Source organism: Streptosporangium sp. NPDC049046, assembly GCF_040649155.1.
In the GTDB taxonomy this organism is placed as follows: domain Bacteria; phylum Actinomycetota; class Actinomycetes; order Streptosporangiales; family Streptosporangiaceae; genus Streptosporangium.
The window spans coordinates 457,177-512,791 of sequence record NZ_JBEZEZ010000001.1 but is presented as its reverse complement, the minus strand read 5'-3'; the positions used below and the strand labels follow the sequence as shown (position 1 = coordinate 512,791).

The window sequence follows — 55,615 nt, the reverse complement described above, 5'->3', positions numbered from 1 at the left end:
GGCGTGTTCGGTGCGGATCGGGGACCGGCCCGCACCGAAGGGGAGAACCGCTCGTTCGCGTGTTCCCCGATCACGAAAACCAACCTGTTTGAGTGATCGCGTTGCGCCGCCTGGGGCAGGCGTGTATCAACGGTCCGGGTGATCCATTTGATATCCGTTTACATTGATCTGGCCATCGGCCTGATCCTCGCCTTCCTGCTCCTGTCGCTCCTGGTGAGCGGGATCAACGAGGCCTTCGTCCGGCTGCTCGGGATCCGCAGCAAGTTCCTGTGGGCCTACCTCAGGGACACCCTGGACGGCTCGGAGGACGGCAGGTCGTGGATCCCGTCGAAGATCGCCGACGTCTTCGCGAAGCTGCCCTTCTCCAGGGACGATCCGCGCCCGGTGCACAGCTCCGACCCCGCGCCCTCGGTCGTCGAGCCGATGCGGGTCGACCCCGCGGCCGTCCTCGCCGCGGAGCAGGCCAGGGAGAAGGTCTCGGCGGAGATCGCCGAGGGGATCGCCCCGGGGGAGACCACCGGGGAGGCGGGTACCGGCGGGTCCCTCGGCCCCTCCGACTCTTCTGGTTCGTCCGGCCTTTCGGCGGACGGGAGGTCGGAACCGTCGGTCGACATGACCGCGCGGCTGTACGAGCGACTCCAGGAGATCGACCACCCCAAGGGCTCCCGCACCAGCATCGCCAACATCCCGCCCGCACGGTTCTCCGGCGCGGTGATGGAGCTGGTCGCCGCCGAGGAGGGGGGGATCGACGGCCTGCTCGCGAAGCTGGAGGCGATCAACAGCCCCCTCGCGGGTCACCTCAAGGGAGTCTGGGAGGGCGCGCAGCGGGATCTGCCGAGGTTCCGCAAGGGGGTCGAGGACTGGTTCAACGGGGAGATGCAGCGCCTGTCCACGCTCTACGCCCGCTACGTCAAGTGGGTGGTCTTCGTGCTGGGAGTGGTCCTGACGCTGGCGTTCAGCATGGACGCGCTGGAGTACGGCAAGACCCTGCTGCGCGACAACGCCTACCGCGCGGGGGTGAGCGCCATCGCGGGCGGCGACGACGGCTACACGGCCCTCAAGGACAAGTGCGCGGGCAGCGAGGCCGGCCTCGCCGAGCCGTACCAGTGCGTGACCGAGTCCCTCAGCTCCCCGGCGCTGGTCAAGATCTTCGACCACGCGATCGTGAGCATCACGATCCCGCCCGACGGCTCCGCCGACCCGTCCTTCAACTGGAACGGCGAAGCCTGGTGGGACCGGCTCATCACCCTCGGGCACTGGCCCGGCTACCTGCTCACCATGGTCGCGCTGCTGTTCGGCGCCTCGTTCTGGTGGGACGTCCTGCGCCGCCTCACCGGCGTACGGGGCAGTCGTTCCTAGCCTCGGTCGTGCCGCTGTCCGGCGCTAGCGGAGCTCGGCCAGCAGAAGATCGACCTGGGGGAGCGGGTCGGGTCCGAACGGGCGGACCACGACGGTGCGGGCACCCGCCTCCCACAGTGACCTGACCTGGTCGGCCGCCTCCTCGGCGGAACCCACCGCCATCACCACCTCGTCGGGGGCGACTTTCAGGAACCCGGCGGACCCCTCGGCCAGGGCGGTGACCGTCGCGGCGTCGTCGCCGATGTAGAGGTTGACGAAGACCACCATCTCGTGATCATCTTCACCGGTCAGCTTCAGGGCCTCCTCGATCTGCCGGGGGCCGACGCCCTCGGGCAGGATCGTGCCCTGCGCCACCCGTCCCGACAGCTCCAGCGAGCGGGGCCGCAGCACCCCGGCCAGCACCGGTGGCACGACGGCGGGAGGATGTACCAGACGCACCCCGTCGAGCCGCACCGCCCTGCCCTCCAGGGTGACCGTCTCACCGCGCAGCAGCCCGCGTACCGCCGTGATCGTCTCCTCGAGCAGCGCCAGCGGGGAGGGGGCGAGGGCACCCACCTGGCGCATCCAGTCCTGGACGCCGTGCCCGATGCCGGCCGCGAGCCGGCCGGGGTGCAGACGGGCCAGGTTGCCCAGTTCCATGGCGAGCAGTGCCGGGTTGCGCAGGGGAGCGGGGGTGATCCCGATGCCCACCCGCAGGCGCTCGGTGACGACGAGCGCGGTGGCCGCGGACGAGATCGCCCCGGTCCAGCCGAGATCCTCCACCACCCAGACGTCGTCCACCTCGGCCGCGTCCAGATGGCGGCAGAAGGGGACGAGCGACTCGGGGGGAAGGTCGCGGTCGAACATGACACCCAGACGCATGTCTCTCCTACGGTCGATGTCTTTCCGGTGTGGAAGGCCGGGGATTCCGCCGTGCGGTTTTCACGGCAGCCCCCTTGTAGGGCATTCTCCTGTTTCCACGAGACCCTGCTGTTTTCCGGGTGGTCCGTTTTCTGGAGGGCGGCTCAGAGGGGTCCCGAGTAGCGGAAGTAGCCCGCGAGGTCGTCGAGGGCCGCGACGCGATCGACCCGAACCTCGGTCCCGGTCCTCCGCGCATTGATCATCTTGCCCTGTCCGACGTAGACGCCGACATGGTGGGTGCGGACCTTACGCTTGCCGACCTTGCCGTAGAAGACGAGGTCGCCCGGCTTGGCGACGGCGGCGGGGACCCTCTTGAGCCGCTTCACGTGGTCGTCGGTGTTGCCGGGCCCCAGGACGTCGCGCCCGTAGGCGAGGTGGTAGATCCAGCGGGTGAGACCGGAGCAGTCCAGGCCGAGGGTCCGGGTGGCCGGGCAGGGCTTGATCGCTCCCGTGTAGCCCCGGCAGGTGCCGAAGGAGGGGCCCGGCTCCTCGCCGTGACCGCCGCCCCAGGAGTACGGGATCGCGCCGCCCCACCAGCCGGGTTGGTGTGATCCGGCCTCGATCGCGTACGCGATGGTGGTGATCCGGTTGAGGGCGGCCGGCAGGGTCGGTGTCGAGGCGCTCAGCAGCAGAAGCATTCCCAGCAGTGCGGCCGTCGCGGCCTGCCGCCGGTGCCCGAGAAGATCGCGAAGTCGGTGAGGACCGGCGTCTGTCACGTCACCTCGCCTGATTTATCCGCATAAGTCACGACCAGTCTGCCCAACAACCCGGCCTCGCGCGTCTCATGAGGGCTTCCGGAAGGCTCTTCGCCCGCTCACCTCCCCGGACGATCCGCGGACACCGACCGGGGAGCGCCCGGCACACCGCGACCCGCGTGCCGGGCACGCGGGTCGCGGTGAGGTGGGCGGCGTCGTTCGCCGCCCCGGTATCGGTCTGTGCTGGTGGACGTTGGCCGGTGTCGGTCAGTTGCCGTCCCCATCGTTGTCGACACCGCCGTCGTCGTCCATACCGCCGTCGTCGTCCACACCGGGTCCGGTCGTGTTGACCACATCAGGGCTGTCATCCCTGTCGTTGTCACCGTCGCCCCCGCAACCGCCGACCAGGCCGACGAGCGCCGTCATCGCCGCCGCGGCGATGGCCGCCTTCCGTATGGACTGAGCAAGCATGCGCAACCTCCAGATAGTGATCACCGGACTCGTTCACCGCCCGGCTCACTCCCTCTGTCCCATTTGTCGGCGATCTAACGACGGAAAGGCCCGCTTCTTGATCGTGAGGACTACAGGAGGCGCATCATGGCCGGGCTGCTGAAGCCCGCTGTGGAGGACGCGATAGGCCCGGAGGTGTCGAAGTCCGGTCCCGGAGAGGCGTCGAAGCCTGGATGCGACAGGTGACGCAACATGACGCGCCGTCCTCCAATGGCTCTGTCGCCCAGGTCCGGTGCGGGGGGCACATGCCGAAAGGCCGCCGAACGTCCCCTCGGTGGAGGGGCGGTCGGCGGCCTTTCGTGGGAGGCCCGAGTGCCCTGACGGCTCAACCGGCCGGCGTTTATGCAGGTCGGAAGATCAGCGGCTCAGACGTCGTAGTAGAGCTCGAACTCGTGGGGGTGCGGGCGCAGGCGGATCGGGTCGATCTCGTTCTCGCGCTTGTAGGCGATCCAGGTCTCGATCAGGTCCGGCGTGAAGACGCCACCCTCCAGGAGGTACTCGTGGTCGGCCTCCAGGGCCGCGAGCACGTCCGACAGGGTGCCGGGAACCTGCGGGATGTTGCGGGCCTCCTCCGGGGGAAGCTCGTAGAGGTCCTTGTCGACCGGCTCGACCGGCTCGATCTTGTTGCGGATGCCGTCGATGCCCGCCATGAGCTGGGCGGCGAAGGCGAAGTAGGGGTTGCAGGAGGGGTCGGGGACCCGGAACTCGATGCGCTTGGCCTTCGGGTTGGAGCCCGTGATCGGGATGCGGATGCACGCCGAGCGGTTGCGCTGGGAGTAGACCAGGTTGACCGGGGCCTCGTAGCCGGGCACCAGGCGGTGGTAGGAGTTGACCGTCGGGTTGGTGAACGCCAGCAGCGACGGGGCGTGCTTGAGCAGGCCGCCGATGTAGTAGCGGGCGGTGTCGGACAGGCCCGCGTAGCCGACCTCGTCGTAGAAGAGCGGCTCGCCGTCCTTCCAGAGCGACTGGTGGCAGTGCATGCCCGAGCCGTTGTCACCGAAGATCGGCTTGGGCATGAAGGTGACCGTGTGGCCGTGCTCCAGGGCCGTGCTCTTGACGATGTACTTGTACAGCATCATGGTGTCGGCGGCCTTGAGCAGCGTGTTGAAGCGGAAGTCGATCTCCGCCTGGCCGGCCGTGCCCACCTCGTGGTGCTGCATCTCGACGTCGATCCCGGCGTCGATGAGCTTGCGGACCATCTCCGAACGCAGGTCGGTGAAGTGGTCCATCGGCGGGACCGGGAAGTAGCCGCCCTTGAAGCGCGGCTTGTAACCGAGGTTGCCGCCGTCCTGGGCCTTGCCGCTGTTCCAGGCGCCCTCGATCGAGTCGATGTGGTAGTAGCTCGAGTGGGCGTTGGTCTCGAACCGGACGTCGTCGAAGATGTAGAACTCGGCCTCGGGGCCGAAGTAGATCGTGTCGGCGATGCCGGTGCCCTTGAGATACTCCTCCGCCTTGCGGGCGACGTTGCGCGGGTCGCGGCTGTAGGCCTCGCCCGTCAGCGGGTCGTGCACGAAGAAGTTGATGTTGAGCGTCTTGTGCTGCCTGAACGGGTCGAGCACGGCCGTGGACGGGTCGGGCAGCAGCAGCATGTCCGACTCGTGGATGGCCTGGAATCCGCGGATCGACGATCCGTCGAACATCAGGCCGTCGGTGAAGACGGCGGCTCCGAAGTTCTCCGAGGGGAACGTGAAGTGGTGCGTCGTCCCCGGCAGGTCGGTGAACCTGACATCAACGAACTGCACCCCTTCGTCCTTGATGAACTTCAGGACGTCGTCGGCGGAGTTGAACACGCGAACCTCCCATGGGACGGGCTAACAGGACCGAAAGTATGCCTGTGCCGTTACCGCCCCGTGTCTCGTTTGTTTCACCCGTGTTAAGCGAAAGTCGCCTCCACGCTAGTTCTCGGACCTCGCGTGGACGGGTATACGGAAGGTTTCCTTTGCCCGGTTTTGCCGGATTTTCACGTGTCCGACTTCAGCGGGCTGCACTCCTCGTTCGTCTCCTCCTCCTGTGAGTAGGCGTCCACGGCCTTCGCGTCGGCCTTCAGAGTCAGGTCGGCGGGCGAGTCCGGATAGAACGGGTGTACGAAGGTGTCGTCGACATCGCACCGCGCCGGGGCCACTCCTCCGCCGTTCCAGTCGACGATCCAGAGGCGCAGCCGATCGTCCACCCGCCACACGTCCAGCGTGCCGAGGTTGTGCGCGACGAGCCGGGTGAGGGTCTCCGGCCGGCCAGGCCGCTGGATCGCGTACACGAACAGGTAGTTGACCTTGATACGGACGCGAACGAACCCGTCCTCCTTGAAGGTCGTGAGCCGGGTCTTGCCGTTGACCTTGAAGGTCTCGCTGGCCAGTTCCGCGCTCTTCGGGGCCAGGCTGGTCACCCACCTCCGGCTCTCGTACCCCTTTTTCCCGTCAGGGCGCTTGAGTCCCTTGACGAAGGGCGCGCGCTGCTCGGGGTCCAGCAGCCGGATCAGCGCGTTCGGCCTGCCGCCCAGCAGCACCTTGCGGTCCAGGTGCGAGGCGATCAGGAGTTTTCTCGCGTGCCGCAGGGCCGTCGACACCTCTTTGCGGCTCAGCCCGCCGAGCGCCCGAGCCTTCGGCATGACCAACCCCTTGGCGCCGTCGGCGTAATCCTGGGCGGGGGAGCCGTGGAAGGGGGAGACGTCCGCCGCTTTCACCTGCGCCTGCTCAGGGCTCTGGGCCGTCGGGGCGGTGCCGAAGTCCGCGAACCCCGCGAAGACCGAGGCGCGGACGCCCTCGACGACGTCGGGCCGGTAGACGACGAACCCCCCGGCCGCCGCCACCAGGACGGCGACGGCGATCGCCGCCCTCCGCCGCCTGCGGGCCCGCCTGAGGCGGGGCTGCCGCGCCCACTCCTGTTCTGCGATCTTGGTCATCCGCTTGCGTTCCCGCGCGCTGATCTGGTCCGTGAGCGTCTTGAACCGCTGGTCGATGTCGTCGTTGTCAGGCACGGGGGGCTCCGGGGGGAAATGTGCTTGTTGAGATACCGACGCATATGATCCATGGCTTTCGCCTGGTTTCGCCAGTCGTTCCGGGCGAGTACGAGGGCGGTACCCGGGGCGGATACCGTTGGGACCATGAGCAGCAAGCAGCCGCGTTGGACCCAGACCTGGCTCGGTGGCGTCCGGTCGGCCGGAGTCGATCTCGGCTACCCGGGGGAGCGGCTCGGGATGCCCGAGGAGGGCAGCGGCGCGGTGGCCGGATTCGGCCGCAGGATCGGCGCCATCATGGTCGACTGGCTGATCTGCACCTGGGCCATCACCCAGGGGCTCCTGCGGATCGACGCCGCCGCGACGCCCTGGGTGCCGGTCCTGATCCTCGCCGTCGAATACCTCCTGCTGGTGGGCACCATGGGGATGACCTTCGGGATGCGCCTGTTCGGCATCCGGGTCGCCGCGCTCGGCGGCGGCGCCCCCGGGTTCGTCTCGGTGCTCGCGCGGACCTTCCTGCTCTGCCTCGCCGTGCCCGCCCTCGTCTGGGACCGCGACCAGCGCGGCCTGCACGACCGTGCGGCGAACACCGTGGTCGTACGCCTCTGAGCCGGCCCGCGCCCGGTTTCTTTCCCCCTTCTCCGCTCTCCCGTTCCCGGTGCTCGTTCTCGGCCCCCGGTGCGGGCCGAGACCGCCGATTCCTTTTCCGCCCGGCGGTCGTCATACCGTGGGCGCCCGCGCAGGGCGGGACGCCGTACGGGAGGTATGAGGTCGTGAGCGGAGACGAGACAGGCCGGGAGCGGTCGGAGGACGCCGAGGTTCTGGCCGCGGCGCTGGCGGGTGACGAGCCGGCGTTCGGCGCGCTCGTCGAGAGGTACCGGCGGGAACTGCGGGTGCACTGCTATCGGATGCTCGGCTCGTTCGAGGAGTCCGAGGACATGGTGCAGGAGACGTTCCTGCGCGCCTGGCGCAGGCGGGAGAGCTTCCAGGGGCGCTCGACGTTCAGGGCCTGGCTGTATCGGATCGCGACCAACGCGTGCCTGGACTTCCTCGATCGTCACCCGCGTCGCCCGCGCCCTCGCGAGGCGCCGGCGCTCGCCACTCCGGGCGTGCCGTCGCCGTCCTCGACCGAGGTCTTCTGGCTGCGTCCCTACCCGGACCGCCTCCTGGAGCCCGCCGCGCCCGCCGACGCCGAGCCGGACGCCGCCGTGGTCGCCAAGGAGACGATCGAGTTGGCGTTCATGGCCGCCATCCAGCACCTGCCTCCCCGGCAGCGGGTGGTACTGATCCTGCGCGACGTGCTCGGCTGGTCGGCGCAGGAGGCCGCCGCCCTGTTGGAGGTGAGCGTCGCCTCGGTGAAGAGCACCCTGCAGCGGGCCCGGTCGACGATGCGGGAGAACCTGCCCGCGCGACGGCTGGAATGGGCGCCGTCGTCGGATCCGACCGGTGAGGAACGCGCGGTGCTGCAGCGCTACATCGACGCCGTCGAGCAGGCCGATCCCGCCATCCTGGCCGGGGTGCTGCGCGCGGACGCGTGGCAGTCGATGCCGCCGGCGCCGATCTGGATCCTGGGCGGACCTTCGATCGTCGACACGTGGCGCCCCGCCATGATCGGCCCTGAGGCGTGGGGGGATTGGCGGGTCCTGCCCACCCGCGCCAACCGGCAGCCCGCCGCGGCGGCGTACGTCAGGCGTCCCGGCGAGTCCGAGTACCACGGCTCGTGGCTCGGGGTCCTGCGGGTCGAGGAAGGGCTGGTCACCCAGATCACGACCTTCGGCGCCGAGATCTTCCCGGCTTTCGACCTTCCCCCGACGTTGTGATGGGCGCCGGTGAGGACCCGGCGCCCATCCCGCCCGGAGGGTCCGGGCCGGCGTTCGACGTGCGCAGGGTCGTCGTCGCGCCCGGGGACTCGCACGTCCACGACGGGGACGAGTGGCGGGGGGCGATCGTCCTGCTGGAGCGAGGGCGGATCGAACTGGTCTGCTCCGACGGCGATCACCGGGTTTTCCTGCGCGGTGACGTGCTGTGGCTGGACGGGCTCACCGTGCGGGCCCTGCGCAACCCGGGGCGGGAGCCCGCCGTCCTGCTCGCGATCTCCCGGCGCTGATCTTCCTGCGCTGTTTCCCCTCCCGGTTTTCCGGCGCCGACCTCCCGTGACCGGGCGGCGCCGGACCTCGGAGCGAATTTCTCCTCCCGGACCGATTCCTTTCCCGGCCTCCCGCCGTCGTACAGGTCACACACCTCATCACGAAGGGCAGGACGATGAACGATATGCAGAAGCGGGTCCAGGAAGCGGCCGACAAGCTGGTGGAGTCCGGCGCCGAGCGGGGCCTGCAGATCGCCGCGTACCGGCACGGCGAGCCGGTGGTCGACGTCGTCGCGGGCGTCGCCGATCCGGCCACCGGGCGTCCCGTCACGCCGGACACGCCGATCTGGAGCGCCTCGACCGGCAAGGGCGTCACCTCGACGGTGGTGCACGTGCTGGTGGAACGGGGCGTCCTCGGCTACGACACGCCGATCGTCGAGCTGTGGCCGGAGTTCGGTGCCCACGGCAAGGAGCGCGCGACCGTACGGCACGCCCTCACCCACTCGACGGGCGTGCCGGGCGTACCGGTGGCCACCACGCCGGAGGACCTGTGCGACTGGGAGGGGATGTGCGCGGTGATCGCCGACGCCAAGCCCTGGTGGGAGCCGGGAACCGGCAGCGGCTACCACCCCCAGTCGTTCGGCTACATCGTCGGAGAGATCGTCCGCCGGGCCACCGGCAGGCCGATCTCCCAGGTCCTGCGGGAGGAGGTCGCCGGACCGCTGGGCGTGGCCGACGAGCTGTTCTTCGGCGTCCCCGAATCCGAGCTGGGCAGGCTCGCCCGCCTGGAGGACGCCCCGAGCGACTTCGAGATGTCCCCGGAGATGTTCGCGGACATCCCGTTCTTCAGGGTCGTGGACGGCTACACGGCGGCGCCGATGGCGGCGATGCCCGACGCCGCTTTCGGTAACCGCGCCGACGTACTGACCTCCGACATCCCGGCGGGCGGCACCATGTCCGCCCGTGCCGTGGCCCGCATGTACGCCGCCCTGCTGGGCGAGGTGGACGGCGTCAGGCTCGTCTCGCGGGAACGACTCCGCGAGATCACCGCGGTGGAGTTCAGCGGGACGGACGAGATCACCGCCTTCCCGGCCACCCGGTCACTCGGATACGCCCTCGGCGCCACCGAGCTCCTCAACGGCCCCACCCTGTTCGGCATGGCGGGAAGCGGAGGGTCGGCCGCGTACGCCGACACGGCCACCGGGATCTCGGTCGCCGTGACCAAGAACCTCGTCTCCGCCGGGGATTTCACCACCTTCGACGTCCTCGGCGGACTCGTCATGGAACTCGGCGGCGACCGTTAGGGCGTCGCTCGGCGCGAGCGCGCCATCCCACCGGCTGTTCAGGCGGGATGGCGCGCCTGGCGTGCGCAGGTGAAGATCGCGGTGCCGGGCAGGTGGCGGCCGCGCAGCGGACTCCAGCCACCCCACTCGCGGTCGTGACCCGGCGGCCACTCGGGCTCGACCAGCCCTCGCAGCGCCAGCCCTGAGGCGGTGATGAGCCCGACCCAGTCGGCCATCGTGCGGTGGTGCTCGACGTAGGAGGGCCGCCCGTCCTCGCCGATCTCCACGTACGCGGAACGGTCGAAGTAGGAGCGGTCGGAGGTGAGCCCGGCGGGGCCGGGGTCGTCGGGGAAGGCCCAGCGGATCGGATGGCTCACCGAGAAGACCAGCAGGCCCCCGGGGCGCAGCACCCGGTGGACCTCGGCCAGCACGGCCCCGGCGTCCGCCACGAAGGGCAGCGCGCCGTACGCCGAGCAGGCCAGGTCGAACGTCCGGTCGGCGAAGGGCAGGACCTCGGCGTCCGCCTGGACCACCGGCAGCGCCGACCCGGCGTCCAGGTCGATCCGGCCGGAGTGCTGCAGTTGCCTGAAGGACAGGTCGAAGGCGGCCACCCTGGCGCCCTGCCCGGCCAGCCAGCGCCCGCACTGTCCGGCGCCGCAGCCGATCTCCAGCACGTCCTTGCCCGCGACGTCGCCCAGCAGGCGGGCGTCGGCCTCGTCCAGGCCCTCGGGGCCCCAGACGAACCCCGAGTCGCGCAGGAACTCCCCGTGCTCCGCCTGGTATTCGTCGGCGGAGGCGTCCCACCAGCCACGGTTGGCCCGGGAGGTGGCCGCGGCGTCCACCCGGTGGCGCCCCAACCCGGCGAGGCTCATCAGCGCATCTTCGGGCGGGGCATCTTCGCGCCGCGCGGCAGCGGGCCCTTGGGCATCGGCAGTGTCTGCGGGAGGGCCTTCAGCCGGTTGTTGATCTCGTACAGGGCGGGCTTCTTGAGATTGCGGGGCAGCTTCATCAGGTGGCGCTGCAGCTTGGCGAGCGGAACCTGCCCGTCGCCGTCACCGGACTGGATGTCGTAGACCGGGACGTCCAGCGCGACCCGCTGGACGCGCTTCTTCTCGGCGACCAGCATCTTCTGCACACGGCTGCCCGGCCCCTCGGAGACCAGGATGATGCCGGGGTAACCGACCACGCGGTGCACGATGTCCTGGTCGCGGGTGACGGCGACGGCGGGGGTGACCTCCCAGTTGCCGCGCATGCCCTGCAGGATCGCGGCGGCGGCGCCGACCTGCCCGTGCAACATGGAGTACTGGGCCCTCTGGGCGAGCTGGCCGAACACCACCAGCCCGACGGTGAGGGCCAGCATGATCCCGATGAAGAGGAGATACCAGAACCAGCCCGTGACCAGGCCGATCACCACGCACAGCGCGAGCGTGCCCAGCGCCGACGCGTAGACGATCGGCATCCCCTTGGGATTGGCCTCCTTGATGATCTTCGCGATCATGCGGAGCTGCTTGATGCGCCCCGGGCGCTCTGAGTCTTCGGGCTTCTTGGCCATGTTCTGAAGGATACAAATCCAGGGGTCAAGAAGTGAAAACGTAATCTGCCGGACGCCGACTCGTGAAACCGGAAGGACCCCGCTCGCCGGCGGTTTCACGGGGTCGTCGCGACTCCTCGGATCGAGATGTCGCGACGACCCCGTGAACCCAAGGCCCGAGCGGGGTCCTTTCAGGTTTCACTGACCGGCCGAAGAGGGCTCAGACGTGCTGGCGAGCCTCGACGGCCTGCTTGTACAGGCGCCCCGCCCGGTAGGAGGAGCGGACCAGCGGCCCGGAGAGGACCCCCGCGAACCCGATCGCCTCCGCCTCCTTCTGGAGCTCCACGAACTCCTCGGGCTTCACCCAGCGCTCGACGGGGTGGTGGCGCGGGGTGGGCCGGAGGTACTGGGTCACGGTGAGCAGGTCGCACCCGGCCTCGTGCAGGTCGCGCATGGCCTGGACGATCTCCTCGCGCTCCTCGCCCATGCCGAGGATCAGGTTGGACTTGGTCACCAGGCCGGCCTGGCGGGCCTTGGTGATCACTCCCAGGGACCGGTCGTAGCGGAACGCGGGCCGGATGCGCTTGAAGATCCGCGGCACGGTCTCGATGTTGTGCGCGAACACCTCGGGCCTGGAGGAGAACACCTCCTCCAGCTGGGCCTGGTCGCCGTTGAAGTCGGGCACGAGCAGTTCGACGCCGCAGCCGGGCAGGAGGGCGTGGATCTGCCGCGCGGTCTCGGCGTACAGCCACGCGCCGCCGTCGGGCAGGTCGTCGCGGGCGACACCGGTCACGGTCGCGTAGTTGAGCCCCATCTGCCGCACCGAGTCGGCCACGCGGCGCGGCTCGTCGGTGTCGTACGCCTTGGGCTTGCCGGTGTCGATCTGGCAGAAGTCACACCGCCGGGTGCACTGGTCACCGCCGATGAGGAAGGTGGCCTCGCGGTCCTCCCAGCACTCGGAGATGTTGGGACACCCGGCCTCCTGACAGACCGTGTGCAGCCCTTCGCGTTTGACCAGCTCCCGGAGCTCGGTGTGGTTCGGGCCCGTCCTGAACTTGGTCTTGATCCAGTCGGGCTTCTTCTCGATGGGGGTCTCGGCGTTGCGGACCTCAAGGCGGAGGAGTTTCCGCCCGTCGGGGGCGACGGTCATGCGAGCTCCTTCGTCGGTCGAGGGACCGAGGTGGTGCATATCGAGGTGCTGTAAATGTCGTCACGCTCGCTCACCTCACCAGCTTATGTCCCGCCGTAAGCTGCGGCGGCCCCGGGGCGCGGCGCCCGGATCAGCGCCGGAAGAGGTCTTCCTCGAAAAGCTCGAAGGCCTGCGCGCCGAGCGCCTCCGCCAGGTGCTTCTCGGCGTACGGCAGGACCTCGTCGACCACGATCCGGCGGCCGGTCTCGGCCGACAGCGAGGAGACCCCGGCGTCGCCGATGCCGCACGGGACGATCCGGTTGTACCAGCTCGGGTCGTTGGAGCAGTTGAGCGCGAACCCGTGCATCGTGACGCCGCCGGAGACCCGGATGCCGATCGCCCCGACCTTCCTGTCCGGCAGGCCGTGCGAGGGGTCGCCGGCCACCCAGACGCCACCGCGCCCCTCCACCCGGCCCGCCTGGACCCCGAAGTCGGCGCAGACGTGCACCAGGGTCTCCTCGAGGAGCCGCACGTAGGCGTTCACGTCGAGGGAGCCGCCGAGCTTGACGATCGGATAGCCGACCAGCTGGCCGGGACCGTGCCAGGTGATCCGCCCACCCCGGTCGACCTCGACGACGGGGGTGCCGTCGGAGGGCCTCTCGTGCGGCGCGGTGCGTTTGCCCGCCGTGTAGACCGGCGCGTGTTCGAGCATCAGGCAGGTGTCGGGGATCTCCTCGGCCACCCGGCGCGCGTGGATGCGCCGCTGAAGCTCCCACGCCTGCTCGTAGGGGAAGTCAACGCCAAGACGGACGACTGCCAGGTCACTCACGCCTCAAGAGTAGTTGACCCGCCCGTGGTTAAGACGTGAGAAGCCGAGGCTCGATACGGAACTCCTTGGCTCCACCCGCCCCGTCGTGCTCCACCTTGTAGGCGTAGGCGTCCGGATGGACGCTGACGGCCTGGATGAACTCGGTGCCCACGTAGTGCAGGGCGACGCCCTCGTCGGCCGCGTAGCCCTCGGGCAGTTCGCCGGAGGCCACCGCCTCGTGCAGCAGGCGCCGGCGCTGCGGCTCCGAGTTGTAGTGGACTCCGCAGGAGTATGGCAGCATGCCCAGGCCGTCGGACCACACCCGCAGCGTCGGCCCGAAGGAGTCGGTGTTGCCGCCCACGTGCCAGCAGAGCGCCCCGGCGCTCTGGCCCGCGAGGACCACGCCCGCCCGCCACGCCTCCTCGAAGATCTCGTCGAGGCCGTGCAGCCGCCACAGGGCCGCCAGGTTGGCCACGCTGCCGCCGCTGACATAGATGATGTCCTGGCTGAGCATCCACTCGCGCGGGTCCTCGACGTTGGGCATCGGGAACACGCTCAGATGACTCACCTCGGCGTCCCACGCGCCGAAGGCGCCGTACATCCGCAGCAGCCACTCCGCGTCGTCGCCGGTGGCGGTGGCGAGCAGGCCCAGGCGGGGCCGGTCCTGGCCGGTGAGGTCGAGGGCGTATCTGAGCAGCGGGCTCGCCTCCATGGTCCCCTGACGCGTGGAGAGGCGGAACGAGCCGCCTCCGATCGCGAGGATGTGCGACTGCCCGGGGCTGCCCATGTCTGTCTCCCAAGTGGTTTCATCGACCGGAACGCTGAAAACGGGGGTTTCAGATTACGGCGGCGAGTGCCTCGTCGAGACGGGTATGCCGGAACGCGTAGCCGCTCTCCAGCAGGCGCCGCGGGAGCACCCGCTGACCGGTCAGCACCCCCTCCTCGGCGAACTCCCCGATGGCCGCGCGCAGCACGAACTCCGGCACGGCGAGCGGCATCGTGGGCCGGTGAAGGGCCGCGCCGAGAGCCTTGGTGAACTCGGCGTTGGTGACCGGCTCGGGTGCCGTCACGTTCACCGGTCCCGAGATCTCAGGATTTTTCAGGATGTGTTGTACGGCGAGGACCCAGTCGTCGATGGAGATCCACGACCAGTACTGCCGCCCCGATCCCAGCGGGGCGCCCAGCCCCATCCTGAAGACGGGAAGGATCCGCGACAGCATGCCACCCCGGCCGCTCAGCACCAGGCCGGTACGGAGTCTCACCACCCGGATGCCCGCCTCCTCGGCGGGCGCGGTCTCCGCCTCCCACGGCACCACGACCTCCTGGGCGAGGAACCCCTCGCCCGCGGGCGCCGTCTCGTCCACGGCCACGTCCCCGGTGTCGCCGTAGAAGCCGATCGCCGAACCGGACAGCAGCGCCGCGGGCTTCGCCCCCAGACCGGCGAGCGCGCCCGCCAGGGTCCTGGTCCCCTCGACCCGGCTGCGGATCAGCTCGCGCTTGTGGTCCTCGCTCCAGCGCCGGTCGCCGATGCCCGCCCCCGCGAGGTGGATCACCGCCTCCGCGCCCTCCAGCGCGGCCTGGTCGACGACCCCCTTCGCGGGGTTCCAGAAGGCCTCGTCGTCGCCTTCCGGCACTCGCCTGACCAGACGGACCACCCGGGCGCCGTCGTCCCGCAGAGCCTCGACCAGAGCCGTTCCCAGCAGCCCGGAGGACCCGGTCACGATGATCGTCATGTCGTCCAATGTAATCGACCTCCCCCAAGGGCTTCGGAAACCGGGCGTCCACCGGATTCGCGTCGCCCCGCCTTCCCGGCCGGTCCGCCGCCGGGGGAGAACGAGCCGGGCCGGCCCGCGAGATCGCGGACCGGCCCGGAAGGAGAGAACGGGTGACTAGCCGTGCAGGCCCAGCTGGTTCTCGAAACGGCCGTCCTCGAGACGACGCTTGATCGTCGTCAGGAAGCGGGCGGCGTCGGCGCCGTCGACCAGGCGGTGGTCGTAGCTGAGCGCCAGGTACATCATCGAGCGGATGGCGATGACCTCGCCCTCAGGGGTGTCCAGCACCACGGGACGCTTGACGACGGCACCGGTGCCCAGCATGCCGACCTGCGGCTGGTTGAGGATCGGCGTGTCGAACAACGCGCCACGGCTGCCGGTGTTGGTCAGCGTGAACGTGCCGCCGGTGATCTCGTCCGGGCTCACCTTGTTGGTGCGGGTGCGCTCGGCGAGGTCGGCGATCTTACGGGCGAGCCCGGCGATGTTGAGGTCGCCGGCGTCCTTGATCACCGGGACGAGCAGGCCGCGCTCGGTGTCGGTCGCGAAACCGAGGTGCTCGGTGTCGAAGTACGTGACCTCGTTGGTCTCGCTGTTGATCGTGGCGTTCAGCTTGGGGTGCTGCTTGAGTGCCTCGATCGTGGCGAGGGCGAAGAACGGCGTGAAGGTGAGCTTGACGCCCTCGCGCCGCTGGAACTCGGCCTTCGCCTGCTCGCGCAGCCGCGCGATCTTCGTGACGTCGACCTCGACCACGCTGGTGAGCTGGGCCGAGACCTGCAGCGACTCGACCATGCGCTTGGCGATGGTCTGGCGAAGCCGCGACATCTTCTCGGTGCGCCCGCGCAGCGTGGTGTCCACCGCGACCGGCTCCGGCGCCTGCGGCGCGGACGGCTGGGCGGCGGCCTGCGGGGCGGCGGCCTGCGGCTGGGCCTGCTGCTGCTGGGCAGCACTGGCCCGCTCGCGCTGCTCGCGGGCCGCCTCCAGGACGTCCTGCTTGCGGATGCGCCCGCCGACACCGGTGCCGGTGAGCGAGTCGAGGTCGACGCCGTGCTCGCCGGCGAGCTTGCGCACCAGCGGGGTGACGTACGGGCTGTCGCCCGACGGCTGCGCGGCGGGCTCGGACACCGCGATCGGGGACGGAGGCGCGGCCTGGGAGGGCTGGGTGGTCTGGGGAGCCTGCTGCGGGGCCGGGGCCTGCTGTGCCTGCGCGGGGGCCGGCTGCTGCTGCGGCGCGGGCTGCGGGATCGAGGAGGCCGGCTGCGCCTGCTGCTGCGGGGCGGGCTCAGGCTCAGGCTCGGGCTCGGGGGCCTTCTCCTGCGCGGGGGCCGCGCCCTCGGTGCCGTTCTCGTCGATGACGGCGAGCTCGGCGCCGACCTCGACGGTCTCGTCCTCGGCCACCACGATCTTCGTGAGGATGCCCGCGGCCGGGGACGGAATCTCGGTGTCGACCTTGTCGGTGGAGACTTCGAGGAGGGGCTCGTCGGCCTCGACGCGCTCGCCCTCCTTCTTCAGCCAGCGGGTGACGGTGCCCTCCGTGACGCTCTCACCGAGCTGGGGCATCTGTACGGACTTCGGCATAGGTTGTCTTCTCTCGCGTTCCGAGTGAGGGCTTGCGTTAGTTGTGGACGTGGAGCGGCTTGCCGGCGAGCGCCAGCATCGCCTCGCCGACGGCCTCGGACTGGGTGGGGTGCGCGTGGATGAGCTGCGCGACCTCGGAGGGCAGGGCCTCCCAGTTGTAGATCAGCTGTCCCTCGGTCACCAACTCGCCGATGCGGCGGCCGACCATGTGCACGCCGAGCACCGGGCCGTCCTTCTCCGCGATGATCTTGACCGCGCCCTGCGTCTGCAGGATCTGGCTCTTGGGGTTGCCCGCGAGGTCGTAGGTCATCTCGACGATCTCGTGACCGCGCTCCCTGGCCTGGGCGGAGGTGATGCCCACCGAGGCGACCTCGGGGTCGGAGTAGGTGATCCGGGGAACGCCGTCGTAGTCGATCGGCACGGGGTTCAGACCGGCGATGTGCTCGGCCACCAGGATGCCCTCGGCGAAGCCCGCGTGCGCGAGCTGAAGGGTCGGGATGAGGTCGCCGACCGCGTACACGCTCGGCACGCTGGTCTGGCAGAACTCGTTCACCGTGACGGTGCCGCGCTCGATCGCGATGCCCGCCTCCTCGAAGCCCATGCCCGCGGAGACCGCGCCGCGGCCGACCGCGACCAGCAGCAGCTCCGCGTCGAGGGTCTTGCCGTTGGCCAGGCTGACGACCACACCGGTGTCGGTGGTCTTGACGCCCTCGAAGAAGACGCCCAGCTCCTGCTTGATGCCGCGGCGGCGGAAAGAGCGCTCCAGCAGCTTGGAGCTGGACTCCTCCTCCAGGGGCAGCAGGTGCGGCAGTCCTTCGACGATCGTCACCTCGGCGCCGAAGGAGCGCCAGACGCTGGCGAACTCCACGCCGATGACGCCGCCGCCCAGAACGACCACCGAGGTGGGCACCCGGTCGAGCTTGAGCGCGTGCTCGCTGGTGATGATCCGCTCGCCGTCGATCTCCAGGCCCGGCAGGGACCTGGGCGCGGAGCCGGTCGCCAGCACGATGTTGTGGCCCTCGTAGACCTCGGAGCCCACCGCGACCCGGTTCGGGCCCGCGAGACGGCCCTCACCTTCGATGATCGTGATGCCCTTGCTCTTGAGAAGGCCCTGCACGCCCTTCCAGGCGCGCGTGACGATCTTGTCCTTGAACGCGTGGACCGCGGGCACGTCGATGCCCTCGAATCGGGCCTTGACGCCGTAGGTCGCGCTTTCGCGAGTCTCGTCGGCGACCTCCGCGGAGTGCAGAAGCGCCTTGGTGGGAATGCACCCGCGATGCAGGCACGTACCGCCGATCTTGTCCTTCTCGATCAGCGCGACCGTCTTGCCCAGCTCGGCGGCCCGCAGAGCGCAGGCATACCCGCCGCTACCGCCACCTAGGACGACGATGTCGTAGGGGCCGCTGCCATCAGCCACAGGAAAGCTCCTTGTCGGATCGTAATACCGTCTTCACGGTCGCACCCCTCGTCGTGCCCTGGGTGGCCGCGTGGATCCTCGATCGCATCCACGCCGCCACCGGACCCGGCTCGGCGCCGCGCCGGTGCCCGCCCTCGGCCTGACCCCGGCAACCGCATCTTTTCATTTGTCCAGAGTTGCTTGTGACCCCGCTCGCGCGGAGTCGACGGTCAGCGCGAAGGCTCGCCCGCGTAACGCTCGGCCAGGCCGACGAGGGTCCGGGTGATCGCCCCGGTGCCGCCCTTCGGCGTGTAGCCGTGGGCCTCACCCTTGTTGAAGGAGGGGCCGGCCATGTCGATATGTGCCCAACGGACCCCGTCGGGCACGAATTCCCGCAGGAAGACGGCGGCCGTCAGCATCCCGCCGAAACGCTCGGGGTGCAGGTTGGCGATGTCGGCCACCGGGGAGTCGAGGCCCTTGCGCAGCTCCTCGGGCAGGGGCATGGGCCACACGGCCTCGCCCTGCTCGCCGGCCGTCGCGACGATCTCCGCGCGCAGGTCGTCGTCGTTGCCCATCACGCCCGCCGTCCGCCAGCCCAGCGCGACGATCTGCGCGCCGGTGAGCGTGGCGACGTCGACGATCACGTCGGGGTCGTCCTGCCCGGCGCGGGCGATGCCGTCGATGAGGACCAGACGGCCCTCGGCGTCGGTGTCGAGCACCTCGACGGTCTTGCCTGCGAAGCTGGTGAACACGTCGGAGGGACGCTGCGCGGTGCCGCTCGGCATGTTCTCCGCCAGGCAGAGGTAGCCGACCGCGTTCACCTTCAGGCCCAGCCTCGCGATCGCGAGGAGGGCGCCGAGGACCGCGCCCGCGCCGCTCATGTCCGACTTCATCCAGTCCATCGAGGCCGTCGGCTTGAGCGACAGGCCACCCGAGTCGAAGGTGATGCCCTTGCCGACGTACGCGAGCTTCTTGCCGGCCTCGGGGTGGCTGTAGGAGAGGCGGACCAGCCGGGGAGGGTTGGCCGATCCCTGGCCGACGGCGACGATGCCGCCGTAACCGCCCTCCTTGAGCGCTTTTTCGTCCAAGACCTCCACCGACAGGCCGGCCTCGGAGCCCACCCGCTCGGCGATCTCGGCGAAGCGGGCCGGCCACAGGCCCGACGGCGGGGTGTTGACCAGGTCGCGGACGAGGGAGACCGACTCGGCCAGGGTGCCGGCGCGCTCGATCGCGGCCTGGGCACCCTCGGCGTCGGTCACCACGGCCAGCTCCGACACCGGGGAGACCTGCTCCGCGGTGGTGCGGTACTTGGTGAAGGAGTAGGCGCCGAGAAGCCCGCCCAGGGCGACGGCGCCGGCGTGCTCGGCGCTCGCGGCGGGCAGGGCGAGCGTCACCCGGCCGGTGCCGGCCAGGGCGCGGACCGCGGTGCCCGCCGCGCGGCGCAGGACCTCGGCGTCGTAGCCGTCACCGGAACCGTCGTCGGGGGCCTCGGGGGCCTCGCCCAGGCCGACGACGACCAGCAGGGGCGCGGTCAGCGCGCCGAAGGTGGGGATCTTGGAGATCTCGCCGGGCTTACCCTTGGCCCCCACGCTCTCCAGCGTGGCGGCGAGTCTGCCACCGAGCGCCTGGTCGAGGCCTTCGGCCCCGGGAGCGGGAAGCAGGCCGTCAGGTCCGGTGTGGACGCCGACGACCAAGGCGTCGGTGTCGTACGAGACACCGTTGTCAGTTGGGGTAAGCCGCACAGTGGTCACGTATGCCGATGCTAGTCGGGCTGGGACGGTACGCATAAACGAGGGTTCATCCTACGAATCGTGGTCTCCGATGGTGCTACTCGGGGTGGCACCATTGAAGGTATTGGTGCTAATGTCGCTAGCATCATGTTGCTCACCTTGGATCTGAACGATCCCCGGCCCCTGCACGAGCAGGTCGCCGAGGCGATCAGGCGTGCCGTCGCCGAGGGGTCGTACGCCCCGGGAGACCGGCTCCCGCCGGCTCGCGACCTGGCCGCCGCGCTGGGCATCAACGCCAACACGGTGCTGCGCGCTCTGAGGGACCTGCGCGACGAGGGAGTGCTGGAGTTCCGCCGGGGTCGCGGCGTGACCGTGCTCAGCCGACCGAATCCGCGCAGCGTCATCGAGGAGAAGCTGCGCTCCCTGCTCGACGAGGCCGTCCAGTACGGCTACCGCCACGACGACGTCATCGAGCTCATCAGGGAACTGTCATGACCGGGCCGGGTGCCCGGTCCTTAGAAGAGAGGGCCGACGTGGGTCTGCGAGCCCGATTCCTGTCCATCGCCACCGCCTGGTTCGGGCTGGTAACCGTCGCGCTGATCGCGGCGCCGTTGGCGCTGCGGGACCGGCTGCCCGATCCGGTCGCCACCCACTGGGGGGCGTCCGGCGCGCCCGACAACTCGATGCCGTTCCTCGTGTCGCTGCTGTTCCAAGTGGGCCTGTGGACGCTGCTCGCGGGCGGCGCACTGGGGTTCGCGTTCGTCAACACCGCGATGTTCAGGCGCAGGACGAGCCGCATGGCGCTCGGCGCCGCGCTGGGAGGCGCCGGCCTGTTCTTCCCGGGGTTGCAGATCGTCACGCTGATGGCCAACCTAGACGCCCCTCATTGGAGGCAGGCCGACGACCTGGGGTGGGGCGCGCTGCTCGCGGTCGCGGGGCTGGTGCTGGGCGGCTGGCTCGGCGCGCTCGCCGCCCGCCCTGGGCCCGACGAGCGCCCTGAGCCGTCCGCCGTCCCCACCCGGCGGGTCCCGCTCCGCCCCGGCCAGCGCGCGGTGTGGGTCTCCTCGGTGAGCAGCGGCCTTCTCACCGCGCTCAGCGGCTCCGTGCTGGCCGTGGGAGGAGGGCTCGCCGTGCTCGCCCTGATCGGTGGCGACAGCGCGCTGTGGGTCCCCGCGACGATCACGTTCCTGGCGGGCCTGCTGGCACTGACCTTCAGCTCCGTGCGGGTGCAGATCACCGAGGAGGGTGTCGTGCTCTTCTACGGGCCGCTCCGCCTGCCCCGCAAGCACATCCCGATCGAGCGGGTGGAGCGGGCCTGGTCGGAGCGGCGATTCCCGTCCGACGTCGGAGGCTGGGGCATCAGGGGCCTGCCCGGGGCCGTGACGGTCATGATCCGCGGCGGGGAGTGCCTCGTGGTGGGTTATGTCTCCGGTGGCCGCTTCGCCGTCTCGATCGACGACGCGGAGAGCGGGGCCGCCCTGCTGAACACCCTCGTGGACCGGGCGGCCACCGGGCCGTCCGCCCGCTGACCTCCTGCCCTCCGTCCCGTCTTCTCTTCTTCGACCCTCTCCGACCTCCCCTGACCTTCGTCATTTGACGTCCTGTCCGCTGGGTGTCCTCTGGCCTTCGCCCGCTGCTCCGTCCTCCACCCATCCATTCATCCCGCTTCGTCCTTCGCACGTTCTTGTCCCCGCTCCCCGCGGTGTCCCGGCCCTCTCCTGCGGTCGTCTCCGCTGCTTTCCGCTCCTCCCGTTCCCCCGCGTTCAAGCCCCCGAAGGTGGTGTCATGCTTCGCCGATCCCCTGACCTATGGTTGTTTCTGCTCGTCGCGTTCGGCCTGTCCTGGTTGTTCGCCCTCCCCATCTGGCTCATGGACGCCTCGACCAGCGCGTCCGTGTTCATGGCGATGGGGGTGGCGATGATGTTCACCCCGACGCTCGCAGTCCTCGCCGTCCGGCTGCGCGACAGGCGCCGTGGAGACGTCACCACCAGGCGTGAGTGGGCCGTGCGAACCGGCCTGTCGGCGGGCGGGAGCCGGGGCCGCATGCTCGCACTGGTCGCACTCGCCTGGTTCGGCGTACCCGTGCTGGTCGTCGTCGCGACCGCGCTCAGCGTCGCCTTCGGCCTGCTCTCCGTCGACCTGCGGGAGTTCAGCCTGTTCCGCCAGAGTCTGGCGGCCGCGCCGGGCGGGCCGCCCCCGGTGGAGGTCGGAGTCCTGGTGATCGCGCAGCTCGTGTCGATGGTGCTGGTCGCCCCAGTGATCAACTCGATCGCGGCCTTCGGTGAGGAGTGGGGGTGGCGGGGGTGGCTGCTGCCGCGCCTGATGCCGCTCGGCACCTGGCGGGCCCTGCTGGTGTCCGGAGTGATCTGGGGGCTCTGGCACTTCCCGCTCACCCTGCGCGGATACAACTATCCCGAGCTGGGGGCGTGGGCCGCACCGATGTTCATCATCTTCTGCGTGGGCTTCGGAGCCCTGCTCAGCTGGCTCCGCCTCTATTCGGGAAGCGTCTGGCCCGCGGTCGTCGGGCACGGGTCACTGAACGCCTCCGCGGGCCTGGCGATAATCCTCGGTGACGCGGCAGACCCGCCGGTGTTCGTCTTCGCGGGGATCACGGGTCTGGTCGGCTCGGTGTTGCTGGCCGTGGTCTCGGCGCTGCTGTTCAAATACCGTCCGGTCGAGCGACCGGCCCCGGCCACCGTCGCCGCGTGAGAGCCGGGCGAGTGTTGCCTCACGCTCTTCCTTCGTTCGGCCGACATCCGCTGGACGAGACCCGTTCGGTCGGCATCCGGTAGACGGGGCGAGAGCGGTCGCGCGCTTTGTCCGGGCAGGAGAAGTCCGGGCAGAAGAAGGCGGTCAGTTCGTGAGGATCGTGCAGGCCAGCAGGGTCGTCGCGGTGGCGATCTCGACGAGGGCGCCGAGCACGTCGCCGGTGACGCCGCCGAGCCGCCGTACGGCCCTGCGCCGTACGGCCCAGGCCGCCAGCAGCCCCACGAGCATGGCGAGGGGGAGACCCCGGGGGTCGAGAAACGGACCCAGAGCGGTTGTAGGGACCACATCGGTGATGCCCGTCTCAAGTTCGGGCAGATAACTGGAGATGACGCTGTCCGAGTAGACCACAAAGCTCCGCTCGACCCCGCCGAGAAGTTCGGACAGCGAGCCGGACGGCCAGGGGCCGAGGGCGCCGTGGAGATAGACCAGCGCTGTCGTTCCCACGAGCATCAGCGCGGTCATGACCACCGCGACGCTCCGCCGCACGGTGCCCGCGACCATCGCGCCGAGCCCGTCGGGGCGTGCCGGGGGGATGCCCTCGCGGCAGGCCCAGGTGAGGGCGAGTCGTCCGGCGGTGCAGGCCGCGACCAGGATGATCGCGCCCGTGCCCGCTCCGGCATAGGCGATGGCCTCCTGCAGGGCCGCTACCTGGATCAGCAGGACGAGAACCAGCGTCACCACCCCGAAGGGGCCGATGTCCGACCGCTTCATGATTTCCAGTGCCCGCTCGGCGGGTTTGGCGCTGCCCAGCCCGTCGGCGAGGTCGGCCAGTCCGTCCAGGTGCAGCCCTCGGGTGAGCAGTGCCACGGTCGCCACGGCCAGCACCGACGCCGGAAGCGGCGTCATCCCCAGCCACAGGGAGATCACCAGCACCATCCCGCCGCAGGCCCCGATCACCGCTCCCACCAGCGGGGCCACCGCCATCGCGATCCCCCCTGCCCGGCGGTCGACCACCCCGGGACGGACCGGGAACACGCTCAGAGTGCCGATCGCGAGACGCACTCCGTCGATGAAGCCGGACGGGCCGTTCTCGGGCGGGGTCGAGGGCTGGGACATGACCGACGATCGTAGTTCTTGCGGCTCCCGGCGCGGTGCCCGCATCCGTTCACCGTTCTTGATGGGGCCGGGGAGCTTGAGGGGGCAGAGCTGACCCGGGGAGCTTGAGGGGGCAGAGCCGAGGGGTCAGAGGGGGAGGGGGAGGAGACGGCCGGAGACGACGAGGGTAACGTCCTCCGACTCCAGGGCGAGGCGTTGGTTCAGGCGGCCGAGGGTGTCACGGAACATCCGCCCGCCGGCGGTGTCGGGCACCAGGCCGAGACCGACCTCGTCGGAGACCGCGACGACCCGGGAGCGGGTCTGCCTCCAGGCCGCCACCAGGTCGTCGCACCGGGCGGCGACAGCCTCCAGGGCGCCGGAGGTGTCGCCGCCCGCTCCGCCCGGCCAGGCGTCGCACTCGTCGAAGACCGCGGCCACCCAGGTGCCGAGCCCGTCGATCAGCAGCGGGGCGTCGGCGGACCGCAGCACCTCGGACAGGCCGGTGGTCTCGGCGGTGTCCCAGTGGGCGGGCCTTCGGTCGCGATGCGCCCGGACTCGGCGCAGCCATTCGGGATCGCCGTCGCCGGACGGACCGGTCGCGACGTAGAGCACCTCGGGCTCGGCCGCCAGCCGCAGTTCGGCCTCCGCCGACTTGCCCGACCGGCTTCCCCCGAGCAGCAGGGTTCTCCTGGGCGGGGGAGTCGGAGCGGGAGGGGGCTCGCTCGTGTCGACGACCGTGCCGTCCGGTACGACGCGCACCCCCCACAGCGCGGCCCGCCGGGTCAGTTCCGTCTCCGTCGGCACCCGGTGGTCGACATCGATGGCCACCACGTGCGTCCGCTCACCGACCAGACCTCGCCGGCGCAGGTCCCCGAGCCGTTCCGGCCGGTCCAGTACGTCCAGCAGCACCAGGTCCAGCGTCCGCTCACCCCGCTCGTCATATGAGGACCCATCGTGTGGAGACTCGCCGTACGAGGGATGGGTGAATGCGGCATAGAGGACGCGCCGGCCATCGGAGGTGGTGACGGTGAGGCCGTCAGGACCGGGCGAGGCGCGGTAACCGGGCGGGAGCGGGCCGGACAGCGGCAGCCGTGCGGGACCGTTGGGCGGCATCGAACGGTTGGGTGTCATCGAGTCGCCGGGGGGCGTCGAACCGCCGAGTGCGGTCGGCCTGTCGGAGAGCGTAGAAGTGTCGGGCACTGCCAGGTCGTCGGGCGAGGGGGAGCCGTCGAGCGGCAGGGGGCCGTCCGCCGGCGCCGAGACGCCGAGTACCACGGAGGTGGCACGACGGCCCGGTGTGACACGGGCGCAGGAGGCACACCCGCAGCCCGGGGACGGCCACCCGCCAGGGCCCGCCGTGCCGGAGATCAGAACCTTCACACCCGGTCTCCTGTCGCGTTGAAAGGTTGGTCGAGAAACCGCGAGCCCTCGCCTCCGGGAGGAAGCGGTCGGCGTACCGGGGGAACGTCCCGGCGGTGAAGAGCGGTCATCGTGTTTCTCATCGGTTTGCGGGAGTAAGCCGTCCGGCAGGCACCCGGTGCCGGCCGCCGACAGGTGAACACTCCGGTGTCCTGGACCTCGGGTGCTGCCTTCAGCTGGAAGCCCCCGACTTCGGTCGTGAGAAGGAAATCAAGATCTCGCCTTCATGTCCGGGAGCGTCATGGAGAGGTAGGGTTCGCTGAGGCCGCCGAGGGGCACCGGCAGGACCTGCGAGAAGGAGCTGTGGCATGACGTGGCGCTGGCGTTACGAAGACGCGAACGGTGGCGAGGTGGTCGAGGGTGTTTCGCCCTCCGACACGTTCCCGAGCCAGGCGGACGCCGAGTCGTGGCTGGGTGAAAGCTGGCGTGAGCTGCTGGAGGCCGGGGTCGAGAGAGTCACCCTGATCGAAGGCGAACGTGTCGAGTACGAGGGGATGTCACTGCGCCCCGAATGAGCGCCCCGAATTCGGCGCACTGAATGACGTGGGTGAACGGAAACCCTTCGGCTCTCGTTGAAGAACGAGGGCCGAGGGGTTTTTGCCGCTAGGGGCGACGCTCGGGGCTCACGGTCTTGGCGGGGTCGCGCTCGACGACCGGGCCGAGGATGTCGTCGATCTTCTTCAGCACCTCGGACTCCAGCTTGACCCCGGAGGCCTTGACGTTGTCGCGGACCTGCTCGGGCCTGCTGGCTCCCACGATGGCCGAGGCCACGTTGGGGTTCTGCAACACCCAGGCGACCGCGAGCTGGGCCATGCTCAGGCCGAGGTCGGAGGCGATCGGTTCCAGCTGCTGGACGCGGGTGAGCACGTCGTCGTTGAGCATCCGGGCGATGAAGTTGCCCCCGGTGGGGTCGGTGGCACGTGAACCGGCGGGGGGCGGCTGTCCCGGCCGGTACTTGCCGGTGAGCACGCCCTGGGCGATGGGGGAGAAGACGACCTGGCCGACGCCCTCCTTCTCGCTCAGCGGCACGATCTCGGTCTCGATGACCCGCCACAGCATGGAGTACTGGGGCTGGTTGGAGACCAGGCGGTCGAAGCCCATCTCGTCGGCGATCTTCAGTGCCCGGCCGATCTGGTCGGCGGTCCACTCGCTGACGCCGACGTAGAGGACCTTGCCCTGGCGTACGAGATCGTCGAAGGTCTTGAGGGTCTCCTCAAGCGGTGTCTCGTTGTCGAAGCGGTGCGCCTGGTACAGGTCGACGTAGTCGGTCTGCAGACGGCGCAGCGAGCCGTGCAGCGACTCGGTGATGTGCTTGCGCGAGAGCCCTCGGTCGTTGGGGCCGGGTCCGGTCGGCCAGTAGACCTTGGTGAAGATCTCCAGAGACTCGCGGCGGACTCCGGAGAGGGCGCGGCCGAGCACTTCCTCCGCCTTGGTGCCCGCGTACACGTCGGCGGTGTCGAAGGTGGTGATCCCCTCGTCGAGTGCCGCCTGCACGCACTGCTTGGCGGCGTCCTCCTCTACCTGGGAACCGTGTGTGATCCAGTTGCCGTAGCTGATCTCGCTGACCATGAGACCGCTGCGGCCAAGGTGGCGGAATTCCATGGTTCGAGATTAGTAGGCGCCATGCTTCGCGATGATTCGGGATACCTTGCCGGATGTGTTGCGGTTGATCACTTCTCGGAAGGTACGGCTCGCGCTCGCCGTCGTGACGCTGGCGGCGGCCGTCGTGGCGGCCGCACGCCTGTGGCGGCGAGCCGAGGAGCGCCGAGCCGGCTTCCCACGCGGGGGAGATCGGGGCGTCTCCCCAGCGGGACCGCAGACCGCCTCCCGCGTGGAGGGGACGGAGTCCGGCTCTGCCGAGGGCCCGGCCCCCGGAGCGGAGCGCGCACCGAGATGGCCTCCCGCGCCGATCCTCGGCACCCCCACGGAGGAGGACCTCAGGCGGTACGCCGCCAGGCACCCCTCCGCCTTCCAGACCGCCGTCGAGCGGACGTTCGAGCGGAGGCGGACGCCGAGAGAGCCGCTGGACGAGGCCACCCGGCGCCTTCTGGTCCGCTGGGGAGCCGTGGGAGCGGGGCTGTGCCTGTTCGCCGCCAGCACGCAGGTCCTGGAGAGCGCGGTCTTCTCGAACGGAGTGGAGACCATGGAGGTGATCGAGGTCGGGGGTCGGCCCGGCGCGGACGGACGGTGTGGGCCGGGACCGGTCGACCAGGACGACTCGGTGGCGCGCTACGTCGAAGAGGGGGAGACGGGGACGGTCGTGATCGGCTCCGTATGCGGGCACCATTCGTGCGAGGGAGACCTGTGCGGCGAGGTGTCCAACCTGCGGGAACTCGCGGAGGCCGCCGAGAGGAGTCCGGGACCCACCTGGCCGTACAAGACCTCGCCCCCAAACGAGACGTACGAGACCTCGCCTCCGTACGAGACGTACGAGACTTCGCCCCCGTACGAGAGTGTCGAGGCTCCCGACGCCGACTGCCGTCCGCGGGCGTCGAGTCCGCGGGTGCGGGCGCTCGATCCGAAGGTGACGAGGGCGGTGAACCGCGAGTGGCGTCGCATCGAGAGGTGGCTGGAGGCGAACGCACCCGCGACCCTTCGCACGCTGGGCGAACCCGCCCGCGCCCGTACGATCGCCGTCGCGGAGGCGCAGATGGGCCTGCGCTTCCCCGACGACCTGCGTGCCTCCTTGCTGCGGCACAACGGATCCTCCGTCGCGTCGGGCATCTCGCCGTTCGGCTTCCCGAACGCCTGGAACCTGGGGGTCCGCGGCATCCGCGACACCTGGCGGCGGCTGTGCGCGACGGACGGGGAGACAGGGGACGGGGCCGACACCGTGGCGCGGGCGGAGTGGTGGGACGGACGGATGATCCCGTTCGGTGCCGACGACAGCGGAGGCGGTTACCTGGTGATCGACTCTGTGGCGCGCGATGTCGGTGCCGTCCGTCACGAGGGCAGGACGAGCCTCACATCCGGGGGCGTCCGGCTCCGTTCGTACTACGGCCTGCTGAGGGCGACGGCGCGCGCCCTGGAGACCGGCGGGTCCATCGGTCACTGGAAACCGGTCGTCACCGACGGCGAGCTGGGCTGGAACGTCGTCGAGGGCTGACATCGCCCGGGGGAGACGCCCTTCCGGCGGGAGAGAAGTGAAAAGTCCCGTCCCCTCATGAAGGGGACGGGACTCGGGGACGGATGTGCTCGGCCGCGGTGCTCCTCGGGTCGGGCTCCGCCGCCGTCAGTTCTTCGGCGGGACGGGCTTGCCGCCGGGCAGCACGGCGGGCGGCGGGAAGCGCAGCTTGCGGATCTGCAGCGCGCGCATGGCGGCGTAGAAGCCGACGCCCTTGAGGTTCTCGTTGGGGAACTTCTCGGCGGCGAGGTTCTTCACCTTCCAGGACACCCAGATCGAGGTGAGCAGCACGGTGACCATCATGAGCGGCCAGCCGACCGTGATCACCGCGGCGTAGATGTAACCGCGTACCTCGAGGGGGAACGGGATCCAGGTGAGCAGCAGGATGAGAAGGGAGAACGGCAGGAAGTACTGGCTGACGAGACGACGGGAGTCGACCCAGTCGCGCGCGAACTTCCTGACGGGGCCCTTGTCGCGGGCGGGAAAGTAGCGCTCGTCGCCGCGCAACATGCCCTCGCGCGCCTTGACGCGTTCGTTGGCCTGACGCTCGCGGAGGTTCTTGTAGGCCTCTTTGCGGTTTTGAGGGGCGTTCACCGGCTGCCGGCGACGGCCTTCGGCGTCCCGTCGCTTGGGTGTGGGACGCCCCTTGCCCGCAGGCTTAGGATCGTTAGCGGAGGCGGGGGAGTCGTCCGCGGTGGTCTGGGTACGTCGGAACACAACGTCAGCCTACCGGGACTGCAACTTAGTGACGCCCCCGCGCGTTATGCGTAGGGTGAACCCTATGGTGGCTCCGGTGCTTTTCGGTGGGGCTGGAATCACTTGGGGTGACCCGAAGCGCACTTGAAGAAGGGGACGGCCGACGCGCATGAGCGTGATGAAGAGACTTTCGCTGATCTTCAGGTCCAAGGCGAACAACGCGTTGGACAAGATGGAGGATCCTCGCGAAACCCTGGACTACTCATATCAGCGACAGCTGGAGCTGTTGCAGAAGGTGCGCCGGGGTGTGGCGGACGTCGCCACCTCGCGCAAGCGCGTGGAGCTCCAGATCAACCAGATCGAGGCGCAGGCGCGCAAGCTTGAGGAGCAGGGCCGTAAAGCGCTCGGGGTCGGCCGTGAGGACCTGGCCCGTGAGGCGCTGACCCGGCGCGGCAGCCTGCAGACCCAGATCGCCGACCTCCGCGTGCAGCACGACAACCTGCAGGCCGAGGAGGAGAAGCTCACCACGGCCTCTCACAGGCTGCAGGCCAAGGTCGACTCCTTCCGGACGAGGAAGGAGACGATCAAGGCGACCTACACCGCCGCCGAGGCGCAGACGCGGATCAACGAGGCCTTCTCCGGCATCTCCGAGGAGATGGGCGACGTCGGCCTGGCGATCCAGCGCGCCGAGGACAAGACCGCCTCCATGCAGGCCCGCGCGGGTGCCATCGACGAGCTGCTGGCCAGCGGCGCGCTCGACGACTTCAGCGGGCAGCGCGGCGACGACATCCAGGCCGAGCTCGACCGGATGGGCGGCGGGAACGACGTGGAGCTGGAGATCGCCCGGATGAAGGCCGAGCTGGGTCAGGGTCCCGCGCCGCAGGGCGCGATCACGCCCGGACCGGCTCAGCACCAGCAGCAGCAGCCTCAGTACCAGCAGCAGCACCAGCAGCCTCAGCAGCAGCCGGAGTCCAACCAGACCCAGCAGCTGCGCCAGCCGGGGGAGGGCCTGTGATCGTCCGCATCATGGGGGAGGGGCAGATCGACATCGCCCCCGCCGACCTCGACGTGCTGAACGCGCTGGACGCCGAGCTGGAGGCCGCGATCGAGGCCGGCGAGGAGGATGCCTTCCGGGTGCGGCTGCACGCCCTGCTCGACAAGGTTCGTCACGTCGGCAAGGCGCTGCCCGACGACAGCCTGGAGTCCTCGGAGCTGATTTTGCCTCCCGCTGACGCGTCCATGGACGAAGTGCGGGAGATGCTCGGCAACGAAGGACTGATCCCCGGTTAGATTGGGGATATGGCAAAAACCCGGTTTGCCCCGGACCGGGGCCTGACAAGGCGCATGGTGATCACCATGTTCCTGCTCGGACTGCTCTACGTGATCTTCGTGGCCGTGTTGATCGCGTTGGGCGTCCGGGCCGTCGTGGTGCTCGTGATCGCCGGTGGCATCCTGCTCGTGCAGTACTTCATGTCCGATCGCATCGCGCTGTTCGCGATGCACGGGCGTGTCGTCTCCCCGCAGGAGGCTCCCGAGTTGCACGGCATGATCGACAGGTTGTGCGCACTCGCCGACATGCCCAAGCCGCGGGTGGCGATCGCCGACTCGGACGTCCCGAACGCGTTCGCCACCGGCCGCAACCAGAAGAACTCCGTGGTCTGCGTGACCACGGGGTTGCTGCGGCGGGTCGACAGGGGCGAGCTCGAGGGCGTGCTGGCCCACGAGATGTCCCACGTGGCCCACCGCGACGTCGCGGTCATGACGATCGCGTCCTTCCTCGGCATCGTCGCCGGGCTCATGACCAGGGTCGCGCTCTACAGCGGCCTGGGCGGACGCGGGCGCGACGACAGAGGCGGCCTGCCGATCGGCCTCATCATCCTGCTCGTCTCGGCCCTGGTGTACGCGGTCAGCTTCCTGCTCACCCGCGCCCTGTCGCGCTACCGCGAACTGGCCGCCGACCGCGCGGGAGCGCTGCTCACCCAGCGTCCCTCCGCCCTGGCCAGCGCCCTTGTCAAGATCAGCGGTGAGATGGCCCGCATCCCGACGAGGGATCTGCGCGAGGCCGAGCCGTTCAACGCCTTCTTCTTCGCGCCGGCCCTGTCCGGCAAGGCGGGCCTGTCCGCCCTCTTCGCGACCCACCCGCCGCTGAACCAGCGCCTGGACCAGCTCAACAGGATCTCCGCCCAGCTCGGGCAGGGTGGATGACCGGACGCGCGGACAGGCGCGCCGTGCCGCGCGGGGACGAGACGGAGGAGTGATCGATGCGCTGGTGGAACGTGCTGATGGGGCGCAGTGAACCGGCCAAGGCGGACCTGGACGCGCTGTTCGCGCTGCCTTCGGCCGCGGTGACCCTGCAGGCCGCCACCGGCCTGGCGCCGACGGGCGTGGGGGCGGTCTGCTTCCGCTCGGCCGAGGGCGGGGCGTTCGCCGAGCTGGAGCGCGACATCACCCAGCTGCTGAACGCCGGAGGCGGCCCCCCGGTGGAGTTCTCGAAGGACTCCTTCGGCTACACGTGGCTGCTGGTGCGTCGTGATCCCGACATGCTCGGTGATCTCGTCACGGACCTGCACGCGGTCAACTCCTCCCTTGAGGCGGCGGGTTTCGGCCCCTCCCTGCTCTGCTCGCTCATCTCCTTCACCGACCCCGGCGGTCGCGGGCTCGCCCTGGTCTACCTCTACAAGCAGGGCACCTTCTACCCGTTCGCCCCGCTGCCCGCCGAGCATGGGACGGGGCAGACGCAGCGCAGGGACAACGCCCTGGAGCTGCAGGTACGCGGTGCGATCGGCGGCGAGCTGGAGATCGAGCCCGATCTCGGCCGATGGTTCCCCCTCTGGGGCGCGCCCGGCCTCTGAAGGCCCGCCACCACGTGCCCGCGAGGTACGCGCCTGGCCTGGAGGGTTCGCCACCCCCGGTGACGTGCCCGCGTGGCGCGGTGAAGTGTGCCCGGCCTCCGAGACGTTCGCCCTCCGGCGCCGTGCTCGTGCGCCCCGGCGAGGTGTGCCCGGTCTCGGGGAGGTTCTCCCGCGAACCCCTTCCCGCAAGGCCATCCCGTGTGACCGGTGGGACGTATGGAGCGTGCCACACCGGCCCGTCCGGCTTGCGGTTTGATGTACGTCCTGTGACCCTTTGCCCCCACAATGGGACCGGAAATCATCACGGGAGAAGGGTGTGACCATGGCGGACCTCGTGTCCCTGCGGCCCGGGGATCCCGAGCGGGTGCGGGAGTATCGGCTCACCGCCCGGCTCGGTGAGGGAGGCCAGGGAACGGTCTACCTGGGCGTTTCCCCGACGGGAGCGCGTGTCGCGGTCAAATTGCTCCGCGCGGATCTCACGCAGGACGAGGAGGCGATGGAACGCTTCGTCCGCGAGGTCAGCACGACCCAGCGTGTCGCGCCCTTCTGCACCGCCGCGGTGATCGAGACGGGTGTCGACGAGCATCGCCCGTACATCGTCAGCGAGTACATCGACGGTCCGACGCTCGACGCGGTCGTGACCGGCGAGGGACCTCGTGAGGGCGCGGGCCTGCACCGCCTGGCGATCGGCACGGTCACCGCGCTCGTCGCGATCCACCAGGCGGGGATCGTGCACCGCGACTTCAAGCCTTCCAACGTGCTGCTCGCCTCCGACGGCCCCCGAGTGATCGACTTCGGTATCGCCAAGGCGCTCGACCGGACCTCCACGCTGACCGCGATGGCGATCGGAACCCCCTCGTACATGACCCCCGAGCAACTGGCGGGGGAGAACGCGGGCTCGCCCGCCGACATGTTCGCGTGGGGTTGCACGATGGTCTTCGCGGCCACCGGGCAGCCGCCGTTCGGCACGGACAGCCTTCCGGCGATCTTCAACCGGATCATGAACATGGAGCCGGAGCTGGGAGCGATCGCCGATCCGGCGCTGCGCGACCTGGTCGGGCAGTGCCTGTCCAAGGACCCCACCCAGCGCCCCACCGCGGGAGAGGCGCTGTTGAGGCTGCTCGGCCACGCCGGTGGTCCCGGTGACACGGGCGGTGCGACCGGCGCCGCCCTGCCCACCGCGCCGCGCGGCATCCTCGCCGAGGGATCGGCCGCCGCGGCGCAGCGGACCGGCCCCGGCGGACATCCGGGTGGAAACGATCCCGAGCACACCGCGTACGGGCAGCGGCGTCCGCAGGGCGAGGGGCAGCACTCGGGGCCGCAGCCTTATCCCCAGCAGAGCGGGCCCGGCGTGGGCTATCCGATGGGGAGTCCACAGGGTGGCCCCGCCGGTCATGTCCCGCACCTCCAGCAGTCGAACCCGCACGGTCATGTGCCGAATCCCCAGCAGTCCGATCCGCGCGGCCAGGCCGCGTATCCCCAGCACCTTCAGCAGTCGGACCCACGTGGCCACGCCCAGCAGTCCGGGCCGCACGGTTACCCGCAGCAGGAGCCGCCCACCCGGCACTTCCCCGGCGGGTATCCCGGTCACGACGGCTACGCGGGAGGCTACCCCCCGCAGGGCCCCGGGCATCCGCAGCCCGGATATCCGGGACAGCCCGCACCTCAGTCCTACGGCGCTCCCGCGACCTTCCCCTCCTCCGCGGGTCCCCAGTACCAGAACCCCGGGCCGACGTACCCGGGCCGGTCGGCCCCCGAGCGGCGCGGGCGCAGGATGTGGCCGGCGATCGTGGGGGGTGTGCTGGTCACCGCGCTCGTGGCCGGGGGCGTCGTACTGGCGACGCGCGGCACCACGGAGACGCCGGGGGGCACACAGGCAGGTGTCACGAAGGGCGTGAGCACCCCCGCGCCCACCCCCACCCCCACCGTCCCGACGGTGCCGCAGGACACGAGCACGATCAAGCTGCCCGGCAGCTCGATCACCCTCCACGAGAGCACGCAGGACCCGATCAAGCTGAGCTCCTACAGCCTGGAGTGGGACAAGACCCTCTACGTTCGTCGGCAGGGCACCGAACGGTTCGTCAAGAACGACAAGTACTTCCAGTACACGGTGAACGCCGCGGGCACCCAGGCGCTGGGCACCGACCGGATCTACGACACGGACAGCTACGCGATCGTCTCGGTCATCGATCATCGATCCGGTGCGGCGACCAGGATCAGGGTCACCAAGGCGCCGGTCTACCCGACGCTGCCGCAGTGGTCACCGGACGGCAAGCGCGGTCTGGTCACCCTGTATGAGGCGGTCGGCGACACCAGCAAGGAGTACGGCTTCGCGATCATCGACGTCGCCACGAAGAAGGCGAGGGTCGTCCGCGTGAAGGAGAAGGACGCCGGCACGTGGAGTTACTTCTGGAGGGGGGACGGCCGGGCCGTCGGCACCTGGGCGCTCACCGGCAAGACCCAGCGCATCCGCTTCTACGACACCCAGGGCACCGTGCTGCAGACCCTGCTGGACGTGGGCACCCCGATCACGGTCGAGGGCGACGACATCTCCCCGTCCGGCTCCTCCCTGCTGACGTACTGCAAGGAGAGTAAGAAGGAGATCTGCGTCTGGTCCACCGGCTCCGACGCACCCGCGAAGGTCAGGATCCCGTTCGAGACGGAACGGCTCATCGGCTGGTACGACGACGAGCACATCGCGGGCTGGCGGCGCAAGGGCTCCGGCTACGAGGCGGTGGTGTTCGACTTCAAGGGGAAGGCACAGCGGGTGCTGGCCACCAGCACCGACGCCAAGGAGTACGAGAAGCAGTTCATGCGCTTCACACGAGAGGGCTGACATGAGGGAGTGGACCCACGCCGAGCACACCGCGGCCGCCGCCGCGGAGATCACCCGGATGGCCGACGTGCTGCGCGGACGTGACCTGTCCGTTTCCGTGCTCACCTGTCCCGGCTGGGATCTGGCGAGGCTCACCGCCCACACCGGAGGCGTGCATCGGTGGGTGGCCGCCATGGTGCGGGACCTGGCCGAGAGGCGCTACGACCGCGACGGCATGGACATGGGCCTGCCCGCCGACCCGGCCGGATATGCCGCCTGGCTCGGCGAGGGCACCTCCTTCCTGCCCGAGGCGCTGCTGTCGCGGGATCCACAGGCGCCGATGTGGTCCTGGGGAGGGGAGCGGCGGGTGCGGTTCTGGTCGAGGCGGATGCTGTACGAGACCCTGGTGCACCGGGTGGACGCCGAGCTCGCGCTGGGCGTCCCGGTCGCGATCGACGAGCACGTGGCGGCCGACGGGGTCGAGGAGTTTCTCGACATCCTGCCGCATGTGAAGTGGAACCCGGACGTGGCCGAGATCAGGGGCGGTGGTGAGACGATCTCGCTGCAGGCCGACACCGGAGCCGGGTGGGTGATCACTCTCGACCCCGACCGCTTCCACTACCAGCGGTCCCTGCGACCGGGCACCGTGACCGTGCTCGCCGCCACGTCGGCCGACCTGCTCCAGGTCGTGTGGGGACGCCGCAGCCCCGACGACTACGCGATCGAGGGGGACGGCGGGCTGCTGGGCTGGTGGCGGGGGCTCGCCCGGATCTAGGCTCGCCCGGCTTCGCCGGCAGGTCCCCGACCCGTGGGGCGAAGGCAAAACAGCCGTCCGAGGTTCGGCCAAGACACGACAGGGAGCGCGCGGGGCTCGCCGCCGCGATCACGGTCCCGTGGTGTCATGACTCCATGATCAAGATGTCTCAGGCGATCACCTCGGCGGTGCTCGTCGCCACGGGACTGTTCTTCGCCGGTCTGTCCGGCGGCACCGCGCTCGCGGATTCCGATTCCTCCGCGGCGACCGTGGAGGGCGGCCGCCCTCACATCACGGTCGTGGGAGAGGGCAGCGTGTCCACCACCCCCGACATCATGCGACTGGACACCGGCGTCGAGGTGCGCCGTCCCACCCCCGGTGAGGCGTTCACCGCGGCCCGTGCCGCCGCCGCCGACCTGACGCAGGCACTGCTCACGGCCGGGGTCGCGCCGAAGGACCTGCGGACCGACGAGCTCACCCTCGCCCCCGAGTACAAGGACTACCCCACGATCTCCGGATACCGGGCCACGCAGGGCATCGAGGCGATAGTGCGCGACCTTGACAAGGCGGACGACGTGGTGGACGCGGCGGCCGCCGCCGGAGAGGCGGTCCGGTTCAACGGTGTCACCTTCGAGGTGTCCGACAACCGGGTGCCGCTCAGGCTGGCGCGCGATATCGCGTTCAGGGACGCGAAGAGCCGTGCCACGCAGTACGCCAGGCTCGCGGGCCGAGGGCTCGGCCGCGTCATGGAGATCACCGAGCAGAACGTCACCCCGCCGACGCCGTTCGTCGGCTTCGCCGCGGCGGTCGACAGGGCGTCGATCAGCCCCGGCACCAAGAACGTGTCCGTCAGCGTCAGGGTGGTCTACGAGCTCGAATAGGCCCCGCTCACGCGGTGCTCCCCCGACCCCGGGTACGCGACAGGTCCCCGGCACGCGACGGGCCCCGGCGGGTCACCACCCGCCGGGGCCCGTCCACTTGAGGTCCCTGAGGTCCCTGAGGTCCCTGAGGTCCCTGAGGTCCCTGAGGTCCCTGAGGTCCCTGAGGTCCCTGAGGTCCCTGAGGTCGGGGTGGAGCCGCAGGGACCCCGAGCCCGGCAGGATCAGGGATCGAGACCTTCCCCGGCCGGGGCCTGGCCATGAGGTCAGGGCAGGGCGAGCATCCGGTCCAGGGCGACCCCGGCCCAGTGGGCGGTGTCGGCGTCCACGGTGATCTGGTTGACGACCTGACCGGAGGCGAGCGACTCCAGCGCCCACACCAGGTGCGGAAGGTCGATCCGGTTCATCGTCGAGCAGTAGCAGACCGTCCGGTCCAGGAACGTCACGTTCTTGTCGGGGAACATGGCGCCGAGCCGCTTGACCAGGTTCAGCTCGGTGCCCACCGCCCAGGAGGATCCGGCCGGAGCCTCCTCGATCTTCTTGATGATGTACTCGGTCGAACCGACGTGGTCGGCCTTGGTGACCACCTCGTGCCTGCACTCGGGGTGGACCAGCACGTTGACGCCGGGGATGCGGGCGCGGACGTCGTCCACACACTCGGGGCTGAAGCGGCCGTGCACCGAGCAGTGCCCCTTCCACAGGATCATCTTGGCGTTCTCGAACTGCTCGGCGGTGAGGCCGCCGTTCGGCCGGTGCGGGTTGTAGACGACGCAGTCCTCCAGCGACAGGCCCATCTCCAGCACCGCGGTGTTGCGGCCCAGGTGCTGGTCGGGGAGGAAGAGCACCTTCTCCCCGCGGGAGAAGGCCCACTCCAGGGCGCGCCTGGCGTTGGAGGAGGTGCACACGGCGCCGCCGTTGCGCCCGCAGAACGCCTTGATGTCGGCGCTGGAGTTCATGTAGGTGACGGGGACGGTGATCCCGGCGATCCCCGCGTCCTCCAGGGCCTCCCAGCACTCCTCGACCTGGTCGAAGGTGGCCATGTCGGCCATCGAGCATCCCGCCGCGAGGTCGGGCAGCACGACCTTCTGGGAGTCCGAGGTGAGGATGTCGGCGGATTCGGCCATGAAGTGCACACCGCAGAAGACGATGTACTCGGCGCCGGGCCGGGCCGCGGCCTCCTTCGCGAGTTTGAACGAGTCGCCGGTCACGTCGGCGAACTGGATGACCTCGTCACGCTGGTAGTGGTGGCCCAGCACGAAGACCCTGTCGCCGAGTGCCGCCTTCGCCCTCCTGGCGCGCTCGACGAGCGCCGGATCGGAAGCGGACGGCAGCTCGCCGGGACAGTCGACGCCGCGCTCGCTGTGCGGGTCGACCCCCCTGCCGAGGACGAAGAGCGGAAGCCCGGTCTCGGTGGTCGTCATGGCCACACCCCCTTATCGTCTAAGTGACGACTAATGATGACACACAGGATTGGGGCTTTATTCCGGGGGAGGGGTCTTTGTCCAAAGGTGGATGGTTCTGGCGGCTGAGGAATGTGTGCCGGGGGACGGGTGTTGGTAGCGTCTGAGAAGGACGTCAAAAACAGACAGCCGTTCCCGGGGAGCGGCCGACGCAGACGCGGGAGTCACCAACATGTCGGTTGAGAGCAGCGAGACCACGGCGCAGGGCCTGATCCTCAGTTCCGCGGCCGCGGCGAAGGTCAAGAGCCTGCTGGAGCAGCAGGGCGAGGAAGGTCTCCAGCTGCGCGTGGCCGTGCAGCCCGGCGGCTGTTCCGGCCTGCGCTACCAGCTCTTCTTCGACGACCGTTCGATGGACGGCGACGTCGTCTCCGACTTCGACGGCGTGAGCGTGGTCACCGACCGGATGAGCGCCCCCTACCTCGTGGGCGCCACCGTCGACTTCGTCGACACGATCGAGAAGCAGGGCTTCACGATCGACAACCCCAACGCCACCGGCTCGTGCGCCTGCGGCGACTCGTTCAACTAGGCGAGTTCTCCGCGAGGCGGGCGAGCGAGAACGCCCGGCCCCGCGAGGGTGACATCGGTCACCCTCGCGGGGCTTTCGCATGCGCGGCCGCGGTAGCACGCTGACACGAGCGGGACGCGAGCAAGGTCGCGTATTCTTGCGTGGCTCATCTTCCCGCGTGGACCAACCGCCCGCGTTTCCAGAGATGCTGACAACGAGGAGAAGAACCCCGTGCGCATCGCCGTCACCGGCTCAATCGCGACCGACCAACTGATGACCTTTCCCGGCCGCTTCAGTGACCAGCTCATCGCCGATCAGCTCCACCGGGTCTCCCTGTCGTTCCTCGTGGACGACCTGCAGGTCCGCCGCGGCGGCTGCGCGGCCAACATCGCGTTCGGAATGGGCTGCCTGGGCCTCAGGCCCGTCCTGGTCGGCGCGGTCGGCTCCGACTTCGCCGACTACCGCTCCTGGCTGGAGCGCCATGGCGTCGACTGCGACTCCATCCACGTCTCCGAGACGCACCACACCGCGCGCTTCCTGTGTACGACCGACGAGGATCACAACCAGATCGCCTCGTTCTACACCGGCGCGATGGCCGAGGCCCGCCTCATCGAGCTCGGTCCGGTGGCCCAGCGGATCGGTGGCCTGGACCTGGTGCTGATCAGCCCCAACGACCCCGAGGCGATGCTCAGGCACACCGCCGAGGCGCGCCAGCGCGCGATCCCGTTCGCGGCCGATCCCTCCCAGCAGCTCGCCCGTATGCCCGGGGAGCAGATCCGCGAGCTGGTCGACGGCGCCGCCTACCTGTTCGGCAACGACTACGAGAAGGGCATGATCGAGCAGAAGACCGGCTGGAGCGACGAGGAGATCCTCGGCCGGGTCGGCGTCCGCGTCACCACGCTCGGTCCCAAGGGCGTCGTCATCGACCGCGAGGGCGAGCCGTCCCTGCACGTCCCCTCGGCGCCCGAGCTCGGCAAGGTCGACCCCACCGGCGTGGGCGACGCCTTCCGTTCCGGCTTCCTCGCCGCCCTGGCCTGGGGGCTGTCCCTGGAGCGTTGCGGCCAGGTCGGCAACCTCACCGCCACCCACGTCCTGGAGCGTGTCGGCGGCCAGGAGTACGAGCTCGGCCAGAAGGTCTTCCTGGAGCGCCTCGCCGACGCCTACGGTGCCGACGCCGCGGCCGAGGTGGCCGCCTTCGTGAAGTGCCACCACGCCTGAGCCACCGCGCTGAGCCACCGAGCCTGACCACCAGGCCTGAGCCACCGGGCCTGTGACGCTCCTCCCGAGTCGCCACGGCCGTGACGGTCATCCCTGAGCCATCACGGCCGCGACGCCTCAGCTGAGCCGTTGCGCCACGGCGTCTCTTCGGACCCCATGTCTTTCCCGGGCACCGTGTTCGAGCCGCCGATCGGAGCACCGCCGGGCCGTCGCCCGGCGGTGGCCCCGGCCGGTGCCGCCGGTACGGCGGCCACCGTCAGGCACCTGTGTCGACCGGGTGCCGGTCAGGTGGCGGGTGTCAGAGATTCGCGTAGACGCGATGCACGAACTCGGCCATCTTGTCGTCGGGCAGCTTCCTCGCCAGATCGGCCTCGGTGATCATGCCGACGATGCGGCCGTCCTCGATCACCGGCAGCCTCCGGATCTGGTTCTCCTCCATCTTGGCGAGCGCCTCCTCGACGCTCGCGTCCGACGACACCCAGACCAGGCCGGTGGCGAGGTCTTCCGCGGTCGTCGTGGAGGGGTCGAGGCCGTGCGCCACGCACTTGACCACGATGTCGCGGTCGGTGATGATCCCCTTCAGCCGGTCGTCGCTGCCGCAGATGGGCAGGGCGCCCACGTTCATGTCCCGCATCATCTGCGCCGCCCGGTCGAGTGTCTCGTGCGCCTCGACGCACCTGACCCCGGTGTGCATCAGGTCTCTCGCCGTCTCACCGCTCATGTCGTCCCCCCGAACTGTTTGGGCGTGTTTTCGGGAGGGTCATACCCAATTTCGGGACATGTCAGTAATTGCGGCGCACGTGGATGGCCCAGCCGCCCTCGGGGAGTTCGTGGCTGCCCACGTGGTGGTGCGACTTCAACCGGCACCAGGCCGGGATGTCGGTGAAGGCGGCCGGGTCGTCGGCGAGGACCGCGACGATCCCCTCGCGCGGCACGTCGTTGATCTGGGCCGCGAGCATGATGATCGGGATCGGGCACTTCTTGCCCAGCGCGTCGATCGTGAGGGCCACAGGCTGCGCCGATCCCGCCGGGGTGGCCTGGCTGGAGGTCATCGCGTCTTCACTCCCCGAATGTTGATCAAAGCTTGACCCCCGCCTCCTCGCGGATCCTGCGCACCATGCCCGGCAGGACGGAGAGGAAGCGGTCGACATCCGCCGTCAAGGTGCCCCGGGGCAGCGAAACGCGGACGTTCCCGTGCGTGAGCACGCCCATGGCCTCCAAAACATGCGACGGACGAAGCGTACTCGCCGTGCAGGAACTGCCGGACGACACCGAGAACCCGGCCTTGTCCAGCTCGGTGAGCAATGCCTCACCTTCCACGTAAAGACACGAAAAGGTGACGATATGCGGTGCCCGAGCGACCGGATCACCGATGACCTCGACGTCGGGGACGAGCCGGGGCACCTCGGCCCTGACGCGATCCACCAGCGCCGAGAGCCTGGCCGACTCCACGGCCGACTCGGCCACCATGGCGCGCAGCGCGGCGGCCGCGGCGACGATCGCGGGGACGTTCTCGAACCCGGGGACCCGGCGGCGCTCGCGGTCGTCCTCGGGCAGCGGGGTACGCCACCGGGTGCCCTTGCGGACCACCAGCACGCCGACCCCGGCGGGCCCGCCCCACTTGTGCGCGCCGGCGGCGAGCACCGACCAGCCGGGGGGCGGCGGCATCCTGCCCACCGTCTGGGAGGCGTCCACCAGCAGGGGCACCCCCGCCTCCGCGCACGCCGCCGCCGCCTCGGCGACCGGCTGGAGCGTGCCGACCTCGTGGTTGGCGCTCTGCAGGCAGGCGAGCGCCGTGCCCTCGGCGCGGACCGCCTCGCCGAAGGCGTCGGGGTCGACCGCGCCGGTGATGCCGACGCCGACCGTCTCGACCGAGCCGCCGTCGCGCTCGTGGACGCCCGCCGCGTGCAGCACGCTGGAGTGCTCCACGGCCGAGGTGACCAGGCGGCGGCCCGTCCTGCGGCGTCCGTGCAGGGTGCCGAGGACGCCCAGGTGCACCGCCTGGGTGCCGGAGGTGGTGAAGGAGACCTCGTCGGGCCTGGCGCCCAGCGCCTCGGCCACCTCGACACGCGCCTGTTCCAGTAACATCCTTGCCCGGCGGGCGGCACCGTACAGTCTCGCGGGGTCGGCCCAGCCGACGTCGAGGGCCGCGATCAGAGCCTCGCGAGCCTGGGGGTGCAGCGGCTCCGTGGAGGCCGCGTCGAAGTACGCCACCTCTCAATCGTCGCACCACGCGCGGTGCGCACGGGGGCTGCGGGGGAGGGCGAGGGTGGTCCGCGCTAATGTGTCCCCCAGCGTGAAGCTGTGAACTACGAAATCTTGAACGTGAACAAACGACCGCCCAGGAGCGACTCCTGGGCTTCATCTGTGGGGTAGGCGATCCGTGAGTCCGACCCGCCGTTCTGCACGGCGTCCGTTGGCCCGCCGCCGGGTGCCGCGCGCTGCCGCTCTGGCACTGCTGCTGGTTTCCCTGACGGCGTGCAGTGCCGAAGACTGGTCCCGAGCCGGCTTGCCCGAGGGCGTCACCAAGCAGTCCGAAGCCGTCCAGAGTCTGTGGAACGGATCGTGGATCGCGGCCCTCGCCACCGGTGTGGTCGTGTGGGGCCTGATCCTGTGGTCCGTCGCCTTCCACCGTAAGAAGAAGAACTCCAAGGACGAGCTGCCGCCTCAGGTGCGGTACAACCTCCCGATCGAGATCCTCTACACGGTGGTGCCGATCATCATGGTCGGCGTCTTCTTCTTCTTCACCGCGCGCGACCAGAACTACATCACCAGCATGTCCGAGAAGCCCGACGTGACGGTCAAGGTCGAGGGCTTCCAGTGGAGCTGGCGTTTCACCACGGAGTACAACGGCAAGTCCGCCCAGGTGGTCGGCCAGCCCGCCCTCGACTACACCAAGGGCCCCGAGCTGGTGCTGCCGACCGGTAGTAAGGTCAGATTCGATCTTCACTCGCCGGACGTCATCCACTCCTTCTGGGTCCCGGCGTTCCACTTCAAGCTCGACGTGATCCCCGGGGTGAACAACAAGTTCGAGATCGACACCCTGGACAAGCCCGGCGTCTACGCCGGACGCTGCGCCGAGCTCTGTGGCGTCGACCACAGCCGGATGCTCTTCTCGGTGAAACTCGTGCCCCCGGCCGAGTTCGACCAGTACATCGCTAGCCAGGCGGGTGCCCAGTGACCGCACTTAACGAACCCCTCGTCCACTCCCCGGTGCCGCCGACCCGCAAGGGGTCGATCATCACGAAGTGGGCGTCGTCCACCGATCACAAGATCATCGGACACCTCTACCTGATCAGCTCGTTCATCTTCTTCATCATCGGCGGCGTGATGGCGCTGATCATGAGGGCGGAGCTGGCGCAGCCGGGTCTGCAGTTCACCAGCAACGAGCAGTTCAACCAGCTGTTCACCATGCACGGCACGATCATGCTGCTGATGTTCGCGACCCCGCTGTTCGCGGGCTTCGCCAACGAGCTCATGCCCCTGCAGATCGGCGCCCCCGACGTCGCGTTCCCGCGGCTGAACATGGTGAGCTACTGGCTCTTCACCTTCGGCAGCCTCATCGCCCTGTCGGGCTTCATCACCCCGGGCGGCGCGGCGAGCTTCGGCTGGTTCGCCTACACCCCGCTGTCGAACGCGATCAGCTCTCCCGGGATCGGCGGAGACCTGTGGATCGTGGGCCTCACCATCAGCGGTCTGGGCACGATCCTCGGCTCGGTGAACTTCATCACCACGATCATCTGCATGCGCGCGCCCGGCATGACGATGTTCCGCCTGCCGATGTTCACCTGGAACGTCCTGCTCACCTCGATCCTGGTGCTGATGGCCTTCCCGGTGCTGGCCGCCGCGCTGCTCGCGCTGGAGGCCGACCGCAAGCTCGGCACGCACATCTTCGCCCCCGAGACCGGCGGCGCGCTGCTCTGGCAGCACCTGTTCTGGTTCTTCGGGCATCCCGAGGTCTACATCATCGCGTTGCCCTTCTTCGGCATCGTGACCGAGATCCTGCCGGTCTTCAGCCGCAAGCCGCTGTTCGGCTACATCGGCCTGGTCGGTGCGACGATCGCGATCGCGGGTCTGTCGATCACCGTGTGGGCGCACCACATGTTCCCCACAGGGCAGGTGCTGCTGCCGTTCTTCTCCTTCATGACGTTCCTCATCGCGGTGCCCACCGGGGTGAAGTTCTTCAACTGGATCGGCACCATGTGGCGCGGCCATCTGTCGTTCGAGTCGCCGATGCTGTTCTCGGTCGGCTTCCTGGTGACGTTCCTGTTCGGTGGCCTGACCGGCGTCATCCTCGCCTCCCCGCCGCTGGACTTCCAGGTCTCCGACTCCTACTTCGTGGTCGCGCACTTCCACTACGTGGTCTTCGGCACCGTGGTGTTCGCGATGTTCGCGGGCTTCTACTTCTGGTGGCCCAAGTTCACCGGCAAGATGCTGAACGACACGATGGGCAAGATCCACTTCTGGACGCTGTTCATCGGTTTCCACACCACCTTCCTGGTGCAGCACTGGCTCGGCGCGCAGGGCTTCCCGCGCCGCTACGCCGACTACAGCCCGATCGACGGGTTCACCGATCTCAACATGATCTCGTCGGTGGGCGCGTTCCTGCTGGGCGCCTCCACGCTGCCGTTCCTGTACAACGTGTGGAAGACCCACAAGACCGCGCCGAAGGTCACCGTGGACGACCCGTGGGGTTACGGCAACTCCCTCGAATGGGCGACGTCCTGCCCGCCGCCGAGGCACAACTTCACCTCGCTGCCCCGCATCCGGTCCGAGCGCCCGGCGTTCGACCTCAAGCACCCGCACATCCCGGCCCGTGAGCTGGAGGAGAACCGATGAAGGTCCAGGGCTGGCTGTTCATCCTCTGCGGCGTCTTCTTCGCCGCCGTGGACGTCGTCTACTGGTACTGGTCGAAGGAGCCGGTCGGCACGACCGCGATGGCCATCTCGGTGGGCTTCGCGTTCATGATCGGTTACTACCTCATGTACACGGCCCGCCGCATCGGCGACCAGCCGGAGGACGACAAGCAGGGCGAGATCAGCGACGGCGCGGGGGAGCTCGGCTTCTTCAGCCCGCACAGCTGGTGGCCGCTCTTCGTCTGCCTCGCCGTCGCGCTCAGCGGGGTCGGCCTGGTCATCGGCTGGTGGCTGTTCCTGATCGGCGTCTTCGCGATCGTGATGAGCATGATCGGTTTCGTCTTCGAGTACTACCGGGGCAACTTCTCGCACTGACCCCGCGCTTCTCACCACAAACCGGGCGGGCCACGGAAAAACTTCCGTGGCCCGCTTTTTGGCGTTTATTGGACGCTCCAGGCGGTCGTCTTATGTGGCGAACCGCTTACTCCGGGTAATAACTGACTCAGTGGTTCAGTCCGGGACAGGGGAGTTCATGTGGGGCACGCGATCCGTGGTCGGAGCCAGGGAGCGGGACTGCTTGCCCTCGCACTGGTGACGGCCTCCTGCTCGGGAAACACCGCCGTACAGGGCGAGAAGGCGCCGCAGGCGTCACAGAACCCGGCCGCCGCGGCCGCGGCCGTCACCGTGGCCCCCCTCGACAGGGCCACGGGGGTCGCCACGGACACGCCCGTCCTGGTCGCGGCGCAGGGCGGCACCCTCAAGCAGGTCGCCGTGAAGGCCGTGAAGGGCGCCAAGGGCTCCCTGCCGGGCGTTCTCAGCGCCGACGGCACACAGTGGCGCAGCAGCGGCCTGGCGGCTCCTGGAGCCTCCTACGAGGTCTCCGTGACGGCCGTCAACCCGGAGGGCGCCGTCACCACCAAGACCTCCACCTTCTCCACGGTGAAGGGGAACGAGACCTTCACGATCGAGAGCTTCATGCCGGGCAGGGACTCGACCGGCCTCACCGTCGGCGTCGGCATGCCGGTGATGATCACCTTCGACCGGGACGTCACCGACCGCGTCTCCATCGAGCGCAACCTTCTCGTCCGCACCTCCAGGCCGGTCCTGGGCGCGTGGCACTGGTTCGACAACCGGAACGTGCACTTCCGCCCGAAGAACTTCTGGCCCTCGGGCACCAAGGTCAGGGTCGAGGCCCGCCTCGCGGGGGTGCGCGGCGGCGACGGCCTGTACGGGGCCGCGAACAAGGTCGTCAACTTCAAGATCGGCCGCTCGCAGATCACCCGGGGCACCATCCAGTCGCACAACCTCACGGTGAAACGCAACGGCAAGGTCGTCCGCGAGATGCCGATGAGCGCCGGGCAGGGCGGCGACTGGAAGTACCACACGACCAGCGGGGTGCATCTCGCCATGTCCAGGGAGAACGTCACCGTGATGACCTCCCCGGGCATCGGTCCCGGTTCCCCCGGCTACTACCAGCTGACCGTCTACGACACCGTCCGCATCTCCAACAGCGGCGAGTACATCCACAGCGCCCCGTGGTCGGTCGGTTCCCAGGGCAACTCCAACGTCAGCCACGGATGTGTCAACGTCAGCCCGAGCAACGCCAAGTGGTTCCTCGACAACACCCTGATCGGGGACCCGATCATCATCACCGGCTCGCCCCGCGTCCTGGAGCCCACCAACGGGTGGGGTCACTGGCAGGAGAGCTGGAAGGAATGGCTCAAGTGGAGCAGCCTCAAGCACTTCACCACCGACGACGTCTGACGGCCCGGGCACGAGAGCGCGAGCGCCCTGGGGCGAGGGGGCGACCCGGCCCTTGCCCCAAGACGTCCTGATATCCGTCGAGAGCACAAGGCTCGGGGGGTGTTCGGCCAGGGCCCGCGAGAGACCCCGAGAAGCCCTCTGAGGGCTTTCTGGAAGCATCGTGGCAGTTCGGGGCGTCTGCCTCTCCGGGGGCCGCCGTGCCCGAGGCGGCTCGAAGAGGCCCTGCCGTGTCGGTGTCCCTGGGGCCGGCGGAAAATCCGGCGGACACGGGCCCGACCACTGTTGCTCGATCCTCTAAGACGGGTGGATCCTCGCCACTACGGTTCGCGCTGGTTCCGGTACCGGGCATGGGTGCGGTTGGTCGAAGCGGAATATCAAGCCGAGTCGTGTTCGCGGCGCACCGTGATGTGCCCGGTCAGGTTCTCCCAGTTGCCGGACCCGATCGCGGCCTTCTCCTCGTGGGTGAAGGGCGCCTGTTCGAGGAACGAGCGGGCGACCCCGTTGGCGGTGTCGAGGAAGGGGAATCCGCCGGGGCGGGTCCCGAAGGTGTATGGATAGTCGGTCGAGTACATCATGCGCCCGGTTCCGACGACCTCCGACGTCCACCTCATGTAGCGCTCGCTGACCGTGCCGCTGCCGCAGACCCAGAAGTTCTGCGTGAAGTAGTCGGCGAGCGGGCGCTCCAGCTTGGCGTTGTGCGCCATGACCCCGGTGTGGTCGAGGTAGAACAGGACGACCTCGCCCCAGTGTCCTGCGATCACCTGCAATCCAGGGTGCCGGTCGAAAACGCCGGAGAAGATCATCCGTAGATACTGGACACCCAGGTCGTAGTACCAGCCCAGGCCTGCCGTCGCGAGCCCCATCCCGGTACCGCGCGTCAGCCCGACTCCGTCGTCGAAGCCCGAGTAGTAGGCATTGAGAACCTCGGGGACCGGAGTCTGGGGATGGAAGTGCAGCGGCACCCGCAGGCGCTCGGCCGTGGCGTACAGGTCATCGAACTCCGGGGCGTCGGCCAGTCTGTCTCCGGTGCGCCCGTACAGCATCGCACCGGGGAAGCCGAGCCGGGTCACCGCTCGTTCCAGTTCGGCCGCGGCGGCTTCGGGCGCCGCGGTGGGGATGGCGGCGAAGGCCTGGAACCGGTCGGGTCGCCCGGCGACGATCTCGGCCAGAGTGTCGTTGACCTCGCGGGCCACGCTGACGGCGGCTTCGGGCGCGAGATTGTGCACGCCCGGCGAGGCCAGGGACAGGACCGCGACATCGACGCCCTGGTCGTCCATGTCGGCGAGACGCGCCTGCCCGAAGTCCCGTAGCCGCCGCGCGAAGGGCTCGTCTCCGAAGCCGAGCTGCGGGATCGGCGGCACACCGGCCTTGGCCCACGCGTCGAGCAGCGGAGGCGGGGCGATGTGTTCCTCAAGCGCCACGATCTTTATCTTGTCCGGCATCTCGTACTCCTTCACCCTGCTGTTTCCGTTGGAATCATCAGAACAGTATCATTGGAACTATCGATGGAAACAGCATTGCGTTATCGTTGGAAAATGGCATCGAGTCCACAGGGTGGGGACGGCATGGACGCTGTCGAGTCCGACACCGCGGCCCTGGGCCGCGAGCAGCTCCGGCAGCGGATCGTCGAGGCTGCCGCCGGCCTGCTGGAGCGCGAGGGCCGCGACGCGGTCACCACCCGTGCGGTCGCGGTCGCGGCAGGAGTGCAACCACCGGCCATCTACCGCCTCTTCGGCGACAAGGACGGTCTGCTCGACGCGGTGGCCGAGTACGGTTTCGCCAGGTTTCTCAAGACCAAGCACATCGCCCAGGGTCCGCGGCATCCCGTGGATCCCGTGGAGGACCTGAGGGCCGGCTGGGACCTGGCGGTCGAGTTCGGCCTGGCCAATCCCGCGCTTTACACACTGATGTACAGCGAGCCCACGAAAGAGACATCGGCCGCCTTCAAGGCCGGCATGAAGACCCTGATGAGCCGTATCCGACGCCTCGCCGTCGGCGGTTGGCTCCGCGTCGACGAGGAACTCGCGGTCACACTCATCCACGCCACAGCGCGCGGTGCCGTGCTCACCTGGCTGACCCTGCCCGAGGACCGGCGCGACCCCGCCCTGCTGACCACTCTCCGGGAATCCATGATCGCTGCCGTGACCAACCGGGAGCCGGCCGTGCAGGAATCGGGACCGGCCGGTGCGGCCCGCGCGCTCCGCGCCGCGCTGCCCGAACAGACGACCCTCAGCAACGCGGAACGGCATCTGCTGACGGAGTGGCTCGATCGCCTTGCCGCCGACGGCTGAGACGTCGTTCCCAACAGGACGATCTTCAGGCGTGTCGGATCACCGGCACCGTGTCGGTCCTGACGCACAAAAGGTCCGTGGCCTCGTGGGGCCGCCCCACTCGGTCCGTCTCATCGGTCACGAAGTGATTTTGTGTGACAGCGGTGGCGGTGCGTGATTCTCGGAAACGCTCTTTTACAGGAGGAAGATCGAAGGAGGCGCCGCGGATGCCTGGCCGCCCGATCCGCCGGGCGGACGGCGACTCCACGACACCGCCCCGCGAACGGCGAAGGGCCCGGACACCGTGTGGTGTCCGGGCCCCTCTCGGGTGGCCGGGTGGTGCCGGCCGTGACGGATCAGCGGGTCAGGGACTTGTCCTCGCCGCCCTGGCCGACCGTCGCGTGCTCCTCGTGGCTCCCGTCGCCGATGGCGCCGTGACCCTCGCCGTGGCCGTGGCCGTCGTCCAGCGGGATCTTCTCGCCGCCGTACGCCGCGCTCATCTTGGCGCGGAGCCGGCCGAGCGGGCCGCGCATCCCCTTGGAGGGGATGTCGTCGCGACCCTTCGGACCCGCGCCGTCTCCGGAGACGATCGGGACCGCCTCCTTGCCCCGCATGTGGGCCTCGATCGCCTCGTGCGGCGGTACGTGGACCTCGATGTACTCGCCGTGGGGCAGCCGCTTGATCACACCGGACTCGACACCGTGGCCGATGATCGCCGCGTCGCTGCGCTGCAGGCCGAGGCAGATCCGGTAGGTGACGATGTAGGCGATCACGGGACCCGCGATGACCAGGAACCGGCCCGCGTAGGTCGTCCAGTTCAGCGAGATGTGGAAGAACGCGGAGATCTCGTCGTTGGCGCCCAGCAGCCACAGCACGCCGTAGAACGTGACCGCCGACATGCCGATCGCGGTGCGGTGCGGGTTGTTGCGGGGACGCTCCACGACGTGGTGCTCGCGGCGGTCCCCGGTGACCCACTGCTCGATGAACGGATACAGCGCCAGGCCCGTCATCACGATGCCCATCGGCACCAGGGCCGGGATGAGCACGCTCATCGCGATCGTGCCGCCCCCGGTGCCGAAGAGGTTGAGCTCCCAGGCGGGCATGAGGCGCAGCGAGCCTTCGAGGAAGCCCATGTAGAAGTCGGGCTGCGAGCCCGCCGAGATGTCGGCGGGGGTGTAGGGACCGTACAGCCAGATCGGGTTGATCTGGGCGAAGGTGCCCAGCAGCGCGATGACCCCGAAGGTGAACATGAAGTAGGCGCCGGCCTTGATCATGAAGGCCGGGTAGAACGGCGCGCCCACCACGTTCTCGTTGGTGCGGCCCTTGCCCGGCATCTGCGTGTGCTTCTGGACCCACATCAGGATCATGTGGGCCGAGATGAGCGCCAGCAGGATGGCCGGGATGAGCAGGATGTGGATCGAGTAGAAGCGGGCGATGACGTCCTCGCCCGGATACTCGCCGCCGAAGAGGAAGAACGTGAGCCAGGTGCCGATCAGCGGCAGCGAGATCGCCACACCCTCGGTGATCCGCAGACCGGCGCCGGAGAGCAGGTCGTCGGGGAGGGAGTAACCGGTCAGGCCCGCGAGCAGCGCCAGCGTCAGCAGCAGCACGCCGATCAGCCAGTTGAACTCACGGGGCTTGCGGTAGGCGCCGGTGAAGAACACCCGGAGCATGTGGACCATCATGCCGGCGATGAACAGCAGGGCCGCCCAGTGGTGCATCTGCCGCATCAGCAGACCGCCGCGTACGTCGAAGCTGATGCTCAGCGCCGAGGCGTACGCCTCGGACATGACGACGCCCTGCAGCGGACCGTAGGACCCGGTGTACTCGACGTGGCCCATGCCGGGCTTGAAGAAGAACGTCAGGAACGTGCCGGTCAGCAGCACGACGATGAACGAGTAGAGGGCGATCTCACCCAGCAGGAACGACCAGTGGTCGGGGAAGATCTTCCGGAGGTTGCGCCGGAGGAAGTTTCCCGCGCCGATACGGTCGTCGACGTAGGTGCTCGCGCCCTCGATGGGCTTGGGAACGGTCTCCATGCTCATTACTGTTGGGCTCCGTTCTCACGGACCTTGGCCTCGGCGTCGCCGCGCTCCCAGAAGCTGGGGCCGACGGGGACCGGGAAGTCCGCCGTTGCGACGAGGTATCCCTCATTATCGACGGCGATCGGCAGCTGAGGCAGGGGCCGGGCGGCCGGGCCGAAGATGACCTTGGCGCCGTCGGCGGCGTCGAAGGTCGACTGGTGACACGGGCACAGGATGTGGTGGGTGGTCTGCTCGTACAGGGCCGCAGGGCAGCCGACGTGCGTGCAGATCTTGGAGTACGCCACGATCCCGTCGTGTGTCCAGTTCAGGTTAGTTCCTGATTTGAGCTCCTCGGGACGGAACTTGATCAGGATCAGTGTGGCCTTGGCCAGCGCGTTCAGGTCGTGCTCGTATCCCTCGGGCACCACGGAGAGGATGCCGCCCGGGGAGTTGAAGTCGGCGGCCCTGATGGGGGAGCCGCTTCCCTCGACGATGAGCTTGCGCTGCTTGCCGTCCTTGGTCTTCTCTCCCCAGACGGTGTGCCGGAGCTTGGCGGGGAAGTCCGAGTAGCTCGGGCCGAGGTCGCGCAGCAGGACCAGCGGGGCGAGACCGAGGGGGGCGGCGGCGAGCAGCAGGGTGCGGCGCAGCAGCGGGCGCTTGAGGATGCCGCTCTCGTTCGCGCCCTGCACGAAGGTCGTGCCCACGTAGGACCTGGTCCCGGAGTCGGAGGCCATCGGGTGGCGCTCCTGGATCAGGTTGTACTTGGGCATGACCATGCGGGCCCAGGTCGTCATGCCCGCGGCCAGCCCGAGCAGCGCGAGCGTGAGCGAGGCGCCCAGCGCGAGGTTGGAGACCTGCGTGGTCTCGAGGTCGCCGACCTGGAAGACCACGTACGACACCACGAAGCCGATGCCGCCCAGGAAGGCGACGAGGAAGCACAGGGCGGCGTATCGCTCGCCCTTCTTCGCGGTCGCCTCGTCCTGCGGGGTCACACCGGGAACCTGGACGGACTCAGCCCTCCTCGGCTCCTCATGGCCGAGAAGGGAGGTGCTCGCCGCCGGGGAGGGGGTGCCGATCACGCGCTTGGGCGCGCGCTCCTCCGGCTGCTCGATGTCGTGATTGTTGTCAGTCATTTGGCCTGTCGCCTCTTCGCGGTGATCCAGATGGCGGCCAGGGAGAGGAGGCTGAGGCCGACGATCCAGGCCACCAGACCCTCCGTGACCGGGCCGATGCGGCCGAGACCGGCGCCACCCGGGTTGGGCTCCTCACGCACGCCCACGATGTAGGCGATCATGTCCCGCTTCTGCTCGGGGGTGATGATGCTGTCGTTGAACACCGGCATCGCCTGCGGACCGGTGATCATCGCCTCGTAGATCTGCCTCTCGGTGGCCTCGTGCAGCGGCGGTGCGTACTTGCCCTGGGTCAGGGCGCCGCCGGAGCCGACGAAGTTGTGGCACTGGATGCAGTTCGCGCGAAACAGCTCGCCACCCCTGGCCTTGTCGCCCTTGGAGGCGTCGACCTGCTCGTCGGTCGGGATGGTCGGGCCACCGCCGAGTGACTGCACGTAGGCGGCGAGCTGCCGGACGGTGTCCTCGTTGACCCAGGGCGCCGGGGGCTTGCGCGGTGCCTGCGCGCCGGGGTTGGCCAGGGGCATGCGGCCGCTGCTGACCTGGAAGTCCACGGAGGCGGCGCCGACGCCGATCAGGGTCGGACCCTGGGCGGTGCCCTCGGCGTTGAGACCGTGGCAGCTGGAGCAGCTCTGCTCGAAGAGCTTCTTGCCCTCCGCCACGTCGTCGGCCCTGCCGGAAGCGATGGCGGCGTCGGCCTGCCGGCTCGGAGAGATCGAGAGCACGACGGTGTAGACACCGCCTATCAGGCCCAGGGCCAGGAGCAGGACGGCGTATCTCGCGAGGGGATGCCGCCGCCCAGCGGTGATCCTATTCACAGAGATCCCCGATTCCTTAGTGAATGCCATAGATGGTTACGAAAAGCCCGATCCAGACCACATCGACGAAGTGCCAGTAGTAGGACACGACGATCGCGCTGGTCGCCTGCTCACGGGTGAAGCGCTTCGCGGCGTACGTGCGTCCCAGCATGAACAGGAACGCGATCAGTCCACCCGTCACGTGCAGGCCGTGGAAGCCGGTGGTGAGGTAGAACACGGAGTCGTACGCGGAGTGCGACAGCGTGTGCCCCTCGTGGACCAGCTCGCTGTACTCGTACAGCTGGCCGGCCACGAACACGGAGCCCAGCACGAAGCTGACGATGTACCAGAAGCGCAGCTTGGCGACCTGGCCCTTCTCGGCCGCCCACACGCCCAGCTGGCAGGTCACACTGGACAGGACCAGGATGATCGTGTTGCCCAGGGCGAACGGGATGTTCAGATGGGCCTCGGGCCAGGGAAGTCCCTGGCCGATGCTCACCGACCGGATGGTGAAGTACATCGCGAACAGCGCCGCGAAGAACATGAGCTCGGAGGACAGCCAGACGATCGTCCCGACGCTGACCAGATCGGGCCGGCGGGACGAGTGTGCTGTCGTCGTCGTTGAAATTGCGGATGCTGTCGCCACGGGCAGCATTATTGCGGCTCTCCTGCTCGGGTCGCCGCACGACCCCCCGTTAGGGGGTGCATACGCCCCCTCAAAGTGGACGTATAGGGCAATTTCCTCGGGGCTGGCTCCGGCCTGGGTCTCCGGAGCGGCCGACCGGTAGCATCCCAGGTGACCATACATCGACGAGGGATAGTGAGCGCGACCGTGAGCACCGACGACAAGATGAGGGTTCTCGTCTACAGCGACGACGCGAGCACCCGCGAGAAGGTGCGGCAGGCGATCGGCCGCCGCCCCGCCGGAGACGTGCCCCTCGTGGAGATCGTGGAGTGCGCCACCCACGCCAAGGTCGTCCAGCACTTCGACTCCGGGGAGATCGACGTCGCAGTGCTCGACGCCGAGGCTCAGCCGGCCGGAGGCATGGGCGTGGCCCGCCAGGCCAAGGACGAGGTCCACGACTGCCCGCCGATCTGCCTGCTGATCGCCCGTCGCGACGACCGCTGGCTCGCCGAGTGGTCGCGCGCCGAGGCCGTCGTGCCGCAGCCGATCGACCCGGTCGTCCTCGCCGAGACCGTCGCCGACCTGATGCGCCGCCGCTCCTCCACCCGCCTGTCCGCCCGCTAGCCCCTCGGAACCCCCCTGGAGAGACCTCTGATGGACGCGCGCACCACCTGGCCCGCGCTGTTGTCCGCCCTGCTCGCGGGCGAGCACCTGACGGCCGACGAGACCGCCTGGGCGATGAACCAGATCATGTCGGGCTCCGCCACATCCGCCCAGATCGCGGGCTTCGCGGTGGCGCTGAGGGCGAAGGGCGAGACGGTCGCGGAGGTGACCGGCCTGGCGCGCACGATGCTGGAGCGGGCCACCCCGCTCTCGGTCACCGGTCCCGTCGTCGACGTGGTCGGCACCGGCGGCGACCGGGCACACACCGTCAACGTCTCGACCATGGCCGCGATCGTGGCCGCCGCGGCGGGGGCGAGGGTCGTCAAGCACGGCAACCGGGCCGCCTCCTCCTCCTGCGGGGCCGCCGACGTCCTGGAACACCTCGGGATCGTGCTCGACCTCGCCCCGGCCGACACCGCGAGGGTCGCCGTGGAGGCCGGGATCGCCTTCTGCTTCGCGCCGGTCTACCACCCGGCGCTGCGCTTCGCGGGCCCGCCGCGCAAGGAGCTCGGCATCCCCACGGTCTTCAACTTCCTCGGCCCGCTGACCAACCCGGCCAGGCCCGCGGCCCAGGCGATCGGCATCTTCGACGAGGGCATGCTCCCCGTCGTCGCGGGCGTCTTCGCCGAGCGCGGGGTCTCCGCCCTGGTCTTCAGGGGTGACGACGGGCTGGACGAGCTCACCATCGCGACGACCTCCACGGTCTGGGTGGTGCGCCAGGGCGCGATGGAGAAGGTGGTCTTCGACCCGGCCGCCCTCGACATCCCCAGGGCGGCGCCCGACGCGCTGCGCGGGGGGGATGTGGAGTTCAACGCCCAGGCCGTCCGCGACCTGGTCGGCGGCAAGACGGGACCGGTCCGTGACGCGGTGCTGCTGAACGCCGCCGCCGCGCTGGTCGCCCTCGACGGCACGGGCGAGGGCGCGGGCGCAGGTGACGACCTGAACGCCGCGCTGGCCGCGGGCTATGAGCGCGCGACGCGGGCCGTCGACTCCGGCGCCGCCGCCGAGACCCTCGATCGCTGGGTCGAGGTCAGCCGGGCGCTCGCGCCGTCCTGACCCTCGATCGGCAGGTCCTCCCCTCTTGGGCGGATGGAAGATCCGCCCAAGAGAGGATGTGTCGCCGAGGGGAGCCGTTCTAGATTGCGGCCATGTGGCGTGTTGACCCCCTGGACGAGCAGGTGCTCCCCATCGTGCTGTCGTGCGCGGCGCTCGCACTGGGCGTGGCCGTGGCGAGCCTGGTGTGGGAGCGCAGGCTCCTGCTGCTGAGGCTCAGGTCCTGGGAGGCCAGGTTCGCCGACCAGGGGGAGGCCCTGGCCGGTGCCCGGCTCGCGCAGCGGCGGGCACGCATCGCCCGCGAGCTGCACGACGTCGTCGCCCACGGGATCAGCATGATGACCCTCGGGGTGGGCGCCGGACGGATGATCATGGACAAGGATCCCGAGCGGGCCAGGCAGACCCTGCGGGTGGCCGAGGAGACGGGACGCCAGGCACTCGTCGAGCTCCAGCGCACCCTCTCGTTGCTCGACCTCGACGGCCCCTCGACCGGCAGGACGCCACAGCCCAGGCTGTCCGACCTTCGCGACCTGCTCGCCGAGGTCGGGGAGAAGGGCCTGCGGGTGGACGTGGTCGAGGACGGCAGGCCCGCCGAGGTCGGGCTCGCCCTCGAACTGGTGGCCTACCGCATCGTCCAGGAGGCGCTCGCCAACACCCTGAGGCACGCCGGTGCCCGTTCGGCCCGCGTCACCCTGCGCTGGCGGCCGGGTTTCCTCGACGTCCTGGTACGGGACGACGGCAGGACCGTCCCCTCGGCCGCCGCGGGGCACGGCCTGCTCGGCATGCGCGAGCGGGCCACCCTGTTCGGCGGGACGCTGGCGGCGGGGACCCTGCCCGGTGGTGGGTTCGAGGTGCGGGCGAGATTGCCCACCGCGGGCGAGGTGGGAGGCCGCACGGGTGGGGCGGACGAGGGGGACGTCACCGTCGTCGGGCCGCTCCGGGGATTCGCCGGGGTCGGCGAGGCGGACGAGGACGACACGGTCCCGGTCTCGCGCCCCGCCTCGGCCCGTACGGGGGAGGATGCCTCAAGCCCCGGCACGGGGTGAGGATGCCGCCGGGCCCGCTGCGCGTTCTGTCTCGGCCCGTACGGGTGGGGATGCCGCCTTCTCCGGTCCCGGCGGGAGGTGAGGGATCCGCCGGGCCCGCCCCACGCGCCGTTCCGCCCGTACGGACGAGGACGCGGC

55 protein-coding genes are annotated in these 55,615 nt (G+C 69.6%); 28 read left to right on the top strand and 27 right to left on the bottom strand.

Annotated elements, in window-relative coordinates; translation table 11 throughout:
* The first annotated feature begins 138 nt into the window (after positions 1–138).
* The gene (locus AB0B96_RS02180; protein ID WP_362895749.1) at positions 139–1,359 is read left to right on the top strand and encodes a hypothetical protein; all 1,221 of its coding nucleotides are present in this window, start codon (positions 139–141) and stop codon (positions 1,357–1,359) included.
* Positions 1,360–1,383: 24 nt separating this feature from the next.
* On the opposite strand, the gene AB0B96_RS02175 is transcribed toward AB0B96_RS02180, so the two are convergent.
* The 5 genes from AB0B96_RS02175 to AB0B96_RS02155 form a co-directional block, all read right to left on the bottom strand.
* Positions 1,384–2,220 carry an LLM class flavin-dependent oxidoreductase gene (locus AB0B96_RS02175; protein WP_362895747.1) on the bottom strand — a complete coding sequence of 279 codons (837 nt, stop codon included), beginning with the start codon at positions 2,218–2,220 and terminating at the stop codon, positions 1,384–1,386.
* 143 nt (positions 2,221–2,363) lie between these two features.
* The gene (locus AB0B96_RS02170) at positions 2,364–2,975 is read right to left on the bottom strand and encodes an NlpC/P60 family protein (RefSeq protein WP_362895745.1); all 612 of its coding nucleotides are present in this window, start codon (positions 2,973–2,975) and stop codon (positions 2,364–2,366) included.
* A 246-nt stretch (positions 2,976–3,221) separates the two neighbouring features.
* Positions 3,222–3,425, bottom strand: a complete 204-nt coding sequence (locus tag AB0B96_RS02165) for a hypothetical protein (RefSeq protein WP_350947431.1) — start codon at positions 3,423–3,425, stop codon at positions 3,222–3,224.
* Between the two features lie 404 nt (positions 3,426–3,829).
* On the bottom strand, positions 3,830–5,254 hold the full coding sequence (gene glnA / locus AB0B96_RS02160; protein ID WP_350947432.1) for a type I glutamate--ammonia ligase: 1,425 nt from the start codon (positions 5,252–5,254) through the stop codon (positions 3,830–3,832).
* 170 nt (positions 5,255–5,424) lie between these two features.
* Complete coding sequence (locus AB0B96_RS02155; protein ID WP_362895742.1) at positions 5,425–6,438, bottom strand: hypothetical protein; 1,014 nt, start codon at positions 6,436–6,438, stop codon at positions 5,425–5,427.
* A gap of 126 nt (positions 6,439–6,564) precedes the next feature.
* Between AB0B96_RS02155 and AB0B96_RS02150 the strand changes: the two genes are divergently transcribed.
* The 4 genes from AB0B96_RS02150 to AB0B96_RS02135 all read left to right on the top strand — a co-directional run bounded on the left by AB0B96_RS02150 (position 6,565) and on the right by AB0B96_RS02135 (position 9,807).
* Positions 6,565–7,026 (top strand): RDD family protein, encoded by a 462-nt coding sequence (locus AB0B96_RS02150; RefSeq protein WP_350947434.1) that lies wholly within the window; start codon positions 6,565–6,567, stop codon positions 7,024–7,026.
* Between the two features lie 164 nt (positions 7,027–7,190).
* Positions 7,191–8,237: an RNA polymerase subunit sigma-70 gene (locus AB0B96_RS02145; protein ID WP_362895740.1), complete on the top strand. Its 1,047-nt coding sequence runs from the start codon at positions 7,191–7,193 to the stop codon at positions 8,235–8,237.
* Positions 8,237–8,524 carry a cupin domain-containing protein gene (locus AB0B96_RS02140; protein WP_362895738.1) on the top strand — a complete coding sequence of 96 codons (288 nt, stop codon included), beginning with the start codon at positions 8,237–8,239 and terminating at the stop codon, positions 8,522–8,524. Before AB0B96_RS02145 ends, AB0B96_RS02140 begins: the two co-directional genes overlap by 1 nt.
* A 155-nt stretch (positions 8,525–8,679) precedes the next feature.
* A complete protein-coding gene (locus AB0B96_RS02135) occupies positions 8,680–9,807 on the top strand; it encodes a serine hydrolase domain-containing protein (protein WP_362895736.1) in 1,128 nt (375 codons plus the stop codon).
* Between the two features lie 38 nt (positions 9,808–9,845).
* Here AB0B96_RS02135 and AB0B96_RS02130 read toward each other — a convergent pair whose 3' ends face one another.
* From AB0B96_RS02130 to lpdA, 8 genes are all read right to left on the bottom strand, one after another.
* A complete protein-coding gene (locus tag AB0B96_RS02130) occupies positions 9,846–10,658 on the bottom strand; it encodes a class I SAM-dependent methyltransferase (protein WP_350947438.1) in 813 nt (270 codons plus the stop codon).
* Positions 10,658–11,338 (bottom strand): DUF4191 domain-containing protein, encoded by a 681-nt coding sequence (locus AB0B96_RS02125; RefSeq protein ID WP_350947439.1) that lies wholly within the window; start codon positions 11,336–11,338, stop codon positions 10,658–10,660. Before AB0B96_RS02125 ends, AB0B96_RS02130 begins: the two co-directional genes overlap by 1 nt.
* Positions 11,339–11,537: 199 nt before the next feature.
* A complete protein-coding gene (gene lipA / locus AB0B96_RS02120) occupies positions 11,538–12,467 on the bottom strand; it encodes a lipoyl synthase (protein WP_350947440.1) in 930 nt (309 codons plus the stop codon).
* 130 nt (positions 12,468–12,597) lie between these two features.
* Positions 12,598–13,275, bottom strand: coding sequence for a lipoyl(octanoyl) transferase LipB (gene lipB / locus AB0B96_RS02115; RefSeq protein ID WP_350947441.1), 678 nt, complete (start codon positions 13,273–13,275; stop codon positions 12,598–12,600).
* Between the two features lie 28 nt (positions 13,276–13,303).
* Positions 13,304–14,041, bottom strand: a complete 738-nt coding sequence (locus AB0B96_RS02110; RefSeq protein WP_350947442.1) for a peptidase E — start codon at positions 14,039–14,041, stop codon at positions 13,304–13,306.
* A gap of 49 nt (positions 14,042–14,090) precedes the next feature.
* Positions 14,091–14,987, bottom strand: a complete 897-nt coding sequence (locus AB0B96_RS02105) for a TIGR01777 family oxidoreductase (protein ID WP_362895733.1) — start codon at positions 14,985–14,987, stop codon at positions 14,091–14,093.
* A gap of 156 nt (positions 14,988–15,143) precedes the next feature.
* On the bottom strand, positions 15,144–16,601 hold the full coding sequence (gene sucB / locus AB0B96_RS02100) for a 2-oxoglutarate dehydrogenase, E2 component, dihydrolipoamide succinyltransferase (RefSeq protein ID WP_362895731.1): 1,458 nt from the start codon (positions 16,599–16,601) through the stop codon (positions 15,144–15,146).
* Between the two features lie 37 nt (positions 16,602–16,638).
* Positions 16,639–18,018 carry a dihydrolipoyl dehydrogenase gene (lpdA, locus tag AB0B96_RS02095; RefSeq protein WP_362895729.1) on the bottom strand — a complete coding sequence of 460 codons (1,380 nt, stop codon included), beginning with the start codon at positions 18,016–18,018 and terminating at the stop codon, positions 16,639–16,641.
* A gap of 11 nt (positions 18,019–18,029) precedes the next feature.
* Here lpdA and AB0B96_RS02090 point away from each other — a divergent pair, with 11 nt between their 5' ends.
* Positions 18,030–18,161, top strand: coding sequence for a hypothetical protein (locus AB0B96_RS02090; RefSeq protein WP_350947446.1), 132 nt, complete (start codon positions 18,030–18,032; stop codon positions 18,159–18,161).
* A 66-nt stretch (positions 18,162–18,227) separates the two neighbouring features.
* Here AB0B96_RS02090 and AB0B96_RS02085 read toward each other — a convergent pair whose 3' ends face one another.
* The gene (locus AB0B96_RS02085) at positions 18,228–19,784 is read right to left on the bottom strand and encodes a leucyl aminopeptidase (protein ID WP_362895727.1); all 1,557 of its coding nucleotides are present in this window, start codon (positions 19,782–19,784) and stop codon (positions 18,228–18,230) included.
* Positions 19,785–19,874: 90 nt separating this feature from the next.
* On the opposite strand from AB0B96_RS02085, the gene AB0B96_RS02080 reads away from it, so the two are divergent.
* From AB0B96_RS02080 to AB0B96_RS02070, 3 genes are all read left to right on the top strand, one after another.
* Positions 19,875–20,222 (top strand): GntR family transcriptional regulator, encoded by a 348-nt coding sequence (locus AB0B96_RS02080; protein ID WP_350947448.1) that lies wholly within the window; start codon positions 19,875–19,877, stop codon positions 20,220–20,222.
* Between the two features lie 38 nt (positions 20,223–20,260).
* Positions 20,261–21,256, top strand: a complete 996-nt coding sequence (locus AB0B96_RS02075; protein WP_362895725.1) for a DUF1648 domain-containing protein — start codon at positions 20,261–20,263, stop codon at positions 21,254–21,256.
* A gap of 256 nt (positions 21,257–21,512) precedes the next feature.
* The gene (locus AB0B96_RS02070) at positions 21,513–22,436 is read left to right on the top strand and encodes a CPBP family intramembrane glutamic endopeptidase (RefSeq protein WP_362895723.1); all 924 of its coding nucleotides are present in this window, start codon (positions 21,513–21,515) and stop codon (positions 22,434–22,436) included.
* Positions 22,437–22,580: 144 nt separating this feature from the next.
* On the opposite strand, the gene AB0B96_RS02065 is transcribed toward AB0B96_RS02070, so the two are convergent.
* Together AB0B96_RS02065 and AB0B96_RS02060 are read right to left on the bottom strand one after the other, a co-directional pair.
* Positions 22,581–23,552, bottom strand: a complete 972-nt coding sequence (locus AB0B96_RS02065) for an adenosylcobinamide-GDP ribazoletransferase (protein WP_362895721.1) — start codon at positions 23,550–23,552, stop codon at positions 22,581–22,583.
* 126 nt (positions 23,553–23,678) lie between these two features.
* Entirely contained in the window at positions 23,679–24,911 is a 1,233-nt protein-coding gene (locus AB0B96_RS02060) for a bifunctional adenosylcobinamide kinase/adenosylcobinamide-phosphate guanylyltransferase (RefSeq protein ID WP_362895719.1), read from the bottom strand.
* A gap of 347 nt (positions 24,912–25,258) precedes the next feature.
* On the opposite strand from AB0B96_RS02060, the gene AB0B96_RS02055 reads away from it, so the two are divergent.
* Positions 25,259–25,465, top strand: a complete 207-nt coding sequence (locus AB0B96_RS02055) for a hypothetical protein (protein ID WP_350947453.1) — start codon at positions 25,259–25,261, stop codon at positions 25,463–25,465.
* Positions 25,466–25,553: 88 nt separating this feature from the next.
* Here AB0B96_RS02055 and AB0B96_RS02050 read toward each other — a convergent pair whose 3' ends face one another.
* The gene (locus AB0B96_RS02050) at positions 25,554–26,552 is read right to left on the bottom strand and encodes an aldo/keto reductase family protein (RefSeq protein WP_350947454.1); all 999 of its coding nucleotides are present in this window, start codon (positions 26,550–26,552) and stop codon (positions 25,554–25,556) included.
* Positions 26,553–26,607: 55 nt separating this feature from the next.
* On the opposite strand from AB0B96_RS02050, the gene AB0B96_RS02045 reads away from it, so the two are divergent.
* Entirely contained in the window at positions 26,608–28,056 is a 1,449-nt protein-coding gene (locus AB0B96_RS02045; RefSeq protein ID WP_362895717.1) for an SMI1/KNR4 family protein, read from the top strand.
* 126 nt (positions 28,057–28,182) lie between these two features.
* Here the strand turns inward: AB0B96_RS02045 and AB0B96_RS02040 are convergent, their stop codons facing one another.
* Entirely contained in the window at positions 28,183–28,791 is a 609-nt protein-coding gene (locus AB0B96_RS02040; RefSeq protein ID WP_350947456.1) for a DUF3043 domain-containing protein, read from the bottom strand.
* A 148-nt stretch (positions 28,792–28,939) separates the two neighbouring features.
* Here AB0B96_RS02040 and AB0B96_RS02035 point away from each other — a divergent pair, with 148 nt between their 5' ends.
* The 7 genes from AB0B96_RS02035 to AB0B96_RS02005 all read left to right on the top strand — a co-directional run bounded on the left by AB0B96_RS02035 (position 28,940) and on the right by AB0B96_RS02005 (position 36,072).
* The gene (locus AB0B96_RS02035) at positions 28,940–29,785 is read left to right on the top strand and encodes a PspA/IM30 family protein (protein WP_350947457.1); all 846 of its coding nucleotides are present in this window, start codon (positions 28,940–28,942) and stop codon (positions 29,783–29,785) included.
* On the top strand, positions 29,782–30,060 hold the full coding sequence (locus AB0B96_RS02030) for a hypothetical protein (protein WP_362895714.1): 279 nt from the start codon (positions 29,782–29,784) through the stop codon (positions 30,058–30,060). Before AB0B96_RS02035 ends, AB0B96_RS02030 begins: the two co-directional genes overlap by 4 nt.
* 9 nt (positions 30,061–30,069) lie before the next feature.
* Entirely contained in the window at positions 30,070–30,975 is a 906-nt protein-coding gene (gene htpX, locus AB0B96_RS02025) for a zinc metalloprotease HtpX (RefSeq protein ID WP_350947459.1), read from the top strand.
* A 56-nt stretch (positions 30,976–31,031) separates the two neighbouring features.
* On the top strand, positions 31,032–31,622 hold the full coding sequence (locus AB0B96_RS02020; protein ID WP_350947460.1) for a hypothetical protein: 591 nt from the start codon (positions 31,032–31,034) through the stop codon (positions 31,620–31,622).
* Positions 31,623–31,944: 322 nt separating this feature from the next.
* The gene (locus AB0B96_RS02015; protein ID WP_362895712.1) at positions 31,945–34,458 is read left to right on the top strand and encodes a protein kinase; all 2,514 of its coding nucleotides are present in this window, start codon (positions 31,945–31,947) and stop codon (positions 34,456–34,458) included.
* Between the two features lies 1 nt (position 34,459).
* On the top strand, positions 34,460–35,212 hold the full coding sequence (locus AB0B96_RS02010) for a maleylpyruvate isomerase family mycothiol-dependent enzyme (protein WP_362895710.1): 753 nt from the start codon (positions 34,460–34,462) through the stop codon (positions 35,210–35,212).
* A 134-nt stretch (positions 35,213–35,346) separates the two neighbouring features.
* On the top strand, positions 35,347–36,072 hold the full coding sequence (locus AB0B96_RS02005) for an SIMPL domain-containing protein (protein ID WP_362895708.1): 726 nt from the start codon (positions 35,347–35,349) through the stop codon (positions 36,070–36,072).
* Positions 36,073–36,335: 263 nt separating this feature from the next.
* Here the strand turns inward: AB0B96_RS02005 and nadA are convergent, their stop codons facing one another.
* The gene (gene nadA, locus AB0B96_RS02000; RefSeq protein WP_362895706.1) at positions 36,336–37,490 is read right to left on the bottom strand and encodes a quinolinate synthase NadA; all 1,155 of its coding nucleotides are present in this window, start codon (positions 37,488–37,490) and stop codon (positions 36,336–36,338) included.
* Positions 37,491–37,701: 211 nt separating this feature from the next.
* Between nadA and AB0B96_RS01995 the strand changes: the two genes are divergently transcribed.
* Positions 37,702–38,055 carry an iron-sulfur cluster assembly accessory protein gene (locus tag AB0B96_RS01995; RefSeq protein ID WP_030910261.1) on the top strand — a complete coding sequence of 118 codons (354 nt, stop codon included), beginning with the start codon at positions 37,702–37,704 and terminating at the stop codon, positions 38,053–38,055.
* A gap of 210 nt (positions 38,056–38,265) precedes the next feature.
* Entirely contained in the window at positions 38,266–39,252 is a 987-nt protein-coding gene (locus AB0B96_RS01990) for a carbohydrate kinase family protein (protein ID WP_350947465.1), read from the top strand.
* Positions 39,253–39,550: 298 nt separating this feature from the next.
* On the opposite strand, the gene AB0B96_RS01985 is transcribed toward AB0B96_RS01990, so the two are convergent.
* The 3 genes from AB0B96_RS01985 to AB0B96_RS01975 form a co-directional block, all read right to left on the bottom strand.
* A complete protein-coding gene (locus AB0B96_RS01985) occupies positions 39,551–39,973 on the bottom strand; it encodes a CBS domain-containing protein (RefSeq protein ID WP_362502106.1) in 423 nt (140 codons plus the stop codon).
* Positions 39,974–40,034: 61 nt separating this feature from the next.
* Positions 40,035–40,304, bottom strand: a complete 270-nt coding sequence (locus AB0B96_RS01980; protein WP_350947467.1) for a sulfurtransferase TusA family protein — start codon at positions 40,302–40,304, stop codon at positions 40,035–40,037.
* Positions 40,305–40,329: 25 nt separating this feature from the next.
* Complete coding sequence (locus tag AB0B96_RS01975) at positions 40,330–41,466, bottom strand: aminotransferase class V-fold PLP-dependent enzyme (RefSeq protein WP_362895703.1); 1,137 nt, start codon at positions 41,464–41,466, stop codon at positions 40,330–40,332.
* A gap of 295 nt (positions 41,467–41,761) precedes the next feature.
* On the opposite strand from AB0B96_RS01975, the gene coxB reads away from it, so the two are divergent.
* The 4 genes from coxB to AB0B96_RS01955 all read left to right on the top strand — a co-directional run bounded on the left by coxB (position 41,762) and on the right by AB0B96_RS01955 (position 45,872).
* The gene (gene coxB / locus AB0B96_RS01970) at positions 41,762–42,433 is read left to right on the top strand and encodes a cytochrome c oxidase subunit II (protein WP_362895701.1); all 672 of its coding nucleotides are present in this window, start codon (positions 41,762–41,764) and stop codon (positions 42,431–42,433) included.
* Complete coding sequence (ctaD, locus tag AB0B96_RS01965) at positions 42,430–44,091, top strand: cytochrome c oxidase subunit I (protein WP_362895699.1); 1,662 nt, start codon at positions 42,430–42,432, stop codon at positions 44,089–44,091. The genes coxB and ctaD overlap by 4 nt, the downstream gene beginning before the upstream one ends.
* On the top strand, positions 44,088–44,483 hold the full coding sequence (locus AB0B96_RS01960) for a cytochrome c oxidase subunit 4 (RefSeq protein WP_350947470.1): 396 nt from the start codon (positions 44,088–44,090) through the stop codon (positions 44,481–44,483). Before ctaD ends, AB0B96_RS01960 begins: the two co-directional genes overlap by 4 nt.
* Before the next feature lie 159 nt (positions 44,484–44,642).
* Positions 44,643–45,872, top strand: coding sequence for an Ig-like domain-containing protein (locus tag AB0B96_RS01955; RefSeq protein ID WP_362895697.1), 1,230 nt, complete (start codon positions 44,643–44,645; stop codon positions 45,870–45,872).
* A 374-nt stretch (positions 45,873–46,246) separates the two neighbouring features.
* On the opposite strand, the gene AB0B96_RS01950 is transcribed toward AB0B96_RS01955, so the two are convergent.
* Positions 46,247–47,314, bottom strand: a complete 1,068-nt coding sequence (locus AB0B96_RS01950; RefSeq protein WP_362895695.1) for an amidohydrolase family protein — start codon at positions 47,312–47,314, stop codon at positions 46,247–46,249.
* A 123-nt stretch (positions 47,315–47,437) separates the two neighbouring features.
* Between AB0B96_RS01950 and AB0B96_RS01945 the strand changes: the two genes are divergently transcribed.
* Positions 47,438–48,163 (top strand): TetR/AcrR family transcriptional regulator, encoded by a 726-nt coding sequence (locus tag AB0B96_RS01945; protein WP_362895693.1) that lies wholly within the window; start codon positions 47,438–47,440, stop codon positions 48,161–48,163.
* Between the two features lie 335 nt (positions 48,164–48,498).
* On the opposite strand, the gene AB0B96_RS01940 is transcribed toward AB0B96_RS01945, so the two are convergent.
* From AB0B96_RS01940 to AB0B96_RS01925, 4 genes are read right to left on the bottom strand one after another with little or no spacing between them, the layout of a single operon-like run.
* Positions 48,499–50,187 (bottom strand): cytochrome bc complex cytochrome b subunit, encoded by a 1,689-nt coding sequence (locus tag AB0B96_RS01940; protein WP_362895691.1) that lies wholly within the window; start codon positions 50,185–50,187, stop codon positions 48,499–48,501.
* On the bottom strand, positions 50,187–51,299 hold the full coding sequence (locus AB0B96_RS01935; RefSeq protein ID WP_362895689.1) for a Rieske 2Fe-2S domain-containing protein: 1,113 nt from the start codon (positions 51,297–51,299) through the stop codon (positions 50,187–50,189). The genes AB0B96_RS01940 and AB0B96_RS01935 overlap by 1 nt, the downstream gene beginning before the upstream one ends.
* Positions 51,296–52,111, bottom strand: a complete 816-nt coding sequence (locus tag AB0B96_RS01930) for a c-type cytochrome (RefSeq protein ID WP_350947474.1) — start codon at positions 52,109–52,111, stop codon at positions 51,296–51,298. The genes AB0B96_RS01935 and AB0B96_RS01930 overlap by 4 nt, the downstream gene beginning before the upstream one ends.
* Positions 52,112–52,127: 16 nt before the next feature.
* Positions 52,128–52,745 carry a heme-copper oxidase subunit III gene (locus AB0B96_RS01925; RefSeq protein WP_350947475.1) on the bottom strand — a complete coding sequence of 206 codons (618 nt, stop codon included), beginning with the start codon at positions 52,743–52,745 and terminating at the stop codon, positions 52,128–52,130.
* Positions 52,746–52,940: 195 nt separating this feature from the next.
* Here AB0B96_RS01925 and AB0B96_RS01920 point away from each other — a divergent pair, with 195 nt between their 5' ends.
* The 3 genes from AB0B96_RS01920 (at position 52,941) to AB0B96_RS01910 (ending at position 55,477) form a co-directional block, all read left to right on the top strand.
* On the top strand, positions 52,941–53,339 hold the full coding sequence (locus tag AB0B96_RS01920) for a hypothetical protein (RefSeq protein WP_350947507.1): 399 nt from the start codon (positions 52,941–52,943) through the stop codon (positions 53,337–53,339).
* 30 nt (positions 53,340–53,369) lie between these two features.
* A complete protein-coding gene (gene trpD / locus AB0B96_RS01915; protein WP_362895686.1) occupies positions 53,370–54,434 on the top strand; it encodes an anthranilate phosphoribosyltransferase in 1,065 nt (354 codons plus the stop codon).
* 92 nt (positions 54,435–54,526) lie between these two features.
* A complete protein-coding gene (locus AB0B96_RS01910; protein ID WP_362895684.1) occupies positions 54,527–55,477 on the top strand; it encodes a histidine kinase in 951 nt (316 codons plus the stop codon).
* Positions 55,478–55,615 lie beyond the last annotated feature (138 nt).

Bases quoted from the DNA above. Each gene is read 5' to 3' on its own strand.
- lipA (WP_350947440.1), bottom strand. From the start codon at position 12,467: ATGACCGTCGCCCCCGACGGGCGGAAACTCCTCCGCCTTGAGGTCCGC.
- AB0B96_RS02020 (WP_350947460.1), top strand. From the start codon at position 31,032: ATGCGCTGGTGGAACGTGCTGATGGGGCGCAGTGAACCGGCCAAGGCG.
- AB0B96_RS01985 (WP_362502106.1), bottom strand. From the start codon at position 39,973: ATGAGCGGTGAGACGGCGAGAGACCTGATGCACACCGGGGTCAGGTGC.
- htpX (WP_350947459.1), top strand. From the start codon at position 30,070: ATGGCAAAAACCCGGTTTGCCCCGGACCGGGGCCTGACAAGGCGCATG.
- AB0B96_RS02175 (WP_362895747.1), bottom strand. From the start codon at position 2,220: ATGCGTCTGGGTGTCATGTTCGACCGCGACCTTCCCCCCGAGTCGCTC.
- AB0B96_RS02070 (WP_362895723.1), top strand. From the start codon at position 21,513: ATGCTTCGCCGATCCCCTGACCTATGGTTGTTTCTGCTCGTCGCGTTC.
- sucB (WP_362895731.1), bottom strand. From the start codon at position 16,601: ATGCCGAAGTCCGTACAGATGCCCCAGCTCGGTGAGAGCGTCACGGAG.
- AB0B96_RS02125 (WP_350947439.1), bottom strand. From the start codon at position 11,338: ATGGCCAAGAAGCCCGAAGACTCAGAGCGCCCGGGGCGCATCAAGCAG.
- AB0B96_RS01960 (WP_350947470.1), top strand. From the start codon at position 44,088: ATGAAGGTCCAGGGCTGGCTGTTCATCCTCTGCGGCGTCTTCTTCGCC.
- AB0B96_RS01950 (WP_362895695.1), bottom strand. From the start codon at position 47,314: ATGCCGGACAAGATAAAGATCGTGGCGCTTGAGGAACACATCGCCCCG.
- AB0B96_RS01945 (WP_362895693.1), top strand. From the start codon at position 47,438: ATGGACGCTGTCGAGTCCGACACCGCGGCCCTGGGCCGCGAGCAGCTC.
- AB0B96_RS02005 (WP_362895708.1), top strand. From the start codon at position 35,347: ATGATCAAGATGTCTCAGGCGATCACCTCGGCGGTGCTCGTCGCCACG.
- AB0B96_RS02135 (WP_362895736.1), top strand. From the start codon at position 8,680: ATGAACGATATGCAGAAGCGGGTCCAGGAAGCGGCCGACAAGCTGGTG.
- AB0B96_RS01925 (WP_350947475.1), bottom strand. From the start codon at position 52,745: ATGCTGCCCGTGGCGACAGCATCCGCAATTTCAACGACGACGACAGCA.
- AB0B96_RS02110 (WP_350947442.1), bottom strand. From the start codon at position 14,041: ATGGGCAGCCCCGGGCAGTCGCACATCCTCGCGATCGGAGGCGGCTCG.
- AB0B96_RS02050 (WP_350947454.1), bottom strand. From the start codon at position 26,552: ATGGAATTCCGCCACCTTGGCCGCAGCGGTCTCATGGTCAGCGAGATC.
- AB0B96_RS02015 (WP_362895712.1), top strand. From the start codon at position 31,945: ATGGCGGACCTCGTGTCCCTGCGGCCCGGGGATCCCGAGCGGGTGCGG.
- AB0B96_RS02130 (WP_350947438.1), bottom strand. From the start codon at position 10,658: ATGAGCCTCGCCGGGTTGGGGCGCCACCGGGTGGACGCCGCGGCCACC.
- AB0B96_RS01940 (WP_362895691.1), bottom strand. From the start codon at position 50,187: ATGAGCATGGAGACCGTTCCCAAGCCCATCGAGGGCGCGAGCACCTAC.
- AB0B96_RS02080 (WP_350947448.1), top strand. From the start codon at position 19,875: ATGTTGCTCACCTTGGATCTGAACGATCCCCGGCCCCTGCACGAGCAG.
- AB0B96_RS02065 (WP_362895721.1), bottom strand. From the start codon at position 23,552: ATGTCCCAGCCCTCGACCCCGCCCGAGAACGGCCCGTCCGGCTTCATC.
- AB0B96_RS01995 (WP_030910261.1), top strand. From the start codon at position 37,702: ATGTCGGTTGAGAGCAGCGAGACCACGGCGCAGGGCCTGATCCTCAGT.
- AB0B96_RS02165 (WP_350947431.1), bottom strand. From the start codon at position 3,425: ATGCTTGCTCAGTCCATACGGAAGGCGGCCATCGCCGCGGCGGCGATG.
- AB0B96_RS01920 (WP_350947507.1), top strand. From the start codon at position 52,941: ATGAGGGTTCTCGTCTACAGCGACGACGCGAGCACCCGCGAGAAGGTG.
- AB0B96_RS02055 (WP_350947453.1), top strand. From the start codon at position 25,259: ATGACGTGGCGCTGGCGTTACGAAGACGCGAACGGTGGCGAGGTGGTC.
- AB0B96_RS02035 (WP_350947457.1), top strand. From the start codon at position 28,940: ATGAGCGTGATGAAGAGACTTTCGCTGATCTTCAGGTCCAAGGCGAAC.
- AB0B96_RS02150 (WP_350947434.1), top strand. From the start codon at position 6,565: ATGAGCAGCAAGCAGCCGCGTTGGACCCAGACCTGGCTCGGTGGCGTC.
- AB0B96_RS02010 (WP_362895710.1), top strand. From the start codon at position 34,460: ATGAGGGAGTGGACCCACGCCGAGCACACCGCGGCCGCCGCCGCGGAG.
- AB0B96_RS02085 (WP_362895727.1), bottom strand. From the start codon at position 19,784: ATGCGTACCGTCCCAGCCCGACTAGCATCGGCATACGTGACCACTGTG.
- trpD (WP_362895686.1), top strand. From the start codon at position 53,370: ATGGACGCGCGCACCACCTGGCCCGCGCTGTTGTCCGCCCTGCTCGCG.
- AB0B96_RS01910 (WP_362895684.1), top strand. From the start codon at position 54,527: ATGTGGCGTGTTGACCCCCTGGACGAGCAGGTGCTCCCCATCGTGCTG.
- nadA (WP_362895706.1), bottom strand. From the start codon at position 37,490: ATGACGACCACCGAGACCGGGCTTCCGCTCTTCGTCCTCGGCAGGGGG.
- AB0B96_RS01935 (WP_362895689.1), bottom strand. From the start codon at position 51,299: ATGACTGACAACAATCACGACATCGAGCAGCCGGAGGAGCGCGCGCCC.
- AB0B96_RS01980 (WP_350947467.1), bottom strand. From the start codon at position 40,304: ATGACCTCCAGCCAGGCCACCCCGGCGGGATCGGCGCAGCCTGTGGCC.
- AB0B96_RS02140 (WP_362895738.1), top strand. From the start codon at position 8,237: ATGGGCGCCGGTGAGGACCCGGCGCCCATCCCGCCCGGAGGGTCCGGG.
- AB0B96_RS02105 (WP_362895733.1), bottom strand. From the start codon at position 14,987: ATGACGATCATCGTGACCGGGTCCTCCGGGCTGCTGGGAACGGCTCTG.